This window comes from Geothermobacter ehrlichii, from assembly GCF_008124615.1.
Lineage (GTDB): Bacteria > Desulfobacterota > Desulfuromonadia > Desulfuromonadales > Geothermobacteraceae > Geothermobacter > Geothermobacter ehrlichii.
Genome location: NZ_VNIB01000006.1, coordinates 170,056 through 227,726, shown reverse-complemented (window position 1 = coordinate 227,726; position 57,671 = coordinate 170,056). Strand labels below are relative to the sequence as shown.

Below are 57,671 nucleotides of genomic sequence, written 5' to 3'. Positions count from 1 at the left end.
GGTCGCCGCGCAAACCGGCTTCGAGGTGGTGCTCAACGACATCGACCGGGCCTTTATCGACAAGCGCCTGGCGTTCATCGGCGGCCTGCTCGACAAGAACGTCGCCAAGGGGAGGATGACGGAGGAGGACAAGGCGGCGACCCTGGCGCGGCTGATCCCTTCGACCGACCTGAAGGATGCGGCCGATGTCGATTTCGTCGTCGAGGCGGCGACCGAGAACCTGGCCGTCAAGGAGAAGATTTTCCGCATCCTCGACGAGGTGGCCCGCCCCGACGTCATTCTGGCCAGTAACACCTCTTCGCTGCCGATCACCGAACTGGCGGCAGTGACCGGCCGGCCGGAGCTGGTGATCGGCATGCACTTCATGAATCCGGTGCCGGTGATGAAGCTGGTCGAGGTGATTCGCGGCATTGCCACCAGCGACGCGACCTACGCGACCGTCAAGGAACTGGCGGAAACCATGGGCAAGGTGCCGGTCGAGGTCAATGACTATCCCGGTTTCATCTCCAACCGCGTGCTGATGCCGATGATCAACGAGGCGATCTACTGCGTCTACGAAGGGGTGGCGGAGCCCGAAGCCATCGATACGGTGATGAAGCTGGGGATGAATCATCCCATGGGCCCGCTGACCCTGGCCGATTTCATCGGTCTCGATACCTGTCTGGCGATCATGGAAGTTCTCTATGAAGGGTTCGCCGACAGCAAGTACCGGCCCTGCCCGTTGCTGCGCAAGATGGTCAAGGCCGGTTGGCTCGGCCGCAAGAGCGGCAAGGGTTTCTTCGACTACAGCTCCTGACAGGGGAGGACGACATGGCCTATCGGAACATTCTGGTCCATCTCGACCAGTGCGAGCGCAGCGGCTACCGGTTTGGACTGGCCCTGGAACTGGCCCGGCGGCAGGGAGCGCGCCTGAGCGTCTATTACGCAACGCCTTTTCCGTTTGTCGGACAGGAGCCGGAAAAGAGGCTGCGGGCGGACCTGCTTGCCGACTGCCGGCATCGGGCGGAGCAGGTGGGTGTCGAGCTGGCCTGGTGCGATGACGCGGAAACGCTGGTCCACCAGCCGCTGCCGGTCCGCCTCAACTACCAGGCCTTCTTCGCCGACCTGACCCTGATCGGCCAGCCTGCGCCGGGGACCGGCTCGGCGTCTGCTGCGCTGAAGGATCTGCCGGAAAAGCTGATCTTCAGTACTGGACGTCCCGTGCTGACCGTCCCCTACGTCGGCGAGTTCGAGCGCCTGGGCTCCCGCATCATGGTGGCCTGGCGTTCGGGCCGGGCGTCGGCCCGGGCGTTGCTCGACGCCCTGCCGCTGATGCGGCAGGCCGAGTCGGTGCATCTGCTCACCTTCATCACCAGCCGTGGCGAGCAGGGACTGGCCGGCGAAACCCTCGACCGGCTCGGGAGCTACCTGAAATGTCACGGTATCGCTGCCGAGACGGAAACCCGGCTGATTCAGGATATCGGTTTCGGCGACGCCCTGCTCAACCGGGTGACCGACGAAGGGATCGACCTGCTGGTGGCCGGCGGCCCGCTGCCGGCGGCGCCGGCTCCCATGGCCGGGCAGCTGCTCAAGGAGATGACGGTGCCGGTGTTGATGTCGAGCTAGTTTCAGCCATCAAGCGGCCCTTTTCCGCAATCTCGACGTCAGGCCGCGAAATGGCTTGTGCGGCGCAGACAGCAACTATGCCTCCGCGCCATTTCCCGGTTTCCTTGACTTTGCGAAAAATGACGCGCTTCCTGGCCGAAACCAGAAGGAAAATCACGATTTTAAATTTTTGACGGGGGAATCCATGAATTTCGAAAACCTGTTGTACGAAGTCAGCGACGGCATCGCCACGGTGACCGTCAACCGGCCCAAGGCGCTCAACGCACTCAACGCGGCGACGCTGAAGGAGCTGATCAACTGTTTCGCCGCCATTCGCGACGACGAGGCGGTGAAGGTGGTAATCCTGACCGGCGGCGGAGAGAAGGCCTTTGTCGCCGGCGCCGATATCGCCGAGATGCAGTCGCTTGATGCCGTTGAGGCGAGCCGGTTCGCCCGGCTCGGGCACGAGCTGGCGGCGGCCGTCGAGGAGCTGCCCAAGCCGGTGATCGCGGCGGTCAACGGCTACGCTCTGGGTGGTGGCTGCGAGTTGGCCCTGTGTTGCGACATCCGGCTGGCAGCCGAAAACGCCCAGTTCGGTCAGCCGGAGGTCAATCTCGGCGTCATTCCGGGCTTCGGCGGCACCCAGCGGCTGGCGCGGCTGATCGGCAAGGGGCTGGCCAGCGAACTGATCATGACCGGCGACATGATCGATGCCGCCGAGGCGCATCGCATCGGCCTGGTCAACAAGGTCTTCCCCGCTGCCGACCTGATGACGGCGGCCCGCAAGATGGCCGGCAAGATCGCCTCCAAGGGGCTGGTCGCCGTCGGTTTCGCCAAGGCCGCGCTGCGCGACGGGTTGGAGATGGATCTGGCCCGGGCCTGCAACCTGGAAGCCGACCTGTTCGGGCTCTGTTTCGCCACCGCCGACCAGAAGGAAGGGATGCAGGCCTTTCTGGAGAAGCGTCCGGCGAAGTTTGTAGGTAAATAAGGCCTGGGGCGTCAGGCACCGGGCTCTGGGAAAACGGCTTTCCTGTCGGTTTTGATTTGTCCGGCGCCCATCGCCCGGTGCCTCATGCCAGCAACGGAGTTGCCATGAATCTCGATCTCAACGAAGAACAGAAACTGATTCAGCAGACCGCGAAGGAATTCGCCGAGGCCGAGCTGGCGCCGGTGGCGGCGGAGCTGGACCGGGGCGGGGATTCGCAGGTTTTTCTCGACAACCTGCGCAAACTGGCCGAGCTCGGCTTCATGGGGCTGAACGTGCGCGAGGAGTACGGCGGCGCCGGGGCGGGCGTGGTCGCCTTCTCCGTCGCCCTGACCGAGATTGCCCGCGCCTGCGCCTCGACCGCGGTGACCGTGTCGGTCAACAACATGGTCTGCGAGGTGATCCAGGCGGTCGGCAGCGAGGAGCAGCGGCAGAACTACATCCCGCGCATCTGTTCCGGGGAGTATCCTGCCGGCGCCTTCGCCCTGACCGAGGCCGGCGCCGGCTCCGATCCGGCGGCGATGACCACCAGCGCCGTTTTGGATGGTGACCACTGGGTGCTGAACGGCAGCAAGATCTTCATCACCAGCGCGCCCTATGCCGGGGTGTTCGTGGTCTGGGCGGTGACCGACCGGGAAGCGCCCAAGGGCAAGGGGATCAGCTGCTTTCTGGTAGAGCGGGACACTCCCGGGCTGAGCATCGGCAAGCGGGAAGAGAAGATGGGACAGCACGCTTCGGCGACCAACGAGGTGATCTTCAGTGACTGCCGGATTCCGCGCGATGCGCTGATGGGTCGGCTGAACGACGGTTTCCGGGTCGCCGTCGGCGAGCTGGCCGGCGGTCGCATCGGCATCGGTTCCCTGGCGCTCGGCGTCGGCCTGGCGGCCATGGACTGCGCCACCCGCCATGCCCTGGAACGCAAGCAGTTCGGGCACAAGCTGGCTGATTTCCAGGCCATCCAGTGGAAGATCGCCGATTGCTACACCGATCTCGAGGCCTCGCGGCTGCTGCTGATGAACGCCGCCTTCCAGAAGGAGCAGGGGCGCTCCTACGCCCGGGCGGCGTCGATGGCCAAGCTGTTCGCCACCGAAACCGCCAACCGGGCCTGCTACGAGGCGTTGCAGATTCACGGCGGCTACGGCTACACCAGTGAATATCCCGTTGAACGCTACGCCCGCGACGCCCGCATTACTACCATCTACGAAGGCACCAGCGAGATCCAGCGCCTGATCATCGCCCGGGATATTTTGCGCAGTTTTAGCTAGGAACGGCAAGAGATCTGCCACCAAGACACCAAGAGCACCAAGATTTAACGTAGAGGTGGAGAGTTGCTGAGTTGGAGAGAAGTTCAAAGCTGGAGGTTGGAAATCTGGCTTTGACTTTCTTGGTGTCCTTCGTGACTTGGTGGCTGCATAGTTTTTTTTTCAACCAGCAACAGGAGGAACAGATGAAATTCGAACTGACCGAAGAACAGAACCTGATCCGGCAGGCCGTGCGCGAGTTTGCCGAAAAGGAGGTCGCGCCGGGAGCCGCCGAGCGCGACGAAAGCGAAACCTTCGATCGGGTGCTGATGTACGACAAGCTCGGCGAACTGGGCCTGACCGGCATCGTTTTTCCTGAGGAATACGGCGGCGCCGGTGCCGACTATATCAGCTACGCCATCGCCGTCGAGGAGCTGTCCCGGGTTTGCGCCTCGACCGGGGTGACCCTGTCGGCGCATCTTTCCCTCGGCGCCAACCCGATCTACCTGTTCGGCACCGAAGAGCAGAAGAAGAAGTACCTGACGCCGCTGGCCTCCGGAGAAAAGATGGGCGGTTTCGCCCTGACCGAGCCCGAGGCCGGCTCCGACGCCGGCGGCACCCGGACCACGGCGGTGCGTGACGGTGACGCCTGGGTGCTGAACGGCACCAAGATCTTCTGCACCAACGGCGGCGAGGCCGAGACCTACATCGTCTTCGCCCGCACCGACAGGGAGGCGCAGAAACATCACGGTATCAGCGCCTTCATCGTCGAGAAGGACACTCCCGGCTTCACCTTCGGCAAGAAGGAGGCGAAGCTGGGCATCCGCTCCTCGCCGACCCGCGAGCTGATCTTCGACAACTGCCGCATCCCGGCCGAAAATCTGCTCGGGGAAGAGGGGCAGGGCTTCAAGATCGCCATGAAGACCCTGGACGGCGGCCGCATCGGCATCGCCGCCCAGGCCATCGGAATCGCCCAGGGAGCTTTCGATGCCGCCCTGGCCTACGCCAAGGAGCGCAAGCAGTTCAACCAGCCCATCGCCAGCTTCCAGGGCGTGCAGTTCAAGCTCGCCGACATGGCGACGGAGATCGAGGCCGCCAGGCTGCTGGTCTACCAGGCGGCCTACAGGGCCAGCGCCGGACTTCCCTACGGCAAGGAGTCGGCCATGGCCAAGATGTACGCCTCGGATGTGGCGATGAAAGTCACCACCGAAGCGGTGCAGATTCATGGCGGCTACGGATATACCCGCGATTTTCCGGTCGAGCGGATGATGCGCGACGCCAAGATCACCCAGATCTACGAAGGGACCAACGAGGTGCAGCGGATCGTCATCGGTGCCGCCCTCACCCGCTAGCATGCGGAATTCGGCGGCCGGACGCTGGAAGCTTCCACGGCCGGCCGCCGGCCCCGCGACAGCCTGCCGGTTGCGGGGTCAACGGGCGTAGACAGCTGTCATGAAAGGGTCGTCTCCATTCGTTGACACCCCGCGCTTTCCAACTCCGGCCCACTTTGGCTGGACGCAACATGTTCAGTGATTTCAGGAGATTGCGAGGAGGGAGAAAACAGGGAACGCTCCGTGGAAACTGGCACCCGACTTGCTCTTCTGGGTTTCGACGGACCTTTTTGACGAGGAGTGGACAATGGCCACCATCACTTATCCCGGACTCAGTTTCGATCTGGACGAGACGGCGGTTCTGCTCAGGGATACGGTCAGGGATTTCGCCGCCGCCGAAATCGCCCCCCGGGCCGCCGACATCGACCGGGAGAACAACTTTCCCGCCGATCTGTGGCGCAAGATGGGCGATCTCGGGCTGCTCGGCATCACGGTCAGCGAGGAGTACGGCGGCGCCGGCATGAGCTATCTGCATCATGTCATCGCCATGGAAGAGCTGAGCCGCGCTTCGGCGGCGATCGCCCTTTCCTACGGAGCTCATTCCAATCTCTGCATCAACCAGATCTTCCGCAACGGCAACGAGGAGCAGAAGCGGAAATACCTGCCGAAACTGATCAGCGGCGAGCATGTCGGCGCCCTGGCCATGAGCGAGCCCGGAGCCGGCTCGGACGTGGTCAGCATGCGCCTGCGGGCCGACCGTGAAGGGAACGGCTACGTGCTCAACGGCAACAAGATGTGGATCACCAACGGTCCGGACGCCGACGTGCTGGTGGTCTACGCCAAGACCGATCCCGAGGCCGGACCGCGCGGCATCACCACCTTTCTGATCGAAAAGGGTTTCGCCGGCTTCTCCACCGCCCAGAAGCTCGACAAGCTCGGCATGCGCGGCTCCAACACCTGCGAGCTGGTTTTCGAGGACTGTTTCGTGCCCGAGGAGAACGTTCTCGGCGAGGTCAACGGCGGCGTCAAGGTGCTGATGAGCGGCCTCGACTACGAGCGGATCGTCCTGGCCGGCGGCCCCCTGGGCATCATGGCCGCCTGTCTCGATGTCGTGCTTCCCTATGTGCACGACCGCAAGCAGTTTGGGCACGCCATCGGCGAATTTCAGCTGATCCAGGCCAAGCTGGCCGACATGTACACCAACTTCAATGCCTGCCGCGCCTACGTTTACACCGTGGCCCGCGAAGCGTCGCGCCGCCAGGGGCGCTCCCTGCGCAAGGATGCGGCCGGAGTGATCCTCTATGCCGCCGAGCGGGCCACCTGGATGGCGCTGGAGGCGATCCAGTGCCTGGGCGGCAACGGCTATATCAACGAATTCCCCACCGGTCGGCTGCTGCGCGACGCCAAGCTCTACGAAATCGGCGCCGGCACCAGCGAAATCCGCCGCATGCTGATCGGTCGGGAGCTGTTCGAAGAAACGAAATAGGCGAGGGGGCAAGGTTCTCAACGCAGAGACGCAGAGCTGCAGAGGGCGCAGAGAAAAGCCGAATCGCCCCTTGTATTCTCGGCGGTCTCTCCCTCTCTGCGTTAGGTAAAGGTTCCTCGCGTCTTAAACCGTGAAACATCCAGCCGTCGTCGGGAACGGACAAATCATGAGCATTCTGAAAAGTTCACTCCATTCGGGATCGGAGGAGTTTCATCGCAACGCCGAGGCGATGCGGGTCCTGGTCGAGGATTTGCGCGCCAAGGTGGCGCAGATCAAGCTGGGAGGTGGTGAGCGGGCCCGGGAAAAGCATCTCGCCCGCGGCAAGCTGCTGCCGCGCGACCGGATCCGCCGGCTGCTCGATGTCGGTTCGCCCTTTCTCGAACTGTCGCAGTTCGCGGCCTACGGCCTGTACGGCGGCGACGCTCCGGCGGCCGGGGTGATCACCGGCATCGGCCGGATCGAAGGGCAGGAATGCCTCATTGTCGCCAACGACGCCACGGTCAAGGGCGGGAGCTATCTGCCGCTGACCGTCAAGAAACACGTGCGGGCCCAGGAGATCGCCGAACAGAACAATCTGCCCTGTATCTACCTGGTCGATTCCGGCGGCGCCTTTCTGCCGCTGCAGGACGAGGTCTTTCCCGACCGCGACCATTTCGGCCGCATCTTCTACAACCAGGCGCGGATGTCGGCCAAGGGGATTCCTCAGATCGCCGTGGTCATGGGCTCCTGCACCGCCGGCGGCGCCTATGTCCCGGCGATGGCCGACGAGAGCATCATCGTCCGACGGCAGGGGACCATCTTTCTCGGCGGGCCGCCGCTGGTCAAGGCGGCGACCGGCGAGGTGGTCAGCGCCGAGGAGCTCGGCGGTGCCGACGTTCACTGTCGCACCTCGGGGGTGACCGACCACTACGCGGCCGACGACGCCCATGCGCTGGCCCTGGCGCGCAGCGTGGTCGCCAATCTCAACCGTCGCAAACAGATCCCGCTTGCCTTGCGTGAGCCGCGCGATCCTCTTTACCCGGCGGAGGAACTCTACGGGGTGATTCCCGCCGACAACCGCAAGCCCTACGATGTGCGCGAGGTGATCGCCCGCATCGTCGATGGCAGCGAGTTCAACGAGTTCAAGAAGCTCTACGGCGAAACCCTGGTCTGTGGCTTCGCCCATATTTTCGGCTATCCGGTCGGCATCGTCGCCAACAACGGCATCCTTTTTTCCGAGTCGGCGATGAAGGGAGCGCATTTCATCGAGCTCTGCGCCCAGCGCGGCATCCCCCTGATCTTTCTGCAGAACATCACCGGCTTCATGGTCGGCAGCAAGTACGAGCAGGGTGGCATCGCCAAGGACGGCGCCAAGATGGTAACCGCCGTCGCCTGCGCCGATGTTCCCAAGTTCACCGTCATCATCGGTGGCTCCTACGGCGCCGGCAATTACGGCATGTGTGGCCGGGCCTATTCGCCCCGCTTCCTCTGGATGTGGCCCAACGCCCGGATTTCGGTGATGGGCGGCGAACAGGCGGCGGCGGTGCTCGCCCAGGTCAAGCGGGACGGACTGGAGGCGCGCGGCGAAAGCTGGAGCGTCGAAGAAGAGGAGGAGTTCAAGCGCCCGATCCGCGAGCGCTACGAAACCCAGGGACATCCCTACTACGCCAGCGCCCGTCTCTGGGATGACGGCATCATTGATCCGGCCGATACCCGTATGGTGCTGGGGCTGGGGATTTCCGCCGCCTTCAACGCGCCGGTCAGAAAGACGACCTTCGGGGTGTTCCGGATGTAGAAAACGAAAAGCGACGTTTCAACGGAGAGGCGCAGAGAGACGGAGGCCTGAGAGTTGTCCGGGAGAAGGCAATCTCCCCCTCCCGGGAAAGTTTCTCCCGGCGACACTTCCGTTGGGGAGCTTTTCAGAAAGTGGGGAACCATGGCCAATGACCATCTGCTGACAACCATCGACGGGGAGGGGCGCGCCACTCTCACCCTCAACCGTCCGAAGCTGCACAACGCCTTTGACGACGCCCTGATCGCCGAGATGACGACGGCGTTGCGGCGGCTGGCGATCGACCCCGCTGTCCGGGTGGTCTGCCTGGCCGCCGCCGGCAAGAGCTTTTCCGCCGGGGCCGACCTGGCCTGGATGCGGCGCATGGCGGATTATACCTACGAGGAGAATGTCGCCGATGCCATGGCCCTGGCCGAACTGATGACCACCCTCGATACGCTGCCGAAACCGACCATCGCCCTGGTGCAGGGCGCGGCCTACGGCGGCGGCGTTGGACTGGTGGCGGCCTGCGACATGGTGCTGGCGACACCGGAGGCCCGGTTCTGCCTTTCGGAAGTGAAGCTGGGACTGATTCCGGCCGTCATCTCCCCCTATGTCGTCAGGGCCATCGGCTCCCGCGCCGCCCGGCGCTACTTTGTCAGCGCCGAACTGTTCGATGCCGACGAGGCCTGCCGGCTCGGGCTGGTTCACAGGATTGTCCCTGCCTTTCGTTTGCAGAGCGAGGCCGACCACCTGGTGCGGCAGCTGCTGAAAAACGGTCCGCAGGCGATGGCCGCGGCCAAGAAGCTGGTGCGCGACGTGGCCGACCGGCCGATCGACGAGGCGCTGATCGCCGAAACCGCCGCGCGCATCGCCGCAACGCGGGCCGGCGACGAAGGGCGGGAAGGGCTGGCCGCCTTTCTGGAAAAACGCCGGCCGAGCTGGTGCCGAGGCGACGCTTCTGACTCCTGAATCCTGACTTGAGGTCACAATCTTATGTTCGATTCCGTACTGATCGCCAACCGTGGTGAAATCGCCTGCCGGATCATCCGCACCGCCAGGAAGCTCGGGTTGCGGACGATCGCCGTCTATTCCGATGCCGATCGTGATGCGCTGCACGTTTCCCTGGCCGACGAGGCCTGGCATATCGGCCCCGCCCCGGCGGCCGAGAGCTATCTGGTCATCGAGCGGCTGCTCGATGTGGCGCGGCGCAGCGGTGCCGAGGCGGTGCATCCCGGCTATGGATTTCTGGCCGAAAACGCCGCTTTTGCCGAAGCCTGCCAAAAGGCCGGGCTGGTCTTTGTCGGCCCGCCGGTCGAGGCGATCCGGGCGATGGGTGACAAGGGAGCCGCCAAGGCGATCATGGCCGAAGCGGGCGTGCCCCTGGTGCCGGGATACCACGGTGAAGGTCAGGATATCCCCACCCTGAGCGGAGCCGCCGGCAGCATCGGCTTTCCCCTGCTGGTCAAGGCGACCGCCGGCGGAGGCGGCAAGGGGATGCGGGTCGTGCGGAGCGCCGACGAGCTGGAGCCGGCTCTGTTGGCGGCGCGGCGCGAGGCGGCTGCCGCCTTCGGGGATGATCGCCTGCTTCTCGAACGCTACCTGGAGCGGCCGCGCCATGTCGAGATCCAGGTCTTCGCCGACAGCCACGGAAACGTGCTGCACCTGTTCGAGCGCGACTGTTCGGTTCAGCGCCGGCACCAGAAGATCATCGAGGAGGCCCCGGCGCCGGGCCTCGACGAGAAGACCCGCCAGGCGATGGGCGAGGCGGCGGTGCGGGCCGCCCGCGCCATCGGCTATGTCGGCGCCGGAACGGTCGAGTTTCTGCTCGACATCGATGGAGCCTTCTACTTCATGGAGATGAACACCCGGCTGCAGGTGGAGCACCCGGTGACCGAAATGATCACCGGCCAGGACCTGGTCGCCTGGCAGCTTGCCGTCGCCGCCGGCGAGCCGCTGCCCCTGCGACAGGAGGACCTGGCGGTCGACGGTCACGCCATCGAGGTGCGCATCTATGCCGAAGACCCGTCCCGCGATTTCCTTCCCAGCATCGGCCGGCTCGAGCATCTGCTTTTTCCGGCCGAGGACGCCCGTCTGCGGGTCGACACCGGCGTGCGGGCAGGGGATGAGGTCAGCATGCACTACGATCCGATGATCGCCAAGCTGATCGTCCACGACGTCGACCGGCCATCGGCCCTGCGGCGGTTGCGGCGCGCCCTCGAGCAGCTGGAGATTGTCGGCGTGACCACCAACGCCGGTTTTCTGGCCCGGGTCGCCGATCATCCCCTCTTCAACCGGGGCGCGGTCGATACCTGGTTCGTCGACAGCCACCGCGTCGAGCTGACCGAATCCGAGGCACAACTGTCGCCGGTCATGCCGGCGCTGGCCGCCCTCTTCCTGCTGCTGGAAAGACGGTCGCCGGTGGACGCCGCCGACCCCTGGTCGCCCTGGAACAGCACAACCGGCTGGCGGCTGAACAGTGACAACTACCACCCTCTGCTCCTTGGCTGGCAGGGGCGGGATATCGAGGTGGTCGCCCACTACCGCGACCGGGGTTTTCTGCTCGAATTCGACGGGAGCAGCCTGGAGGCGTCCGCCGAGCTCGACGAGAGCGGACTGCTGTGCGCGGTGATCGACGGCTGCCGCTACCGGGCCCGGGTGGTGCGTGATACCACGGGTGTCACCGTGATCGAGAGGGGGCGTACCGTACGCTTCGACCTGCATGACCCGCGGCTCGATGCGCTGGACGCGACGGCCGGTGGTGACCTGAGCGCTCCGATGCCCGGAAAGATCGTCAGCGTACTGGTCGAGGAAGGGGCCCGGGTCGAGCGGGGAGCACCGCTGATGGTTCTCGAGGCGATGAAGATGGAGCATACCATCACGGCGCCGGCGGACGGCGTGGTGTCCCGGCTGAATTATCAGGTCGGCGCCCAGGTCAGCGAGGGGGTCCCCCTGCTGGTTTTCGACGTCGAGGAAGGGGGGTAGGCCATGCAGTTGCCCAAGCGTGTCAAGATGGTCGAAGTCGGTCCGCGGGACGGGCTGCAGAACGAAGCGCAGGTGGTACCGGCCGAGATCAAGATCGGTCTGATCGACCGGCTCTCCCGCACCGGGCTGGCGGCGATCGAAGGTGGAAGTTTCGTTTCCCCCAAGTGGATGCCGCAGATGGCCGACACCGCCGAAGTGATGCGCGGCATCCGCCGGCAGCCGGGCGTCTGCTATCCGGTACTGGTGCCCAACCTGCGCGGCCTGAAGCGGGCCATCGAGGTTGGTGTCGAGGAAGTGGCGGTTTTCGGTGCCGCCTCCGAGACCTTTTCGCGCAAGAACATCAACTGCTCCATCGCCGAAAGTCTCGACCGCTTCGGCGAGGTCTGCGAAGAGGCCCGTAAGCATGGCCTGCGGGTGCGCGGCTATGTTTCCTGCACCCTCGGCTGTCCCTATGAGGGGGACGTCGATCCGGCCAACGTCGCCTGGGTCGCCGGCCGCATGATGGAGCTCGGGTGTTACGAGATCTCCCTCGGCGACACTATCGGCGTCGGCACTCCCGGCAAGGCCCAGACCATGATCGAGGCGGTGGCGGGCAAGGTCCAGATCGAGCGGCTGGCGGTGCATTTTCATGACACCTACGGGCAGGCGCTGGCCAATATCCTGGCGGCGCTGCAGATGGGAGTGTCGGTGGTTGACAGTTCCGTCGCCGGGCTCGGCGGCTGCAACTACGCGCCGGGTGCTTCGGGCAATGTCGCCAGCGAAGATCTGCTCTACATGCTCAAGGGCCTTGGCATCGAAACCGGCGTCGATCTCAACGCCCTGGTCGAGGCCGGTCGCTACATCTGCGCCGCGCTGGGGCGTCCTTCCGGCTCCCGGGTCGCCAAAGCGCTGGAAAGCTCCGGCGACCCGGCAACAACCCGTCACTGATCTTCTGAAGAGTGCGAGATGGCGGAAGGTTGAGCAGCAGGGGAAGTGAGGTTGCTTGCCCTGGGAGGGCAACGCTTCCTGTCCAGGGAAAATGCGAAGAACGAGGGACGGGCGACCGCCTTTTCATCGTGCTCACAAGGAGGCATGCCCCGTTGCCTGCGGGCGGTCCCAAGCGGAAAAGCCCCGCCGTGTGGCGGGGCTTCGTGTTTTTGTCGACCAACCGGAACTCAGTTGGTAGCCGCTTGGCGCCCGCTTTTCGATTGGGCGTATTCCCGCTTTTTGGCTTCGAGGACATACCATCCATGATGACGAGAGAGGATTTATCATATGAATTCCCCAAGACGGAAGCCGTCAATGGAATTTTGTGGCCGGAGATCGTCGTCTCCGTCTGCCGCCGGATTTTTTCTGCCGGCATGACTTGCAAGGCATCATTTTTGTGATAAAGACTCATATGTCGCCCCTTGGTTGTTGCACATGTGTCAGAAAAGTGGTTGTCGATCTTCCGGCCCCCTGCCACGGGCTGCGAGATTGGTGCTGATGGAATCCGGGGGCTCCCAGCTCATCCCAACAGCAACAAAGTAGCAAGGTTCCGCCGGTGAGCGGTCATGACGGTCGTCGTGTGCTGACGGTTGCAGAGATGCCGCCTGCGCTGCCGTTCGCACAATTTCTGGCAAGGAGGTGCTATGAAAAATTGTTCAAAGATCGTGGCCTTGTTGGTGGCTCTGCTGCTGGTCGGCGCGGCTTGCCAGGCTGTGGCAGCGACCCGGATCAAAGGACGCGCAAGTACCGAATTTGAATGGTTTGACAATGCCGACGAGGATACGGCCACGCCGGTCTACCAATACCTGCTGCTCAATGCCACCGACATTGCCGGCAGCGGTTGGACCTTCAGGGGGTATGGCCGTTTGGCGGATGATCTTTCCAACGAGTATGAGACCGATTCCGAACTCTATTACGCCTATCTGGAGAAACGGGGGCTGGGGAAGAAGAATCTCGACCTGAAACTCGGCCGGCAGTTTATCTCCACCAGTGCGGGAGCTTCGGTGATGGATGGCCTCTATCTCAAATACAACCATCTCGGTCCGGTTGATCTCGCTTTTTTTGGTGGCGGGGATGTCAAATTCGACGACAACTACAGTGCAGGCGACTTGATTGTTGGCGGCGAGATTTCGTCCGATCGCCTGGTGAACAACCTTTACGCCGAATTTTCCTATCTGCAAAAATGGGAGGACGAACAACTTGGTTATGAGTTGTTCGGGATCGATCTCGATTACAATCTTCCCAGTCTGATTCGTTTCTACAACGAGATCCAGTACAGCTACCTGACCGACGAAGTAACCTATTTTATTCTCGGAGCCAAGTACTATCGCAATCCGAAATGGTCTCTGCGGACCGAATATCTCTATTCTCTGCCGGTATTTTCTTCGACTTCAATTTACTCGGTTTTCGCCGTCGACGAATATCAGGAAGCCCTGTTTGAGTTCGATTACCTGATTCGCCGCGGCCTGAATGCCTTTGTTCGCTATACCCGTGAATTCTACGAGAGTGTTGACGACGCGAACGTCTTCGAAGCCGGCGTCGAAATGCGACGTACCGAAAAATTTTCCGGATACCTGATCGGGACTTATCGCAAGGATGATGACGGTCAGGATCTCAAGGGGATCAAGGCCCGTGTCGCCTATCTGTTCCATCAGAAATTCGAAGCCGGTGTCGGCGCGACGATCGATGTTCTCGAACGGCAAATCGGATTTCTCGGTGAGCAGTTCAATGACGAGGATGACACGACCAGTCAGCGCTACTGGGTCGATGCGACGGCGTACCTGACAAAAAGCATCAATCTCCAGGGCAAGTTCGAAGCCGTTAAGAGCGATTTGTGGGACAAATACTATCGGGGCCGTTTGCGCCTGAATTATCTCTTTTGAATAGAAGGAGCACGTCTATGGTTCGCACCTTGTTGATACTCTGCACGATTCTGGCTATCGCGCCCCCGGTACTGGCCATCACCTTCAACCATGCCGAGCACGACGGTTATGTAGAAGACAAGCCCTGTGCCACCTGCCACGTCGAGGAGGCGCAGAGCATCGTTCCCGACAAAGAAGTCTGCCTGCAATGCCATGATGAAGATTTCGCCGAAAGTGTCGACTATCCGAGTCTGACCAGTCACGGCCCCCTCTGGGCGTTTCAGCACCGGGCCCAGGCCAAGGGGGGGGCAATCGACTGTTCCCGGTGCCATGAACAGAACTTCTGTCTCGAATGCCACATCGATGGGCGCTCCGATGAGCAAGGGGAATTCGGCAACAACCTGGCCAATGTGCATCGAGGCGATTTTCAGGTCAGCCATCCGATCGCGGCGCGGACCGACCCGCAGTTGTGCAACAGCTGCCACGAAGCCAGGTTCTGTTCCGATTGCCATGATACCTTCAATCGTGCCGATCTGGCCTTTGCTTCTCACCGTCGAGCCTGGAGTGATCTGCAGACCAGCCCGTCGGGTCCCGCGCACCGATTTTTCGACGAGAGTCAGTGCCAGGGATGCCATCCCAACTCGATACTGCTTTCGCACGACTGGAGTGGCAGTCACGCCCGCGAGGCCCGCAAGAATCTGGCGACCTGTCAGGCCTGCCATCCGGAAGGAGATATCTGTCTGAAATGTCATAGCGCCAAGACAGGTCTTGGCATCAACCCCCATCCTGCTGACTGGGGCGATATCAAGGGACGGCTTGAACGCGCCAGCGACGGCAAGACCTGCCGCCGGTGCCATTGATAAATAGGGGTGCTCCAACCTAAAGAAATCAGGAGGATCACATGTCAAGAAAACTGATTGTATTGTTCGTGGCGACATTACTGGTTGCTCCCCTGTGGGGCTGTGGCAGCAACCGGGATTCCAGCGGCAGCGCGACCACGGCCACAAGCGATGAAGCCATCGTGCGGGCAACCGCCTATGTCGGTTCCGACCGCTGTGGCGGCTGCCATGCCACCAAACATGATGGATGGCTGGCAACGGCGCATACCAAAAAACTGCGAGATGGATCCCTCGAGGTCAATTACATCAATGATGTTGACAACAGCGGCCGTGCCGATTTCTTCGATGCGGTTCCGCTGGACCTGTCCACCACGGCCAATTTTGCCAAATTCGGCGCCAAGGCCCCGATTCTCGGTAGCGATCAGGGTGGGCCCTATGTCGAAATCGATGGCACCAAGTACTACATCCGCTATACCCTTGGCGGTTCTCCCAACATCAATGCCACGGACGGGGACACGAACAGCGATGGTCTGATTCTCAATGACGAAGCGCAGTGGAAGCAGCGCTACATCGTCCAGATCGGCAAGAGCCATTACATTCTGCCGATCCAGTACAATGCCCAGACCGGCGAGTATGTCACCTATGATGAGTCCAAGTGGTATGCCGACGATGGCGCGGGTGGCTATGTCGTGACACCGCCGGACAAGAATGACTCCTACGAAAGCCGTTGCGCCGGCTGCCATGTGACCGGTCTGACGGTCGCTCTGGACGGTGACGAATGGACCATGAGCTTTGTCGACAGCACGGTTGCCTGTGAAGCCTGTCATGGTCCCGGCGGCCGGCATGCCACCAGCCCGACCAAGGACAACATTGTCAATCCCGCGACCATGACCACCGACCAGGATCTGAATGGCGACGGCGTTGTGGATCAGATCGACAATCTGTACGTGCGTAACTACGTCTGTTACCAGTGCCACAGCCGCGGTTCAGGCAAATACACTGCCGGAGGCACGACCCTGGCCTATCCCAGCCGCGCCGGCGCCAATGGCGAGGCCCTGATGTATCTGCCGGGGCTGGACTGGAAGGACTACTACGATGTCACCGATGACGCCAGCAAATACTGGGGCGGAGCGCCGGGGACTGCGGACTTTGTCGCCTCCAAGAGCCATCACCAGCAGCAACAGGATTTTGATTACGGTCCGCATGCCGCCGACAAATCCTACGACCATGAGTGTTTCGTCTGCCATGACATGCATGATGCGAGCAACAAATCCATGGTTGTCACCGAGCTGGTCGAGGACGGCATCACGGTGCCGATTGACACCAGCAACCAGACAAATCCCAACGACAGCAGCAAACTCTGTCTGACCTGCCATGCGGGATTTGGCGATTTTGCCGCGCTGACGGTCGCCCAGGTGCGGAATGACCCGACCGCGGTGACGAATGCGGTGATCGACCATGCGAACGAAATGGCGGTCATGGGCCATAGCGATGCCAACTGCACCGATTGTCACATGCCCAAGACGGCCAAGTCCGCGATCAATGTTACCGATAGCGCCGGCAATGTGATCAGCGGCGATATCGCCGGCCACAGCCTGCGTATCGTCTGGCCGAGCCAGAGCGTCCAGTACCCCGGGCTGCCCAATTCGTGCAGCAACTGCCATAACGCCGATACGATCGCGACGGGTTCCAATCCGGTTCCAGGCACCGATCAGATTCTGGCCTGGGCCAAATCAGGGCACGGCGATGAAACCTCCGATGCCTGGAAGCACTACGACTGGGACGAGGGGGACGTGACCACAACCCCCGGCAGCCGCCAGGCCTGTCAGCGTTGCCACACGGCCACCGGTGCCATGAATTATCTGAGTGATCCGGCAAATTATGATCCGGCCGAGAATGAGTTCTTCCTCGGTCTAGGCAAGAATCAGGTGCTCTATTGCTATGGTTGCCATGACGGCAACGATACGAATGTCCACACGCCGGGAGCCATCGTCGCTGATTACAAGGATGCAACGGGGTCTTCGGTCGTTTTCCCGGATCTGGGCAATTCGAATGTCTGCGTCGCCTGTCACGCCGGACGCAGCAACGGCCAGTACATCAAGGACAATTTCACGACTCTGAGCCAGCAAAACTTTGGCAGCGCCAACTCCCATTACCTGGCGGCGGCCGGAATCCTTTACAAGACCATCGGCTATGAATATGCCGGCGCCGATTACGCAAATGTCGGCTTTGAGCACGATGAAATCGGCATTACCGCTCCGAACACCGGCACCGGTGGTCCCTGCGCCGGCTGTCATATGTACGACACCGGGGCTGGCGCCAATCATCGCTTCACACCTTTTGCCATCGATGCCAACGGGGATCCCATCGATGACACCCCGGCTGCTGTCTGTACGGCCTGCCACAACGGTGTGGACGAGGAAGCCTGGACGCAGGCGACGTTTGCCGCCCAGGCTGACGGGTATGCCGCGGCCATTGCGGCCCTGACCGCCGAACTGGAGAAAAAAGGAATCTACTACAACGCGGCCGCCTACCCCTACTTCTACAACACCAGTGACCCGGCCAGCCAGACCTTTGCCAATGCCTATGCCAGCTGGCCGGATGCGGACACCCTGGGGGCGGCGTTCAATCTGAACCTGCTCAACCGCGAACCCGGGGCCTTTGCCCACAATCACCTCTACGCCCAGCGGCTGATCTTTGACTCCATCGATTTCCTGGACAATGGCGTGCTGGATGGCACGATCGATCTCAGCGCCTATCCCGTAGCTGCAGAGTGGTATCAGGAGGATGGTGGCAATACGGCCGACGACAACGCGGTGATCAGACCGTAAACAAAATTATACGGATGATTCTTCGACGGGGCCCAGGATTGGGCCCCGTATTTTTTTGCGTGCGCCCGGCAGGGCGCACCCGGGGTCACCTCCGGGGGCTTTGACAAACCAGCTTTCTTGTCCGCCGCTCCAATCGGTTCAAGGATTATCGCAACGCGTTGTCATCAAGGGACTGCTGCTCGATTCTGTGTGCCGTCTGGCTCGTGGTGGACAGGGATTGGTTGCAGGCGATCGCTCCGGCTCTCGCCGAAGCTTGTATGAAGTGCATCATTCATCATTGCTGGCAGCCGGCTTTTTCGGACTTTGCCCGAACGGCAGAGTGAGCTCACTCCGGCGTCGCCCGGCCCAGCAGCTCCATCAGGTGCCGCACCTGCTGCGGCAGGCCGGCCTGTTTGACGCCCCAGGCGAGCTGCAGCTGGCAGCCAGGGTTGGCGGTGACCAGGTAGTCGGCGCCGGTGGCCCGGACGTTGTCCAGCTTGCGCTTGAGGATCTGCCGGCTGGCGTCGGTGAACTTCAGCCCCCAGGTGGCGGCGGAGCCGCAGCACCAGCTCGATTCGTTCATTTCGCGCAGCTCGACGCCGGGAATCGCCCGGAGCAGCTCGCGCGGCTGTTTTGAAATCCCCTGGGCGTGGCAGAGGTGGCAGGGCTCGTGGTAGGTGACACTGGCGCGGACCTCGCCGAGGCCGTCGGTGCGCAGTCCGGCTTCGGCGAGAAACTCGCTGATGTCGCGAACCCTGGCCCGGAACGTCTCCCGCCGGCCGGCGGGAACGGTCTCTGCGAGCAGCTCGTCGTATTCTTTCAGGATGGCGCCGCAGCCGGCGCAGTCGGTGACGATGGCGTCGACCTCTTCGGCCAGAAAGAGCTCGAGATTGTGCCGGGCCAGCCGGCGGGCGGTCTGCCGGTCGCCCTCGGCCAGGTGCGGCGCGCCGCAGCATCGGGTCGCCCTGGGGGTGATCACGTCGAAGCCCTGGTGGGCGAGCACCCGCACCGTCTGCCGGGAGACCTCGGGGTACAGCAGCGACATGACGCAGCCGAGAAAGAAGGCCACCCTGCCGCGTTTCCGGCCTCGCGCCGGGGTCAGTTCCGGCAGCCGGGGGCGCAGGGGCATTTCGAGTTTCGGCAGCATCCCTTCCGCCTTTTCCAGCCAGTCGGGGCCGAGCTTGAGAAGATGCGAATGCCGCACCAGCCACTGGATGCCGAGGCGCTGGTAGAGGCGGGCCGGCAGCATCGAGCCTTCCAGCCTCGCCGGGTCGGGCAGCATCCGCTCGAGGACGAAGCGGCGCAGCGTCGCCGACAGGTGACCGCCGGGAAAAGCGGAACGCGCCTGGCCGCGGCAGATCTCCATCACCTCGCCGGCCTTCACCCCGGAAGGGCAGGCGGTGGCGCAGGCGCGGCAGTCGAGGCAGAAGAAGCTTTCGTCCTTCAGCGCCTCGGTGAAGTCGAGCCGGCCCTCGTGAACCGCCCGCGCCAGGGCCACCCGGCCGCGCGGGCTGGAGCGCTCCCGGCCGGTGAGGGCGAAGGTCGGGCAGGTCGGCAGGCAGAAGCCGCAGCGCATGCACTGCAGCACCGACTCGTAGCTCGGGGCGTCATCGGCGGGGAAGTTGCTCTTTTTATTGTTCATGGTGATGTTGGCCTGTTCTTTTTGACTCGCGCAGAGATGCAAAGCCGCAGAGATGGTTTTATCGCGGTTTTCAGACTTTTCTTTGCGACTCTGCGTCTCTGCGCGAGGTTGAACGCCTACTCCTCCATAATAATCTTCCCCGGATTGAGCATCCCCCGCGGATCGAAGCTGTTCTTGATCCGCCGCATCACGGCGATGCCGGCCGGGCCGATCTGCCGGGCGAGGAACGCCTTCTTGGCGAGGCCGATGCCATGCTCGCCGGAGACGGTACCGCCCCAGGCGAGAACCTTCTCGTAGAGCTCCTCGTAGAAAGCGTGGGTCCGCTCCATCTCCCCGCGGTCGCGTTCGTCGCAGAGCACGGTCGGATGCAGGTTGCCGTCGCCGGCATGACCGAAGGTGCCGACCACAAGGCGGTATTTTTCGGCCAGCCGCTCGATTTCGGCGAAGGTGTCGGCCAGCTTCGAGCGGGGGACGGTAGCGTCCTCGAGGATGGTGGTCGGCGACTTGCGCGCCAGCGCCGACAGGGCGGTGCGCCGGGCGGCGGCCAGCGAGGCCGCTTCGTCGGCATCGGCGGCCAGCTTGATCTCCGCGGCGCCGGCCTGCTGCAGCACCGTGCGGACTGCCGTCGCCTCTTCCTCGACCGCCGCCGGATGGCCGTCGACCTCGATCAGCAGCAGGGCGGCCATCTCGAGCGGCAGGCCGATGCCGGCATGTTCCTCGACGCAGATCATGGTGGTGCGGTCCATGATTTCGAGGGTCGAGGGGATGATGCGGGCGGCGATGATCCGCGTCACCGCCTCGCCGGCTTTCGGCATGGTGTCGAAGTAGGCGAGCAGGGTCTTCTTGCTGCGCGGCGGCGGAATCAGGCGGACGGTGATTTGGCTGATGACGCCGAGAGTGCCTTCGGAGCCGACCAGCAGGTCCTTAAAAGCGTAGCCGGCGACATCCTTGACGTTCTTGCCGCCGGTGTCGATCACGCTGCCGTCAGGCAGCACGCACTGCAGGGCCATGACATAGTCGCGGGTAACGCCGTATTTCAGGCCGCGCAGCCCGCCGGCATTCTCCATCACGTTGCCGCCGAGGGTGGAAACCTTCTGCGAGCCGGGGTCGGGCGGGTAGAAGAGCCCCTTGGCCATCACCGCGTCGAACAGGTCGAGGGTGATCACGCCCGGTTCGACGGTGGCGGTCAGGTTGGCCTCGTCGATTTCCAGAATCCGGTTCATGCGGCCGAGACAGAGCACCATGCCGCCTTTGTGCGGCACGCTGCCGCCGGAGAGGCCGGTGCCGCTGCCGCGGGGGACGACGGCCAGGCCCTCGTCGCGGGCCACCTGCAGGGCGAACAGAAGCTCCTCGAGCCGGGTCGGGTAGACGGCGATATCGGGGAGGGCCGAAAGTCCGGGGGTGGCGTCGTAGCCGAGAGTCAGCAGGTCTTCCTTTTCGCTCAGGACATTCTTCCTGCCCAGTTTTTCGCTCAGGGCGGTGACGGCGGTCTGGGAAATCATGACGGACCTCCTGCCGGATTGGGGACGGGATGGCCTGTTTGACAAAAGGTCAGGCCAGAAAAAGCTAGACGTTTAGCGGCGGGACGGTCAAGGAAAAAGCGGCGTCGCATGCCGGAGTTTCGTCGGCAGGCGCTTTACTCTGTCGGCGGCAGGCCGATGCCGTAGCGCTGCAGTTTGCGGGCGATGGTGGCCTGGCTGACGCCGAGGGCACGGGCGATCTTGCGCGTGGTGCGGTGCTGCCGCCAGGCTTCGGTGAGGATGTCCGCTTCCACGGCCGCCAGCTGCTCTTTCAGGTTGCCGCGACGGATGTCCCTTTTCTGGGGAAGTCCGGCCTGCTCCGGGGTGACGACGTTCTCCTGGCTGGTGACGATGAGGCGTTCGACCAGGTTTTCCAGCTCGCGGATGTTGCCCGGCCAGTCCTGCTCTTCGAGGCGGGCCATCAGCTCGGGGGAGAATTGCCGGTAGGTGCCGTACTTGCGGTTGAAGCGGTCGATGAAGGCCTGGGCCAGCAGCGGGATGTCCTCCCGGCGCTGGCGCAGCGGCGGCAGGGTGAGGGGGACGACGTTGATGCGGTAGAAGAGGTCCTCGCGAAAGCGCCCCTCCCGCACCAGCCGGTCAAGGGGCCGGTTGCTGGCGGCGATGATCCGGATGTCGGCCTTTTGTGGACTGCGGCCGCCGATGCGGAAGTAGGTGCGTTCCTGCAGCACGCCGAGCAGTTTCGACTGAGTGTGCAGGGGCAGTTCGGAAATTTCGTCGAGAAAGAGCGTGCCGCCCTCGGCCTCGGCGATCAGGCCCGGCCGGCCGCGGCGGTCGGCGCCGGTGAAGGAGCCGGGCTCGTAGCCGAAGAGTTCGGATTCGATCAGGGTTTCGGGAATGGCGCCGCAGTTGAGGTGGACGAAGGGCTTGTCGCGCCGCTCGCTGGCGCGGTGGATCAGGCGCGCCAGCAGGCTCTTGCCGACTCCCGATTCGCCGGACAGCAGCAGGGTCGAATCGCTCGGCGCCACGCGCAGGGCGACGTCGAGCACCTGTCGCATGGCCGGGCTGCAGGTGACCAGATCGTTCTCGTCCTGCAGGCTGGCGCGGGCGGTGTCGGCGTCGACCCGGCGGGTGTAGGAGACGACGGTCAGATCCCAGATGGTGTTGATGACGTAGCGGATCCGGCCGGCGTCGTCGAAGACGGGAACGCCCTTGACCAGCAGCTTGCGGTTGGTACTGGTCGAATAGGTCGCTGTCACCGGGCGCCTCTTTTCCAGCGCCAGCAGCGAGGCACTGCCGGAAAACTCCTTTCCCGGCCCCACCATGTCGTACAGGTTGCGACCGACCAGCTCGGCGTTGGAAAAGCCGCTCATCTCCTCGAAGGCCCGGTTGACCCGGATGGTGACGCCCCGGCCGTCCACCAGGTAGATGCCGTTGGCGACGTGGTCGAAGGTCAACTCGAGCAGTTCCCGGTCGAGCGGCGGCAGGCTGTCGGAGCGGTCGGTCATGGTCGTCGGGAGTCAGGAGTCGGGAGCCGGGGGAGTCTGCTGACTCCTGGCTCCCGACTCCTGAATGCTTCAGTTTAAAGTTTCACTGCAAACTCACATCCGGTGCATTCCTTCAGTTCCTCCAGTGAACTGAAGGGCGAGATTTCGATCAGGGTCAGGCCCTTTTCGGCGTCGACCTCGAAAACCCCCTTGTCGGTCACCAGCAGGTCGACCACGTTCTTGCCGGTGATCGGCAGGGTGCACTCGTCGAGAATTTTCGGGCTGCCGTCCTTGGCGCAGTGTTCCATCATCACCACCACCTTCTTGACGCCCGAAACCAGGTCCATGGCGCCGCCGGGGCCCTTGACCATCTTGCCGGGAATCATCCAGTTGGCCAGGTCGCCGAAGCGGCTCACCTGCATTCCGCCGAGCACCGACAGGTCGATCTTGCCGCCGCGGATCATGGCGAACGATTCGGACGAATCGAAGAAGGCGGCGCCGGGGATGGTGGTGATGGTCTGCTTGCCGGCGTTGATCAGGTCGGGATCGACCTGGTCCTCGCTGGGGAAGGGGCCGATGCCGAGCAGGCCGTTTTCCGACTGCAGGACGATGTTCACCCCGTCGGGGATGAAGTTTGCGACCAGGGTCGGCATGCCGATGCCGAGGTTGACATAGGCGCCGTCGGTCAGCTCCCGGGCCACCCGTTTGGCCATCCACTCGCGCTGCGGCTTGAGGCCGGAGACGGCACTTTCGGCAGAGCGGACGGTGCGCTGTTCGATCGGCTTTTCGAACGAGGCGCCGAGCAGGATGCGATCGACGTAGATGCCGGGCAGGTGGATCTGGTCGGGATCGAGTTCGCCGATTTCGACCACTTCCTCGACCTCGGCCACCGTCACCCGGCCCGCCTTGGCGCAGGCGGCGTTGAAGTTCTGCGCGGTCTTGCGGAAGATCAGGTTCCCCGCCTTGTCGGCCTTCCAGGCCTTGACGATGGCCAGATCGGCGGTCAGGGATTCTTCCAGCACGTATTCCCTGCCGCCGAAGCTCTGCACCGGCTTGCCTTCGGTCAGGCTGGTGCCGTAGCCGGTGCGGGTGAAGAAGGCGGGAATGCCGGCACCGCCGGCGCGCAGCTTTTCCGCCAGTGTTCCCTGCGGGGTCAGTTCGAGCTCCAGCTCACCGTCGAGAAACTGTTTCTCGAAAATGGCGTTCTCGCCGACGTAGGAGGAGATCATCTTTTTGATCTGCCGGGTCTGCAGCAGCAGGCCGAGGCCGAAATCGTCGACTCCGGCATTGTTGCTGATGACGGTCAGCTGTTTGACCCCGCTGTCGCGCAGGGCGGCGATGAGATTCTCGGGAATGCCGCAGAGGCCGAAGCCGCCGGCGGCGATGGTCATGCCGTCGTGCAGCAGCCCCTCGAGAGCGGCGGCCGCATCGGTGTAGACGGTTTTCATCGGTCGGATTCTCCCTGGTTCGCGAATGGTTGCCTGTTGACTCGGGTTTCGTCTCAGCAGCGCTCGAAGATGCAGGCGACGGCCTCGCCACCGCCGATGCAGAGGGTGGCCAGACCAAAACGCGCCTGCCGGACGTGCAGTTCGTGGATGACCGTGGCCGCCAGGCGGGCACCGCTGGCGCCGATGGGATGGCCGACGGCACAGGCGCCACCGTTGACGTTGACCTTGTCCTCGTCGAGTTCGAGGTCCTTGATCGCCACCAGGGTGACGGCGGCGAAGGCCTCGTTGATTTCGAACAGGTCGATCTGGTCGATCCCGATGCCCGCCAGTTCGGCACAGCGCTTGATGGCGCCGACCGGTGCACTGCCGAACAGTTCCGGATGCATGCTGTGGGTCGCCTGGGCGACCAGCCGGGCCATGGGTTTCAGGCCGTGGCGCTTGACCGCCTCTTCCGAGGCGAGCAGCAGGGCGGCGGCGCCGTCGTTGATGGTCGAGGCGTTGCCGGCGGTGATGCTGCCGTCCTTGGCGAAGACCGGACGCAGGCCGGGCAGTTTGTCGACCTTGCCGCGGAAGGGTTCCTCGTCGGTGTCGACCACCGTCTCCCCCTTGCGGCCCTTGATGGTGACCGGAGCGATCTCGGCCTTGAAGCGTCCCTCGTTGACCGCTTTTTGTGCCAGCTGGTAGGATCGTGCGGCGAAGCGGTCCTGCTGTTCACGGGTGATCTGGTTGTCGACGATCCACTTCTCGGTGATTTCGCCCATGTGCTTGCCGCTGTAGGGATCGAGCAGGCCGTCGTGCAGCATCAGGTCGAGAGCGGTGGCGTGTCCCATGCGCTGGCCGAAGCGGGCGGTCGGCAGGACGAAGGGGGCCAGGGACATGCTCTCCATGCCGCCGGCCAGGGCGACGTCGGCCTGGCCCAGGCGGATGGCGTCGGCCCCCAGCATGATGGCCTTGAGGCCGCTTCCGCAGACCTTGTTGATGGTCATGGCGTGGGCCGAGTCGGGAATGCCGGCGGCGCGCATCGCCTGCCGCGCAGGTGCCTGGCCGTTGCCCCCCTGCAGGACCTGGCCGAGGATCACTTCCTCGACCTGATCGGCGGGAAGTCCGGTACGCTGCAGCAGGTCGGCCAGCACCGTCGCTGCCAGCTGGGGAGCCGGTACGCCGGCCAGGCTGCCGCCGAAAGAACCGAAGGGAGTGCGTCGCGCGTCGATAACGTAAACGTCCTGCATGGTCAGACCTCCATTGTGATGAGTGAAGTTGCTTTCGGGAGTGCTTTTGCTGCGCTCCGGGGCACCTCGATCGGGAATCCGGGGACGTAACAGGAGCAAACCCTGTTCCAGTTGAAAATCTCCTTGAAAAACAGGGGGTTGAGAAAGCGGGCGTTTCGACGACCTCTTTGTTTGATGCAAAAACGAATCGCAGATATCCCGAGCGTGTGGTTACCTTGACGTCAAAAAAGGGTTTTACAATATTGAACCAGAAATGAGACACAGATTCAATCATGAATCAAATACCTGGTGTCCGGCCGATTCGCCGGACGGAAAACAGCGTTAGAAAATCCTCTTGACGACCCGAAAGGGTCCCGCTAGCATGAAACCACTAATTGGTCTGACCAGCGAGGTGGAGATGGACGAAAAACGGCTGATCGATCGTTTCTGCGAGGCGGCGGCTCAGGCCGGGGCCGAGGTGCGGCGAGAGGTCGGGCGTGAAGAACTGCCCGGCCTGCTGGCCGGCCTGGCCCAGGGGCCGGTGCTGCTGCCAGCCTTTGCCGGCGGCGAAAAGCTGCAACTGACAGCGGGACTGCGGCGGCAGGGAATCGACCTCGTCGACAGCGATTTTCGCCGCCGCGCCGCCGAGGTCGACCTTGGCATCACCGGCGCCAACTTCGCCATCGCCGATACCGGAACCCTGGTGCTGGAAAGCACGCCGGAGCCGATCCGCCTGGCCAGCATGCTGCCGGAGCGGCACGCCGTCATTCTCGATCCGCGCAAGATCCTGCCCGATATGGCGGCGGCGACCGGAGTGTTGCGCCGCTTCTGCGAAAAGCTGCCGCGGCACTACCTGGCCTACGTGACCGGACCCTCCCGCACCGCCGATATCGAGCGGGTGCTGACCATCGGCGTGCACGGGCCGAAGGCGCTGTTCATCCTGTTGGTGGAAGGGATCTCGGACGATCCGCTGGAGATGTGAGGCGCTGCGCGCCGGCAGGAGGCTCGAGGCACAAGGTGAAATGATGAAAGCACGCACAAAAGAGTACAAGAAACGCATCGAGCGGGCGCTGGCGACGCCGAAGCTGCAGGACACCCTGCACCGTTTCGGCGACGCCTACCTGCAGGCGCGGCAGAAGGCCTTCGCCGGACTCGATTTCGAGGCGCTGCGCGACGGGATCGCCCGGATGAAGGATCGGGTGCTGGCGGAGCGGGAGCGACTGCTCGAGCAGTTCGTCGCCAACGCGGAAAGCGCCGGGGCCAGGGTTTTTCTGGCCCGGACGGCCGAGGACGCCAACCGCTACATCGTCGATCTGGCGCGCGAGCGGGGTGTCAGGCTGGTGGTCAAGAGCAAGAGCATGGCCAGCGAGGAGATCCATCTCAACGCCGCCATCGAAAAGGCCGGCATCCGGGCGCTGGAAACCGACCTCGGCGAATGGATCATCCAGCTCGCCGGCCAGCGGCCGAGCCACATGGTGCTGCCGGCGATCCACATGGTCAAGGAGGAGGTCGCCGAGCTGTTCAGCAGGCAGACTGGACGGACCGAGCCGGCCGAAATCGCCCACTTGGTGCAGGTCGCCCGCGAGCAGCTGCGGCAGGGATACCTGGAGGCCGACATGGGCATCTCCGGCGCCAACATGGCCGTGGCCGAAACCGGGGCCATCGCCCTGGTGACCAACGAGGGGAACGCCCGGCTGGTCACCACCCTGCCGCGGATTCATGTCGCTCTGGTCGGCATCGAAAAACTGGTGCCGAGCCTCGAGGACGCCGCCCGTGTGCTGCAGGTGCTGCCGCGCAACGCCACCGGCCAGTCGCTGACCTCGTACGTCACCTGGATTCGCGGCGCGGTGCCCTGCGGCGACGGGGAGAAGGAGCTGCACATCGTTCTGCTCGACAACGGCCGCAGCGCTCTGGCCGAATCGGACCGGTACCGGGACGCCCTGCGCTGCATCAAGTGCGGCGCCTGCGCCAATGTCTGCCCCGTCTACCAGAGCGTCGGCGGCCATGTCTTCGGCCATGTCTACATCGGCGCCATCGGCATCATCCTGACCGCTTTCTATCACGGCCTCGACCAGGCTGCCGAAATCGTCAAGGCCTGCATCGGCTGTCGGGCCTGCGTCAGCGTCTGCCCCTCAGGAATCGATCTCGAGGCGATCATCCTGCATCTGCGCGAAACCCTCGGCGAAGAGGAGGGGATCGGCGCCGCCCGGTCGCTGGTGTTTCGCAAGGTGCTGCGCAACCGGGCGCTCTTCCACACCCTGCTGCGCACCGCCAGCAAGCTGCAGAAGCCTGTCACCCGTGGCGAGCGGACCATCCGCCACCTGCCGCTGTTCTTCAATTCCCTGACCGAATGGCGCAGCCTGCCGGCGATTGCCGAGAAGCCGCTGCGTGACACCTTCGCCGGCATCCGGCAGCGAGTGGCCGAACCGAAGTACACTGTCGCCTTCTTCGCCGGCTGCCTGAACGATTTCGTCTATCCGGAGATGGGGGAGGCCCTGATCCGGGTGCTCAACCGGCTCGGGGTACGCGTCACTTTCCCGCGACGGCAGAACTGCTGCGGCATTCCCGCCCTCTATTCCGGCGACCGGCAGACGGCGGTGGCGCTGGCAAAGCAGAACATCGACGCCCTGCTCGCCCGCGAGGTCGACTTCATCGTCACCACCTGCCCGACCTGCACCATGTCGCTGCGGCGCGATTTCGTCGATCTGCTCAGGGACAACCCGGCCTGGGCGGCGCGCGCCGAACGACTGGCGGCGAAAACCTGCGACGTGGCCGGGTTCATTCATGACCATCTCGCGGTCGACGGGGTGCTGGACGAGGTGAAGCAGAAGGTGACCTACCACGACTCCTGCCACCTGAAGCGTGGTGCCGGGGTCTGGCGGCAGCCGCGCCAGCTGCTGGCAAAAAGTGGCCGCCAGCTGGTCGAGATGGCGCACGCCGACCGCTGTTGCGGTTTCGGTGGCAGCTATTCCTTCTCGGCTCATCCCGAAATCGCCCGGCGCATTCTCGAGGACAAGCTGGCCGATATCGAGGCGACAGGCGCCGACTGTGTCGTCATGGACTGCCCCGGTTGCCTGCTGCAGATCGCCGGTGGCCTCGACAAGCGGGGCTCGAAGGTCCGCGCCCGGCATACCATCGAGTTGCTCGACGAGGCGCTCAAAAAGTCTCCCCCGGCGGGGGAAAACGACGGCTAAGGGCGAAAGGACGGAGGCGCCGGACCCAACGAGACGGTTTTCCCCGCTTCGGTTCTGTGGCAAGATGGACGCACCTACTTTTGCCCGGGACAACCATATGCCAATCGACACCTCCGCCATCAGTCCCTATCCGGCTTTTTTGACCCGCTCCCGGTTGCGGCAGATGCTGCGCTGCCTGCGGATTCTTTTCCGGCTGCAGACCTGCAGCGCCTATCGCCGCCTGATCGAACCGGAGCTGCCGGCCACGGCGCGTTTCGATCCCGGCCATGACGCGGTGATGATGGGCTACGATTTTCACCTCACCGACGACGGTCCCCGCCTGATCGAGGTCAACACCAATGCCGGCGGCGCCATGTACGCCTACTTTGCCGCCCACCGCGAACAGATCGGCAAGTGCCCGCCGCCCGGCCCCTTTCCCCGCCGCCTGCTCGAAACCTTCTGGCGCGACTGGCGGGCCTTCAGCGGCGGCGAGCCGCCGCGGCCGAGGCGGCTGGTGATTCTTGACGAAGACCCGCCGGCGCAGCACCTCTACCCGGAAATGGAGTGTTGCCGCGCCCTCTTTCTGCGGGAGGGCATCGACTGCGCCATTGTCGATCCCGCCGAACTGCAGGCGGGGGCTGGCGGGGTGCTGCTCGACGGCGAGCCGGTCGATTTCATCTACAACCGGCACTGCGATTTCTACCTCGAAACCCCGGCCATGGCCGGCATCCGTGAAGCCTGGCTGGCGCGCCGGGTCTGCCTGTCGCCGCATCCCCGGGTCTACGGCCTGCTGGCCGACAAACGGCGGATGGTCTTCTGGTCGGATGCCGCGGCCCTGGCGCGAACCTCGCTCACGGCCAAAGAGCGGGAACTGCTGCTGCGCCTGGTGCCTGCGAGCCGGCTGCTGGCCGATTGCGACCCGGACGACGTTTGGCGGAGGAGGAAAGAGCTGGTCTTCAAGCCGGTTGCCCGCTTCGGCGGCAAGGGCGTGCTGATGGGCCGGTCGACCAGCCGCAAGCGCTTTGCCGAACTTGCCCCCGCGACCACGCTGGTGCAGCAGCTGGTTCCGCCTTCGATGACCGAGGGAGATGGCGAGAGCTTTCGCACCGACTACCGGATCTATGCCTATCGCGACCGGGCGATCGGCGTCGCGGCGCGGCTCTACCGGGGGCAGGTGACCAACCTGCGGACGGTCGGGGGCGGTTTCGCCCGGGTGGAGCTGGCGGGGCGCTGAGGATGCTGCTGGCGGTCGATATCGGCGTGCGTTGTGGTCTGGCCTGCTACGGTCGGGACGGGCGGCTGCGCTGGTACCGGTCGAGCAATTTCGGTGACGCGGCCCGCCTGCGGCGGGCGATTCCCGGCCTGCTCGACGCCATCGACGGTCTGGAATGGCTGGCCTGCGAGGGAGGCGGTTCGCTGGCCGCCCTCTGGTTGCGGCAGGCGGAGCAGCGTGAGCTGCAGGTTCTGCTCTGCCAGGCCGCCGACTGGCGTCAGCGGTTGCTGCTGCCCCGCCAGCGGCGCAGCGGCGGCCTGGCCAAGGAACAGGCCGGTATTCTGGCGCGCAAGGTGATCGGCTGGTCCGGGACGCGCCGCCCATCATCCTTGCGCCACGACGCCGCCGAGGCGATTCTCATCGGTCTCTACGCTGTCGTTCGCATTGGCTGGCTTGACGCCTTCCCCGATCTGGGTGGCCGTTCATGAAACAAATGTTTTTTGTCGGACGATTCTTCTGGTAGAATCGTATCCGTTGCCAACCTGTGTCGTTGTGATGTCATGAGCGTTCGCACCAAACTCATCCTGCAGCTCTTTCTGCTCGTTCTTCTTCTGGGAGGGGTTCTCTGCCGGCTGGCCGGGCTGGTGTCGATGTCGACGCTGATGTTGTTGTCCGGTCCGCTGTTGCTGCTTCTGCTCTTTCTTTCCCTGTCCCTGCTGCGCGGGCTGTCGTCCCCGGCGGCGGCTTTTCATGCCGGGCAACCATCCAGGCCGGAAACGGGTCGCGTCGATGGCGAGGGTCGGCCGGAGTCAATGGACCGGGAGTTGTGTGTCCTGGTGCACATGGTCTCCCACGATCTGCGCAACCCCCTGTCGGCGGTCCTCGGGCTGGGGCAGGCGCTGCAGGAGAAGGCGAAGATGGCCGGCGACGAAAACCATACGGCGCTCGGCCACATCGTCGCCGGCGCCGAGAAGATGGAGCGCATCATCAATGCCCTGCTCGCCCTGTCGCAGGTTTCCAGCCAGCCGTTGCGCTACGATGCGGTCGATCTGGCCGCCTGCGCCCGGCAGGCCTTCGCCGACCGGCAACGGCGTCAGCCGAAGCCGGACGCCGAGCTGGTGGCCCCGCCGGAGCTGAAAGTCGCCGGAGCCCCCGATCTGCTGCTGCTGGCGATGGAAAACCTGATGCGCAACGCCTGGAAGACGGCCGATCCAGAGCGGCCGCTGCGCGTCGAGCTCGGCTGTCGGCATGAGGATGGCCGGGACATCTACTATTTTCGAGACAACGGCCTCGGTTTTGTCGGCGGCGAAGGGGACGATCTTTCCGGGGTGGCTGCCGATGGTGAACGGGCAAACGGCCGCATGCCGGGCATCGACCTGGCGATCGCCGCCCGCATCATCCGTCGCCACGAGGGGGAGGTCTGGATCGACGCCGCCGAAGGCGAAGGCTGCTGCTTTTCGTTCCGGCTCGGACTGCCGGGGCTGGGGGAGCGGGGATGAGCCGAGCGGCCGACGGCGTCATCAAGTTCGACCTTGTCCACAGCGATGGGGTCCCTCCGGCGTGGGACGAGGTCGCCGGCCTTTGCGCCTGGCGACAGATTCTCTACCGGCTGGGCCTCGTCGGTCTCGATCCGAAGCGCTACGGCGGCGTCGGCTACGGCAACCTCAGCTGCCGTGTCGGTCCCTTCGCCGGCGAGCCTGCCGAGCGCCGGTTTCTGATCACCGGCACCCAGACCGGCGGTCTGGCGCGGCTGAATTCCGAACATTTCACCCTGGTGCGGCAGTGCCACCCGGCACGGAACCGGGTGGTGTCCGAGGGTCCCGTCCGTCCTTCCTCCGAGGCCCTGACTCACGGCGCGCTCTATGGGGCCGATCATCAGATCCGGGCCGTTTTCCACGCCCATTCGCCCGAAATCTGGCAGGCGGCCCTGGCCCTGGGACTGCCGGTTACCGATCATCGCGTCGTCTACGGAACGCCGGAGATGGCGGCGGAGATGCGGCGGCTCTACGCCGATCCCGCCGTGCGGGACTGCGGGGTGATCGTCATGGGCGGCCACGAGGACGGCGTGGTCAGTTTCGGCCCTGGACTCGAAACCGCCGGCCAGGCGCTGATCCGCACCCTGGCGCGGGCGATGGCGCTGATCCGCTAGGGAAGGAGCCGGGAGCCCAGAGCCCTGCGCCCAGAGCCTGACGCCTGGATTTACCCGAACATCCGCCGGAAAAGCCCCTTCTTTTCCTGTTCCCGTTTTTCCCTGATGGCCCGCAGGCCCTTGCGGGCGAGAAGCTGGCGCGGGTCGCGCTTGAGGGCCTTGGTGAACTCGGCCTCGGCCAGGGATTCCTGGCCGGCATCGAGGTGCATCCAGCCCTTGTAGGCGAAGGCTTCGCCACTCTTTTCCAGTACCATGGCGCGCGCCAGCAGCTGCCGGGCCTTGTCGCGCATCGCCCGGCTCTGCCGGTTTTGCGGATTGCGGTAGATCGCCCAGGCGAGATTGGCCAGGTAGACGCCGTTGTCCGGATCAATGTTGCAGGCGTCCTGCAGGGCCTTTTCCGCCTCTTCCCATTCTTCCATCTCGAGGAAGGTCTTGCCCGACTGAAACTGCACCTGAGCCTGGAAGCGGTCGTCACCCTCTTCGCCGAGTCCGATGCGGTCGGAACCGAGCATCTGGTCGTAGTTCTCCTTTTTCACCACGTCCGACAGGGTGTTGTAGGCGGTACTGACCTGGGCCAGGATCTCCTCGGCCAGAGTGGCGTCCTCGCCGCCGAGCTGCATCAGGGTTTCGGGGCCGAACTTGCGGGTCAGGGCGAAGTAGCGCTCCCTGAGCAGGTCGAAGGAGAACTCGCCGCTGCGCATGCCGAAGATTTCGTAGTAGTTCTTCCCCTTCAGCTCGGCATGGGTACGGCGCACCTCCTCGGCCAGGTAATTGTCGCCGGCGGGCTGCTCCCCTTCGGATGCCGGCGTTTCGAGTTCGCCGACCGCATCGTCGTCCAGAATGTCGCCGAAGCTTTCGAGCCTGTCGTCGGCGGGCGGTTCTATTTCGTCGTCCGGCTGGTTGAACAGCTCCCTGAGCGGCCGGTCGCCGGCGGTTGCCGCCGGCAGCGGGCTGTCGGCAAAGGTGATCATCTCCAGATCGTTCATCACCCGCAGCAGGGCCCGGCCGATATCGAGGCCGGCGAGGCATTCCCGCAGGCGCCGGTCGCCGGTCAGCCGCGCCAGCAGCCGCTTTTCCTCCTCGTTGAGACGCAGGAAGTTGATGTACCGGAAGTAGGCGTCGGTCAGGCCGGCGTAGCGGTCGAGCCGGGTAACGAAGGGGTCTTCGGCCGGCGGGTGATGATGATAGCCTTCGTAGAGAAGGCGGGGGAGGTTGACCGCCACCACCTGCAGGTTGTCCGGAATCCGGAAAGGGTCGGTCCGGCAGCTGAGCGGAGGAAGGGCGAAGCCGGCTACCAGTTCGCTGCTCAGCCAGGTCAGTTTTTCCTGCAGCAGCTCGGGATATTCGAGACAGCCGAGTTCGACCAGACTGGTGTGGCAGCCCTGTCCGGCGTGCCGGTACCAGGCGTATTCCTCGGCCGATATGCGTCCCCGGTGTTGCAGCCAGGCGCCGAAGTCGGCGTGTGTCACGCCGGGGGAAAGTCCGACCGGGCGGCCGCGAATCAGGTCGAGAAAGAACTGTCGGCCATCGCAGGAGAGTTGCAGTCGGCCGCTGAAGCGTTGCCGGAAATAACGGACCAGCAGCTGCGGCAGAGGCCCGGAGGCCGGCGTCGATTGCAGAGACCGGCTGACGGCTTTCAGCAGGGCTTCCGCCCGGAAAGGTTTCTCCAGGTAATGGCTGACGCCGAGTTTTGCCACCGCCTGCCGATATTTTTCGCCCCTGTAGACTCCGCTGACGATCACCACCGGCAAGGCGCGCGTCTTGCCGCTTTGGCGCAGCTTTTTCAGCAGTTCGACGCCGTGCAGCTTCGGCAGGCGCAGGTCGAGCAGCAGCAGGTCCGGCGGCTCGGCGGCGATGCGGCCCAGGGCCCTGACGCCGTCGCCGGCGGTTTCGACCCGGTAGCCTCGGCGGGCGAGCAGCTGCGCCATCGATTCGGCCAGGGTGCTGTTGTCCTCGGCAATCAGAATGCGTTGCGGGCGGTTCTCTTCCACCACGTTCCCCCCTGATCAAGGCAGTGACAAGTGACGGCAGGTGACGGGTCGCGAGCCGTAACGGGTACGAGTGTCCGTTGTGTCGCCGCTACGGTTTCCCTTTTCGGTGCAACTGGTATTTCCGTACCAGGCGATTGTGTTCCTTCAGAGTGCGCGAAAAGGCGTGCGTGCCGTCTCCTTTGGCGACGAAGTAGAGATAGTCCGCCGCGGCCGGTTCGGCGGCCGCCCGCAGGGCGTCCAGGCCCGGGCTGGCGATGGGACCCGGCGGCAGCCCGCTGCGGGTGTAGGTGTTCCAGGGGGTCGGCGTCGCGAGATCCCTGCGGGTCAGGTTGCCGTCGAAGTCCCGGATGCCGTAGATCACCGTCGGGTCGGCCTGCAGCGGCATGTTGCGCCGCAGTCGGTTGTGATAGACGGCGGCGATCAGCGGCATCTCCTCTTTCTTGCCCGCCTCTTTTTGCACGATGGATGCCAGGGTCACCAGCTGGTGGCGGTTCAGGCCGTGTCTTAGCGCCGCGGCCTGGATGTCGGGCGTTAGCCGCCGCCTGAACTCTTCCAGCATCGCGACGAGGAGCTTCTTCGGCGTCACCGCCCGGTCGATGGTGTAGGTCTCGGGAAAGAGATAACCCTCCAGGCTGGGGGCGCCGGGTGCGTACCGGGCCAGCAGTCGTTTGTCGGCGGCCGCCCGGAGAAAGGCCTCGGTCGTGCCGAAGCCCTGCTTTTGAAACCGTTCGGCGATCTGTTTGAGGGTGAATCCTTCCGGCACGGTGAAGCGGTAGCGGCGGACATCGCCGGCGACCAGCCGGTCGAGAACCTGGCCTGGCGTAGCCGGTTGCCGGAACAGGTATTCCCCCGCCTTGATCCGGCCGCTGACTCCGCGCCAGCGCGCCAGCAGGCGAAAGGCAGCGGCGTCGCCGACGACGCCGGCTGCGGCCAGCCGGTTGCTGATGCCGGTGAGGCTGCTGCCGGGGGGGATGTCGACGACGATTTCGCCGGCCGGGGCGACGGCGGTGTCGAGAAAGGTGAGACAGCGCCAGGTCAGGCCGAGAACGATGACGGCCGGTACCAGCAGCGCCAGCAGCAGGAGGATCCTCCTGAAGCGTCGCCGGCCGGGGCGCTCTGTCTGGTCTGGGTTCGCGTTCAAAACGCCGTCATTCTAAACAATTGCCAATCTTGGGTCAATCGAATCGGCGCCGATGCGGCAGGGCGTAAAGCGGAAGATGGTGTTCCGGCAAAGCCGGGGCCGGTCCCTGCTTCCGGTCAGGCCCGGAACTTGTTTTCCGTTCCCTTGAGCAGACGGTCGATGTTGGCCCGGTGCCGCCAGATGATCAGGGCGGCAATGAACAGGGTGACGGCGAAGGATGCGGTCTGGTCTTCGAACAGCAGGACCATAACGGGAGCCGCCGCTGCGGCGGAGATCGAACCGAGGGAGACGTACCAGAACAGCCGGAGCATGACGGCGAAGATGATGAAGGCACCGAGCACGGTCAGGGGGGAGAGGACCAGCAGGATACCCAGGGCCGTGGCCACCCCCTTGCCGCCCTTGAAGCCGAGGTAGACCGGGTAGCAGTGGCCGAGAAAGGCCGCGGCGGCGGTCAGGGCGACCACCTCCGGACCGAAGCGGCCCGACAGCTGCACGGCCAGCACCGGCAGCAGGCCCTTGAGGGCGTCGCCGAGCAGGGTGAGGATGCCCAGCTTGCGGCCGGCGGCGCGGTAGACGTTGGTGGCGCCGATATTGCCGCTGCCCACCTTGCGGATATCCTCGATGCCCGCCAGGCGGGCGAGGATGACCCCGGTCGGAATGGCGCCGATCAGGTAGGCGGCTACAAGAGCGATGGCGAGGGACAATTGCGGCTCCTCCGGAAAACACAAAAGCGGCCGGGGCCGCTTCTGCATGGTGGGGAAATGTCGGGATGACTGGAATCCCTACAATAAGCGTAGGTACGCGTAAGTAACTGAAATCAGATGGTAGCGGTTCCGCCATCTGTGCGGCCTTGTGTACTATTTTTTGCTAGTTGTTGTCAAGAATTTTTAGGTGTTTATGTCCCATCCGCAGCCTGCTTGTCAGGTCCCGGACAGTTAGATTGGATGGCGTGGGGAAAAGTCCTCTAAAAGTCACACTGCTCTTTTCGCAGCGCTCCAGAGCAACATGTTCAGAGAGTCTTTTCCCTTTTCCCTCGAACATATATACTTCCAAATGCCTCCTTCGGGGGGCTATACTTGCGGAACGGGTAAGATCTATGCCGACCAAAATGAAGCTGACCAAACATAATCTGCTGGAAACCCTCGCCGCGCCCGAACATGACGAATTCTTAAAGGAGTTCAAGGAAAGGTGTTATGCCAGAAAGTCCATAGTCAGCTCTCCCGTTGACGAAGAGGACCTGGTATTCATCGTAAAATCGGGCAGGGTCAGGGTTTATCTTGCCTATGAGGACAAAGAGTTCACCCTGTCGATACTGGGTCCTGGCGATATCTACAGCACCCATACCAGGGCCCTCACCCAGGCCATGGATGAGGTCACTATCCTCGTCATGGACGCCGCCAGTTTTCGGAAAAAGACCACTGAAATACCCGCTTTTTCCCTGACCATGGTCAAGGTTCTCGGTGATCTGCTGAAGAATTCCTTTAACATCATCAATGGCCTCGTTTTCAAAGATGCCCAATTGCGGCTCGCTGAATTTCTGGTTAACGCAGCCGAAGACACGGGAGTTGCAACGCCGCATGGCATCGAATTGCAGCTCGGTCTGACCACGGAAGATATTGGCCTGGTCATTGGTTCCAGCCGCCAGACGATCTCTCTCCTGGTCAATGACCTTCGAAAGTCCGGCATTCTGGAAAAGCTGAACCGCCGAACCCTCCTGATCAAGGACCTGGAGCGGCTGAAAGAGATGGCCGCCGACACCTGACAGCGCAGGAAAAACCACCTCCCGCCATTTCGTGGCCACATCTCCTCTGGGCTCCTTTCCCCCCAGAGGTTCCCGCCGGGAAAAATCCCTTCTGAACGGTCTGTAGAATCTGCTCAAGTCGCCTCGAAAACAACACCCCTGAAACTTTTTTTCAAACTGTCGGATAGCTGACAGAAGATGCTCTTCCTCATCCCCTAGAGTGTTCTACGGGATCAATATCCGTTTCTTAGGTTAAGGAGACAGGAGTATGGGTAGTGGCTTTGCGGTCGATGGGGCAGCCTTGTTTGCATTTACGGGTGCAATCATTCTGCTGGTGGGGGAGCTGGCGGCGCTGAGGCAGGTCGGGAATCTGGCCCGAGTGCTGGTTATCTCCAGCATCGCCGAATGCGGCTTTGTTCTTTTGGGGCTGGGGACGGGCACCTTTGTCGGTGGTTCCGGTGCCGTGTTGCACCTCGGCTATCAGGTGGTCATGCGCGGGCTGGTCTTCGTTGCCGCCTGGCGCCTGATCAAGGGGGCGGGCTCAAGCAGCCTGGAGCAGCTCAAGGGGAGCGGCGCGCGCATGCCCCTGACGGCGACCCTTTTCGGCTTCGGTCTGTTTTCGGTGATGGGGCTTTCCCCCTTCAAGGGCTCCATCAGCAAGTTCCTGGTGATTTACTCCGCCATCGAAGGCGGCCATTGGTGGCTGGCGGCGGCCGGAACGATTGCCAGCATCATCGGCGCGGTCTATTACCTGCGGATCATTCAGCAGGTCTGCCTGGAAAAGACGGACGGAGAAAAAAGGATCGCCGGCGAACTGCGCGCCGCCCCGGTCGCTTCCGTCCTGATGCTGGCGCTGGCCGGCCTCACCATTTTCATGAGCCTCTTCCCGGAGCCCTTTCTCCATTGGAGCGAGAAGGCCGCCGCCCTGTGGCTCCCGTCCGTAATGCACACCGGGGTGCCCGAATTCGAATCTCCCTGGTCGCTGCTGGTCCTCGTTCCCTACGTAGGCGGATTCGCCGTCTACCTGCTGGGGCGCTTCTCCCACGGCCTGCGCAACGGGGCGGCGATCGCCCTGGCCGCCCTGGCCCTGGCGCTGGCGTGGCAGGCGGACGGGATCGACAGCCTGTCAAGGCTTTTCGCGGTGATCATGGCCGCTGTCGGCCTGCTGGTCGTCCTTTACTCCGCGGCCTACATGAAGGGGAAGGCACACAGCAACCGCTACTTTTTCTTCCTCCTGCTGATGCTGGGCTCCCTGCTCGGCCTGACGACCAGCCCTGAGCTCGGCAACTTCTACGTCTTCTGGGAGCTGATGACCTGGACCTCCTATTTCCTGGTGATCCATGAGCAGACGCAGAAGGCGCTCCGGGCCGGCTACAAGTACTTCCTCATGTGCACCTCCGGCGCCTACGTGATGCACTTCGGCATCCTGACCTTGCACGCCGAACTGGGGAGTCTTGACCTGTCGGTGATCGCTGATAAGGCCCCCCTCCTCTCGCCGGCCCTGATGGCGGCAGTGCTGGTCACCTTCATGGTCGGTCTGGGGGTCAAGACCGGCCTGGTGCCGCTGCACAGCTGGCTGCCTGACGCCCACCCCGTCGCCCCCTCCTCCATTTCCGCCCCCATGTCGGGGATATTGACCAAGGCCGGCGTCTACGGCCTTACCAAGATCCTCTTCGCGGTATTCGGCGTCGGCCTCCTGGCCCGCCTGGGGAGCTGCGGCAGCTTCTCGACCTTCGGCCTGGCCCTTTCCGTCCTGGGGTCGCTGACTCTCCTGTACGGGGAGGTCATGGCCCTGCGGCAGACAGATATCAAGCGCATGCTGGCTTACTCGACCATGGCCCAGGTCGGGGAGATCGTGGCGGTGCTGGGCCTCGGCACCTACCTCAGCATCGCCGGCTCCCTGCTGCACGTCCTGAACCACGCGATCATGAAAAACCTGCTCTTCCTCGCGGTCGGCGCCCTGATTTTCCGCCTGAAACGCCAGGATATCGACAGCTTCAAGGGGGTCGGCCGGGTCATGCCGGTCACCTCGGCGTGTTTCAGCATCGGCGTCCTGGCCATCATGGGACTGCCGCCGTTCAACGGTTTCATCAGCAAGTTTCTGATGCTCTATGCCAGCGTACAGGCGGGGCAGGTTGCCCTGGCCGCCCTGATTCTGTTCGGCAGCGTGCTCGGCGGCATCTACTACCTGCGCCTGGTGCGAATCCTCTTTTTCGAAAAATACCAGGGGCCTGCCCTCAAAGAAGTGCCGGCAAGCATGCTCGCCCCGATCCTGGCTTTGACCGGACTCTGCATCTTCAACGGCCTCTTCCCCCAATTCAGTCTGGGGCTGGTAAGACCGGTGGCCGACCTGATCGCCGCCAGGGGCGGGATGGCGCTGACCGCTATTCCCGATCTGTCCATTGCCTGGCCCCTGATGGTAGTCATTCCGATGCTAGGCGGACTCCTGGTCTACCTGGTGGGCAAGCGTTCGGCAGCGGTCAGCGGCTGGCTGGCGGTGGCGACCATGGTTGCCACCATGGTCGCCGTGTTTGCCGCCTCGGACGCCCTGGATATCTTTTCCTGGAGTTTTGCGCTGCTGATCGCCTTTATCGGCGTTTTGAATCTGCTCTATTCCCTGGGGTACATGTCCCACGGTCACGCCCAGGGCCGCTTCTACATGTTCTTCGTGTTGATGATCGGCGGCCTGCTGGGGGTGGCGGTGAGCAAGGATCTCTTCAACTTCTTTGTTTTCTGGGAGATCATGAGCAGCTGGACCCTCTACTTCGTGATTATCCATGAGGAGACCCGGGAGGCGCTCCGGGAAGGGTTCAAATACTTCCTTTTCAACTATATCGGCGCCAGTCTGATGTTCCTGGGGCTGCTTGTCCTCGCCGCCAATGCCGGCACCTTTGCGATGGCCGAGCTGGCCGGCCGCCTTAGCGCCCTGCCGACCGGGCTGCTGGCCCTTGGTCTGATCCTGATGTTGCTCGGCTTCATGATGAAGGGCGCAATGCTCCCTTTTCGCATCGATTATCAGATGCATCCGCCGACCGCGCCGACGCCGGTCAGCGGCTATATCTCTTCGGTGCTCTTGAAGAGCGCGCCCTTCGGCATGGCCAAACTCTTCTATGTCTTCGGCGGTGTCGCTCTTATCGGCAATATCGGCATGGCCGGCGGCATGAGCGGATTGATGTATGTTGCGGCCTGTGTGGGCGGCCTGACCACCTTGATGGCGGCGGCCCTGGCCCTGGTGCAGAGCGGCATGAAGCGGCTGCTTATCTATCATACCGTCAGCCAGATGGGCTATATCATCCTCGGGGTCAGCCTGGGCACCTCCCTGGGGGTGGCCGGCGGCCTGCTCCATCTGGTCAACCACATGCTGTTTAAGAACCTCTTATTCCTGGTTGCCGGAGCCATTATGGTCAAGGCCGGGGTCGAGAACCTGGACCAGCTGGGCGGCATCGGCCGGAAGATGCCGATAACGCTGGCGGTCTTTGCGATCGGGGCCTTTTCCATTGCCGGGGTGCCGCCGCTCAACGGCTTTACCTCCAAATGGCTCATCTACCAGGCCGCCATGGAGGGAGGGCATGTCTTCCTCGCCTTGCTCGCCATGGCCGCCAGCGTTCTGACCCTGGCCTCCTTTGTCAAATTCCTCCATGCCGCCTTTTTCGGCCAGTTGTCGCGGGAACTGGAGCATGTAACCGAGGCCCCGGCGACGATGCTGACACCGATGGTCCTTTTGGCCTTCCTGTGTATCCTCTTCGGAATCTTCCCCGGTCTGCTGCTGACCCCGATCGCCTCGATCGAGACGGCTCTGGGCCTGGTCCCCCTCGACGTCTCGCTTTTCGGGCGGCTTCTCGCCCCGGGTGGGTGGAATCCCGGTCTGATGACCCTCCTGGCCGTGGTGGTCCTTCTCTGCGCAAAGGGTTTCTACGCTCTCGGCAACGGGCGGGTCCGCTACACCAAGGCGCATACCTGCGGCGTGACCGACCTGGAGCCCGGCCTGAGCCATGTCAATGCCAGCAACCTCTACGAGTCGCCCAAGGCGCTGGTCCTCAAGTGTATCAGGCTGGTCGCCTGGAAGGCCCATTCGGATAGGGAGAGATAACCATGATGGAGATGCTGAGCCCGTTTTTTCACCTGCTGGTTTTCCCCGGGGGCCTGTTCGCCCTGGCCTTCGGGCTGCTGCTGAAGGGGGTCGACCGTAAGGTCGTGGCCCGCTTGCAGCGTCGGGTCGGTCCCCCGCTTCACCAGCCGTTCATCGACCTGGTCAAGCTGTTGCGCAAGGACTCGCTCGTTCCAGAAACCGCCCAGCGTCAGGCCTTCCAGTGGGCTCCGCTGCTGGGGTTCACCGGCGTTGCGCTTGCAGTCATGCTGATCCCCATCAGCGGGGTTTACGAGAACGGTGATGCCTTCGGCGACCTTCTGGTGCTGCTCTACCTGCTGGTGCTGCCGGCCCTCGCGCTGATGATCGGCGGCTCCGCCTCCAGTAATCCCTTCGGCTCCATCGGCTTTTCCCGCGAGATGTCGATCATGCTCGCCTACGAGGGGCCGCTGCTGCTGGTGCTGTTGAGCGTTGCCCTCAAGGTGGGGGCGGCAACCGGGAAAACGGTCACCTTTTCCCTCACCGAGATCGTCCGCTTTCAGCAGGCAAACGGGCCGCTCCTTTTCGACTACACCATGCTGCCGGCCTTCCTCGCCTACCTGCTCTTCATCCCGGCGAATCTGGGGGTTGCGCCCTTCGATATCCCGGAGGCCGAGTCGGAAATTCTCGAGGGACCTCTGCTCGAATACTCGGGGCCGGCCCTGGCCATGTTCAATCTCATGTCGGCCCTGAAGATGGTCGTGATCCTGGGGCTGGGGGTTACCCTCTTCTTCCCGGCAGGGGTAGGGGGAGGTGCTCTCATCAACCTCCTCTGGTTCGCCTTTAAATGTCTGCTCCTGATGCTTCTCGCCGTCACCCTGGTGCGGACCGCTACTGGCAGGTTGAGGATCGACCAGGCCTTCAGCTTTTACTTCAAGTGGCCCGAAGCCCTGGGGGCGGCGAGTCTGATCATGGTGCTAATCGGAATCTGAGGGGAATTAGATGAAGAACATGTTGAAACGCATCGCCAAGAGATCGCCCTGGCTCTATCGCATCAACGCCGGCTCCTGCAACGGCTGCGACGTCGAGCTGGCAACGACCGCCTGCATCCCCCGCTTCGATGTCGAGCGACTCGGTTGCAAATATTGCGGTAGTCCCAAACATGCCGACATCGTTCTGGTGACCGGGCCGCTGACCGCCCGGGTCAAGGAGAAGGTCCTGCGCCTCTACGCGGAAATCCCGGATCCCAAGGTGACCGTGGCCGTCGGCATCTGTCCCATTTCCGGTGGCGTCTTCCGCGACAGCTACGCCATCGAAGGGCCCATCGACCGGTATCTGCCCGTCGACGTCAATGTCCCCGGCTGTCCTCCGCGGCCCCAGGCCATCATTGAGGGCATCGCCGAGGCAATCGAGATCTGGGCAACCAGGCTGTAGGGGAGGTCGAGCATGTTTTCGTTTCTAAAGATACTGGCGCGCAACCTGATTCTGGGGCCCTCCACCGACCCCTTCCCCCATGGGGAGACCTTCACCCCCGAGGGCCTGCGGGGCAAAATCCGTTTCGACGCCTCGGCCTGCGTCGGCTGCAGGATGTGTGAACACGTCTGCGCCGCCGGGGCCATAAGGATAGAAGAGACGGCGGACAAGAGCGGCCTCGAGTTTGTCCTCTGGCACAACAGCTGTGCCTTTTGCGGGTTGTGCGAACACTATTGCCAGACCAAGGCCATCCGCTTGACGGAGGACTGGCACATGGCCCACCGGCAGGAAGAGAAGTACGGCTATGTTGAAAAGGGGGTCGTCGGCTACGTCCCCTGTAGCCGGTGCGGCGACCCCATGGTGCCCGTCGCTCCCCAGCTGATGAAGATCGCCTACCGGGAGACCAACAGGGACATCGAGAAGCTGAGAGATTTGTGCCCTGATTGTCGCCTCAAACAGAGTGTCGGAGGGAGATAAGAGATGAGTGCTCTACAGCATCGGGTTGCAGAAAAATTGACGGCGGCCATCGGCGAAGGGTTCAGCCTCTCCTGGCGCACCGACTACAAGGGCGTGGTCACCGGCTGGTGCCGGCTGCCCGACAGTGCCCAGATCGAGGGGGCGGCGCGGGTGGTTGCCGAAATGGGCGGAAGGCTGAGCACGGTCACCGCGTACAAGAGACGGGACCAGCAGCAGGGCGCTCCTCGTGAGATCGCCTACCATTTCGACCTTGACGGCAGCACCCTGACGGTGACCATCGAGCTGGCGGAGGAGCGACCCCAGGTCCCTTCCATCACCCCCATCTTCCGCAACGCCGACTGGAACGAGAGGGAGCTCATGGAGCTGTACGACATCGAGGTCATCGGCCATCCCAATCCCAGAAGGCTCTTCCTCGACGAGAGTATCGAGCAGGGGGTGATGGATAAGCTGATTCCCTTTTCGACCATGACCAACGGCGCCGGCAGCAAGACCCTCTGGGAGAGAGTCATGGCCGCGGCCGCTGGAAAGGAGGAGAAATGAGCACCTACACCATACCCGTAGGGCCGCTTCATGTGGCTCTGGAAGAGCCCATGTATTTCAAGGTGGAGGTCAAGGGCGAGACCGTCGTCGGGCTCGACATCACCGCCGGCCATGTTCACCGGGGGATGGAATTTCTGGCGATGAAGCGCAACTTCTATCAGAACATCACCCTGACCGAACGGCTCTGCTCCCTCTGCTCCAACAATCACCCGTGCACCTATTGCATGGCGCTGGAGAGCATCGCCGGAATCCGCATTCCCGAACGGGCCGAATACCTGAGGGTCATCGCCGACGAGATCAAGCGCATCTCCTCGAACCTCTTCAACTGCAGCATCATGGCCCACATCATCGGCTTTGACTCCCTCTTCATGCACGTGATGGAAACCCGCGAGATCATGCAGGACGTCAAGGAAAGCATCTACGGCAACCGCATGGACCTGGGGGCCAACTGCATCGGCGGGGTCAAATACGATCTGACGGCCGAACAGAGCCAATATCTCAAGGCCCAGATGGAGAGGATGAAGAAACCTCTGGAAGAGATCTATCGCCTCTATACCGAGAACCCCTTCGTGCGCATGCGTACCGAAGGGGTTGGCATCCTGCCGAAGGAAGAGGCGGTTAGATACGGCCTCGTGGGCCCGGTGGCCCGCGGCTCGGGCATCGCCTACGATGTGCGCAAGAAGAGCCCTTATGCGGCCTATGACAGGCTGGACTTTCAGGTCCAGACCGAGCAGTCCGGCGACGTTCTGGCCAGGGCCATGGTCCGCCTCAGGGAGGCGCAGGAGGCGGTAGGTATCATCCTGCAATGTCTCGAAGATATGCCCCAAGGGCCCACCTGGATCGGGATCATGCCGGAAATCCCCGCCGGCGAAGCGGTGGCCAAGAGTGAAGCCCCGCGCGGGGAGCTGATCTACTATCTGCGCACCGACGGTTCGGACACCCCCGAACGGCTCAAGTGGCGGGTACCCACCTATATGAACTGGGATGCCCTGGGGGTGATGATGATCGGCAACAAGGTCTCCGACATCCCGCTGATCATCAACAGCATCGACCCCTGTATCTCCTGCACGGAGAGGTAGCTGCGACACCTGCGAAGGGGCTTTCTCTGTTCCCCGTCGCCGACGGCTGCCAGGGGATCTCCCCGCCAGCGATTTTTCTTCGAAGTGTCGGCTAGGTGACAGAATTTTTCTCCGCCCTGCCTTAAGTTGGAGTTCAGTGGAAGATCCCTCGCTGTCTGCAGGACCATGCGACGGACGGCAGTCTAAGGATGAGGATCCATGCACGAGACGGCGATAGTCGGCAGCCTCTTCGAAATCATCCGCGCCAAGGTGGCGGAGCACAAGATCCAGAAGGTTGTCCGGGTGAAGTTGAAGGTCGGTGAATTGACGGCGGTGGAACCGATGACCCTGACGGCTTGCTTTGAGGTCTTCGCCGAAGGGACCGTAGTCGAAGGAGCCGAGCTCCTCATAGAGCAGGTTCCGCTGACGGGCCAGTGCGGCGACTGCTCCAGGGAGTTCCGTATCCGAGAGTTTCGCTTTCGGTGCCCGGAGTGCGAAAGCACATCTGTAGAGATTGTTGGCGGCAAGGAGCTCTACATCGAAGATATGGAAGTCCAAAAGGAGCAAGGAGGTAATCCGAGATGAAGAAAACCATCGAGAACCCCATTATCTACGCTGATCCACAAAAATGTCTGGGGTGCAAGAACTGCGAACTGGCCTGTGCGACGGTTCATGCCGGCTGCGATCTGCAATCGGCCGTCGCGCAGGGGCTGCAGCTGCGGCCTCGCAACAAGGTCATTCAGGCCGGTGACACCATTGTTCCCATGCAATGCCGGCAATGCGAGGATGCGCCCTGTGCCCACGCCTGCCCGACCGGGGCGATCCTTCAGGACGGCAGTCATGTGAAGATCGAAGAGGGCAGCTGCGTCGGTTGCAAGCTCTGCGTCATGGTCTGTCCCTTCGGCGCCATCACGGTAAAGACCGATGAGAGTGGGGAGACTGATGGCCGCACCAACCGGGGGGTCGCGAAAAAGTGCGACCTCTGCATCGGGACGGCGATGCAAAGTGAAGGGGGCTCTTGCGCCTGTGTTGAAGCCTGTCCTACCGGCGCCATCATGCTGGTCGATATCGATGAGTATCGCCGAAAGCTCCATGCCGCCAGGGCCAGAGAGCTTGCGCAAACCCAGAAACATATCTCATTCGAAAGGTAATGCCATGAGCCATCAGAAAACCATCGATGCTTCCGCCAATGAGTTGCTTGAGGTCGCCAAGAAAGAGGGCATTGAAACGGTCTGGGATCGCTATGAAGCGATGAAGCCCCATTGCGGATTCGGCGAGCTGGGTGTCTGCTGTCGCCTCTGCTGGAAGGGGCCCTGCCGCATCGATCCCTTTGGTAATGGACCGCAAAGAGGGGTCTGCGGCGCTGATGCTCATACCATCGTGGCCCGGAACCTGATCCGGATGATGGCCGCCGGGGCTGCGGCCCACTCCGAGCATGGCCGCCATATCGCTCTGTGCCTGCTGGAGGTCGCCGACGACCACGCTCCGGCCTACAGCATCAAGGACAAAGATAAACTCAGGAGGATCGCCGAACGCCTCCATCTCGCCCCTGAGGGTAAGGATATCAAGCAGATCGCCAGGGAGGTCGCCACAGCGACCCTGGACGATTTCTCGCGCCAGCAGGCCTCCATCCCCTGCAACTGGGCCAAGGAAACCATGACCGAAGAGCGCGTCGACAGATTGGTCCAGCTCGGGGTCATGCCGCATAACATCGATGCTGTTGTCACCCAGATCATGGGACGTACCCACGTCGGCTGCGATGCCGACCCGGTCAACCTCCTGCTCGGCGGAATCAAGGGGGCCCTCGCCGACTATACCGGCATGTATATGGCTACCGAGCTCTCCGATGCCCTCTTCGGCACGCCCCAGCCGGTCATCAGCTCGGCGAACCTCGGGGTGCTGAAGGAGGATGCGGTCAATATCGCCTTGCACGGGCACAATCCTCTGCTGAGCGAAGTCGTCTGCGACGTGGCCATCGGCATGAACGAAGAGGCGAAGAAGGCCGGTGCCAAGGAAGGGATCAATATCGTCGGCATCTGCTGTACCGGTAACGAGGTCATGATGCGCCACAACATCCCCCTGGCGACCAACTACCTCTCCCAGGAGCTCGCCCTGGTCACCGGTGCCGTCGACGCCCTGGTGGTCGATGTGCAGTGCATCATGCCTTCGGTGGCCAAGATCAGCGAGTGTTACCACACCGAGGTCATCACCACCATGGCCGAGAACAAGATCCCCGGCGCAACTCATATCCAGTTCCAGGAAAAAACCGCCCTCGAAGATGCGCGGAAAACTGTCGAACTGGCCATCGAAGCATTTAAGAAGCGGGGCTCCAGTCCGGTCCATATTCCGAACCACAAGCAGACCGCCATTGCCGGATTCAGCGCCGAAGCCCTCATCGGGGCCCTGAGCAAGCTCAACGCCGAGGATCCCCTGAAACCGATCATCGACAACATCGTCGACGGCAGCATCCAGGGCATTGCCCTCTTCGTGGGCTGTGGCAATCCGCGGGCAACCCAGGACAACAACTTCATGACCATCGCCAAGGAGCTGGCGCGGAACAACGTCATGATCTTGGCCACCGGCTGCGCCTCCGGGGCCTTCGCCAAGAACGGTCTAATGACCCAGGAGGCCACTGAAGCCTACGCCGGGGACGGGCTCAAAGGGGTCCTGACCGCCGTCGGCCAGGCCGCCGGCCTCGAAGGCCCCCTGCCGCTGGTGCTGCACATGGGATCCTGCGTCGATACCACCAGGGCGGCCAATGTCGCCGTGGCCATAGCCGACAAGCTGGGAGTCGACCTGGACAAGCTGCCCTTGGTCGCTTCGGCCCCCGAGGCGATGTCCGAGAAGGCGGTGGCCATCGGCACCTGGAGCGTCGCTCTGGGCCTTCCGACCCACATCGGAATCACCCCTCAGATCACGGGTTCGAGCGAAGTCGTGAAGTTTCTGACCGAAACGGCGAAGGAGGCCCTGGGCGGTTACTTCATCGTCGAAACCGATCCTGTGAAGGCTGCGGACAAGTTGTTTGATGTGATCAAGGAAAGACGTCAGGGATTAGGAATCTGATTTTTCAACCATCGGGGTCAGGGCGCACAGGCCCTGACCCCGATTTACTGTAAGAGGTTTTCCCATGAAAATAGCGGTTACCGGCAAAGGCGGGGTCGGCAAGACGACCATCTCGGGGATGCTGGCGCGGCTTCTGGCCGCAGAAGGGCATCGCGTTCTGGCCATCGATGCCGATCCGGATGCCAACCTCGCCTCGGCCCTGGGCATCTCCGAGGCGGAATTCAGAAAGATAACCCCGATTGCGAAAATGAAGGAGGAGGCCGAAAAGCGCACCGAGGCAAGCGGCAGCGGTTCCTACTTCATCCTCAATCCCAAGGTGGACGATCTGCCGGAAAAGTACTGCCTGGAGCACGCAGGGGTGAGGCTGCTGTCGATGGGGACGGTTGAGCAGGGCGGTACGGGCTGTGTCTGTCCGGAGCATACGCTGGTCAGGAGGCTGATGAAGCACCTGCTGATCGAGAGAGACGACGTGGTGATTATGGACATGGAAGCCGGCATCGAGCATCTGGGCCGGGGGACCGCAGAGTCGGTGGATGCCCTGATCATCGTCGTCGAGCCTGGCCGCAGAAGTGTTCAGACCGCCGAGCAGATAAAGAGACTGGCCGGCGATATAGGCATCAAGAATACCTTCGTCGTCGGCAGTAAAATACGGGACGAGGCCGATGGCCGCTTTATCACCGGCGCCTTACAGGATATCGAACTGTTGGGCCTGGTCTCTCTGAGCGATGTAGTCAGGGAAGCGGACCTCAAGGGGGTTTCACCTTTCGATATCGGGGGCGATGTGGTCGACGAAATCCGTTCCATCAAGGATACGTTGTTTGCAAAGGTAGCCGGAGCCAGCTAGAAAACAGCCTCAGACAAATATCGTCTGCCAGCTATCAGGTCCGCCTAGAGCGACCCCCGTCTGTACCGATTTGTCTACCTTCGGGGCCGCAAGTTAAATAAAAAGCCTAGCTATTTTCATCGTTCGTCGAAGAGACGCGGTGAAATAGCTAGGCTTTCTTATGTCAACCTGAGGAATCAGGTGGTTGTAGTGGTCGGGATGACTGGATTCGAACCAGCGCCCCCCCCCTGCTCCCGAAGCAGGTCTTCGCTTTACGGAAGAAGTTCGGCGGCATCTTTAATCACTAAGGTGTCTATTTGCCCGAACGTTATTGAGAAACGCGGATTGAACTGCCGCTGGCGTCCTGTTTAGGCGGTTTCCGTTTTCAGGTTTTCCTGTAGCAGTTTGGCCGCATCTGTCTTTTTTAGAATGTCATACAACAACCCATAGAACAGGTCTTGTGCTCCAGCATCGGAGAGTAACCGCTCGGCAATTGACTTGTGGGACGCCAGCGCTTCGACGATGGCATCTGTGGCGGCTTCGGGCAGGTCGGCCTTCAGGGCCTGCTCGCGGGAATTGTTCTGCACCTGGGCCATGACGGTCTCGTTCTCGCGCAGCTTTTCACTGATGTGCACCGCGAACATCACCTTGTCCTTGTCGGTGATTCCCTCACCGAACAGTTCGTTCAGTTTTTCGATCAGCTCCGAAAGAAAGGTCCGCTCCCGGTCGCGCGGCTCACCCGAGCCCAGCCCGGTGACCGGGCGCAGGACGCCCCAGTCCTCCTGCTTTTCCGCCGCGATCCCGTCCAGCTTGCCGTCGTTCAGGACGGCATAGTGGGTCAGCTGCAGCCCTTTCAGGTCGATCTCCTCGGGATTGATGCTCTTCAGGCGGTTGCGCAGCAGCCGGGCGTAACCGGCAAAGGCCTCCAGTTCCGGATCGCCGAACTCGACCAGCTGGGCGATATATTCGTACATGCGCACGAACTTGCCCAGGTTTTCCTTGAACTTCAGCAGGGCATCTCGCTTTTTGGTTGCCTCGCCGCGCTTGAGATCGGCTTCCGCGGCGGCGGCCTCGTCACCCGCCGCGTGGCAGCGCTGGAATTCGCGCTCGTGCTGCTCGATTTGTTCGTTCAGCTCCTTCAGCCGGCCGTTGAACCGCTGGGTCGCCGGGTCGGTGATCGCCATCAACTGGGCCTGGCGCGGCTCCGGCCGGGTGATTTCCGCGCCGAAGCGCTCCACCTCTTCCGGGGTGTAGATCAGCGCCTTGTCGAGGGTTTCCTTGATGTCGTAGACGATGTGCGGGTCCTGGACATCCTCGATGCGGGCCTCCTTGTAGAACAGCCGGAAGGCGGCGAGAATCTCCTGCGGATCGTTGGCGAAGTCGATCACGTAGGTGCGGTCCTTGCCCGGGTAAATCCGGTTGAGGCGGCTCAGGGTCTGCACCGCGTCGACCCCGGAGATCTTCTTGTCGACGTACATCGCCACCAGTTTCGGCTGGTCGAAGCCGGTCTGGAACTTGTTGGCGACCAGCATCACCTGATACTGGTCGGTGTCGAAGGCGCGGCGCAGATCCTGCCCCCTGACACCAGGATTCATGTTGTTCTCGTCGAATTCCTCGCCCGCCAGCGTCGCGTCGACCTGACCGCCGGGGACCTTGCCCGAAAAGGCGACCAGCGCCCTGATGCCCTGGTAGCCCTTCTCTTTGACGTAGCGGTCGAAGGCCAGCTTGTACTTCACCGCCGAAGCGCGCGAGCCGGTCACCACCATCGCCTTGGCCTGACCGTTGAGCAGATGCGCCACCGTCGAGCGGAAATGCTCGACGATCAGCTCCACCTTCTGGGCCACGTTGGTCGGATGCAGCGACAGCCACCTGGCCAGGTTGCGTCGCGCCTGTTTGGCGTCGACCCGCTTGTCTTCCTTGAAAGCCTGCCCCAGGCGGAAGGCCACCCGGTAGGAGACGTAATTGCGCAGCACATCGAGAATGAAGCCTTCCTCGATTGCCTGCTGCATGCTGTAGATGTGGAAGGGACGCGGCGGGTTCTCCTTCGACAGGGGCTTGCCCGGATCGGCCGGGCGGCCGAACAGGGTCAGGGTCGAATGTTTCGGCGTCGCGGTGAAGGCAAAGTAGGAGACATTGGGCGGAAACTTTTTCACCTCCTGCAGACGCAGCAGGATTTCGTCCGAGGTCATGCTGGCCAGGTCTTCGTCCTTGTCGAGCGCCAGCGTCGCCCGCAGTTTGCTGGCCGATGAGCCGGTCTGCGAGCTGTGCGCCTCGTCGATCACAAGGGCGAAGTTCCGGTCCTTGAGCGAGGTTTCCGAGAGAATCGCCTCCATCGCGTAGGGAAAGGTCTGCAGGGTCACCACGATGATCGGCGTGCGCTGCTGCAGTGCCTCGGCAAGCTGCCGGCTTTTCGGCAGCGGGCTCGCCTCGCGGTCGATGGCCCGCACCACCCCCATCTGGTGGTCAATCTGCCGGATGGCCTCTTGCAACTGGGCGTCGAGCACCGTGCGGTCGGTGATGACGATGACCGAATCGAAATACTTGCCGCCGTCGGGCCGGCGCAGGCGAATCAGCTCGTGGCAGGTCCAGGAGATGGAGTTGGTCTTGCCGGAACCGGCGCTGTGCTGCACCAGGTAACGCTGTCCCGGACCTTCTTCGCGCACGGTGTCGATCAGCGCGGTGACCGCCTCCCACTGGTGGAAGCGGGGGAAGACCATCGTTTCGGCGATGTACGGCCGGCCGTCGGCGTGCTGCTTCTCCTTTCTCTCCAGCAGCATGAAGCGGTGAAAGATGCGCAGCCAGTTGTCGGGCTGGAGAATCTGCTCCCACAGGTAGCTGACCGCATAAGTGCCGTCCTGCGCCGGCGGGTTGCCTGCCGCGCCGTCGTTGCCCCGGTTGAAGGGGAGAAAGATCGTTTTCGCCCCGGCCAGGCGGGTGGTCATGTAGATTTCCGAGGTCGAAACGGCAAAGTGCACCAGCGCCCCGCGCTTGAAGGTGAGAAGCGGGAAGCTCAGGCCGCTCTGCCGGTCCTTCGGTTTGCGGTCGGTGCGGTACTGGCGGATGGCGTCCTCGACCGACTGGGTGAAGTCCGATTTCAGTTCCGCCGTGGCCACCGGGATGCCGTTGATGAAAAAGACCAGATCAATCGACCACTCGCGGTCGGGGGCGTATTTGAGCTGGCGCACCACCCGCAGCCGGTTGGCCTGGTAGCGCTGGATGACCTGCTCGTTGCGATCGTCCTCCGGCAGCGACTGGCAGAGGATGACCCGCCCGGCGCCGACCAGGTTGACGCCCCGGCGGATGACTTCGAGGGTGCCGTCCTTCTCCAGCGCCTTCACCAGCCGGTCGAGGACGATTTTTTCGGTGGTGGTGCCGTTGAGCTTTTCCAGTTTGGCCCAGGCTTCGGGCTGCGAGTCTTTCAAATAGCCGATGACATCTTCGGGATAGAGCGCCCGCACACGGTCGTAATTGCCGGCATCACCGACAAGCCAGCCCTGCGCGGCGAGTTGCTCGACGATGTGGTCTTCGAAGTGAACCTCGTGGTGCGGGCTGGCGGACAGACTCATAGTTATTCCCCCCTGACGTCGATCTGGCCGGTGACAGCAGCCGTGATGAGCGCGGCGCGGCGTTCTTTGAGAAGATTGACACTAAATTCAAGAGTTGTAATCAATTTACAGATTTGTGTGCATTGTTTTGTCAGTCTCTCGACGATTTTTCCCTGTTCAGCTTTTGGAGGTATGGCTAAATAGAATCCCAAAAAATCACCTTGGGAGATGTTTTGCATACTAGAGCTTGTGCCGGCACAAACCATCTCCACTTGCGTTCGGTAAATTGATGTCATTGTCCAGTAATGGACAAATTGAGGAACAACTGATATATCAAAAAAAACCATCCATAAACGGTCGGGAAGATAAATGTTGGGGTAGTCGTCGCTCACATAACCCGCCGCTCCAACAAGGCTTGGGGTGTTCATTCTACTGACGATGAGGGTATTTTTTACGACGGGGCAACTTACTCGGTGTAGATCTTCTTCAACGACCGTTTTGTTTTCGTTTGCTTCAAAATTACCAGAGTAAACAGAACTGGTTTTTAAAACAGCCAACTCTCCATTCTCGGCTGGTTTATCTATAGCATTCACGCTTGTCCCTGACACTATTTTTGATACTAAGCGTTTAAGTGGCAAAACCTCCCAATGCGCCGGCACCTCCCCCAACCACTCGACCCCGGAATCCTTCATCGGCACATTCGGGTCAAGCCCCTTGGTCACGGCCTGGGTGATGATGGCCTGGCGCTTTTCTTTCAGCAGCTCAATCAGGCGCTGCTTTTTCTCAATCAGCGCGTCAATGCGCGCGGTTTCGCGGTCGAGAAAGGCGGCGATGGCTTGTTGTTCGTCAGAGACGGGAATTGTCACAGGCAACCGCCGCAGGTCGCCGAACCCCATAGACTGACGAACACCACCGCCCATGCTGTAAAAAATCTTCTGGATATCGTAGGCGTGTAGCAAATAATGCAGATAGCGAGAGTCGACCGAATTGCTAGGGCGCAAACAAAGATAAGCAGATGTGATTATGCCCCGCTCTTTTGCACACCCGGTCCTCAAGCTTCGCTGGTCGTTCTGTAGGTCAGTCAGACGAAGGATTATATCTCCAGGCTCGATTATCTGGTAGGTTTCAAACGAGGCTGGCAATAAGCCGAAATCCGTGTCAACAGATCGCCTAATAATTTTCCCGTAACTGAGCGAGAGAACATTATTTTCGATGTTGCCTGTATTCTTGACTTTGCGCTCAACAGAAACAGCAAGAAGTGGTTTAATATCCCAATGTTCAGGCACTTCACCCAGCCACTCCACCCCTGAATCTTTATATTTCGGATACGGCTTGTAACGCCTCACACCGCCACCTCTTTTTTTGTCCCCATCCTTCAATTGCCCGATGGCAACAAGCTTGTCAAGCTGCGGTAACGTCATCTTCCGACCCGATCAAAAAGATTTTGGGTTGCCGGACAACACGGGCAACAAAGCTGTCGTCAGCCGCCATTTTGCTCCGAAACTCTTCGAGGCTGTAGATGGTCGGATTGACCGTTCGCCCCAACCTGGTTTCAGCATCAGCCAAAATGGTCATCACTTCGGAATAAGCCAAATCGTCGGATACGATCAGCAGGTCGATATCGCTGCCGGCGTGATCCGTGCTTTTGGCAACCGACCCGTAGATGAAGGCCAGAACAATCCTGTCCCCGCAACGGGCCAGGGCCGCTCGCAGGACGTCCGCCAGACCGAACGTCTTCCGCACGATTCCCTTCAGTTCTTCGAAGATCGGTGATCTCTCGTTGGCCTGGTAATGTTTCTGATTGCCGACCTGCCTGACGGTCAGCAGGCCCGCGGCCGCGAGTTTCTCAAGTTCGCGGTGTACACTGCCAACCCCCATCCCTGCCAGTCTGACAATTTCCTTGGCGTAATAGCTCCGATCCGGGTGGCCAAACAGCAACCCCAGAACCTGGCGCTGGGTCTTGGTAAACAGGGCATCGCCCAGACTGGTTGTTCTCGTCTTCTTCGTTCCCATAAAAGGAACTATAGTTCCCTTTTTGGGTTGTGGCAAGCAGAAAATATCCCGCAACAATCCTCTGTCCGCAGAACGGGTGCCCCTTGTTAAAGGCAGGATATAACATGGAGCCTGGCGGCCTCCCTTGTTATACCCTGCCTGACATTCTCACTCTGTCACCTCTTCACGCAACCGGTTCACATCCCAAATCTCTTCGGCAATTCGCTGATAGAGCGCCTGCCGCTCATCGAGAGGTTGGCCTTCTTGAATCCGGGAAGTACCTTGATGGGCAAACAAAACAGGGGCCGGCAACTTTCAGCACCAGCCCCATAAAAAGTAACCCGCCGGGGTGCGCATGTCAGGCCGAAACCTGCAGAGGCGTGGCGGGTGTTGTTGCCGGCAGTGTAGTTGGTTTTTTTCTGCATGGCAATTGTCAAATTCCCATCTGATTGAGATTCTGCTGTTACAGATTCCAGAATTTCTCTTTGTACCAATTCTCCGGCATGCCCATGTGTTCACGACTGACATGTGGGTGTTGCTCCATCAGTTCAAACAATCTCTGATGCCAGCTGGAGCCGGGATTGATTCGGCGCAGCATGTACTCAATGACCACGAGCAGATGGTAGAGGCGTTTCGTCGGGTCGATGCCTGTTCTCGGCAAGGGGGAAAGGTTCGGCCAGTTCGCCGGTGGTTTTCTGGGTATCCGCGGTCGACTTCCGAACTCCCGGTTCCAGGTGCGGGCGTGATGGGCGCAGACGTTTCTCAGGTCGGACAGCGCCCGAAACCAGGATTCGGCAATCGGAACAGGTAATCCCCAGAAGTCTGCGACCGCTTGTTTGTCCTTTTTATGGCGCAAATGGGCAAAGAGATAGGAGACCTCCTTGAAGGTCAGAACCTCCATGACCATCCACACGGGCGGCAGTTCCGGGTCACGGTATTTCTGTCGATAATGCTGCAGAAAGGGCTCGGCGTTGCGGCCATTACACTTTTCGCGCACATTGTCCAGCAGCCAGTCATGGCCATATTTGTTGCCGAATATTGCTGGAAGAGTGTAGGCATGGGCTCCATAGTTCTCGCCAAGCACCTGGGTCATGCGGGCACGAAAGGCAACCTCGATACGTTCGATGGCGTCGAGGATGAAGAGTCTCAGTTTGCGGTCGAAAACGTAGAGACCAAGGACATCGTCAAAGGTCACACCCGGCTTGAAGCGATGGTCAGCACTTTGAAACGGTCGGCTGTAGGCACTCAGGCGGTAGTAGCTGATGACGGAGAGATAGCGTCGAGCGCGTTCCGGGTCAGGGACATTCAGCCCGCGTGACTGCCAGAGCTCAAGCTGCTCGTCAATGGTAAGAGGGGCTTTGTTGAACTGATTCATGCCCGCAAACTCCGGGCAATAAAAAACCCGCCAAAGTGTGCATAGCCGCAAGCGGCCAGAGGCATGGCAGGTGTGTTGGATAACTTATACACAAAAAGCTGTGGATTTGCAAACTTTTTTACAGGTCGTACACCAATTTGGGTGGTTGCGCCATCAAAACAAGTGGTTGCACAGTTGGAAAAGCTCACTCCGTTACCTCCCGCAGCAGATCCTGAATCTCCCGCTCCACCTGCCGCAGCTCGGCGTCGATCTCCTCCAGCGGACGCGGCGGCACGTACTTGTAGAAATAGCGGTTGAAGTTGATCTCGTAACCGACGATGCCGACCGCGCCGTCCTTCGGGTCGCGCTTGCTTTCGTCGATCCAGGCGTCCGGCACGTGGGGGACGACTTCACGGGCAAAGTAGTCTGCCACCGATTCCGACAGCGGCACATTCTCGTAGTCGCGCAGATCGGGATTCGGCTCGAAGGCTCCCTTGGCCTTGCAATATTCGGCTTCGGGGTCGTGTTCGCCGAGGTGTTTCTGTAGCAGCTTCTTCTCCGGCGCGGCAAGTTTGCCGCCCAGGGCGGCCGTTACCGCCTTGAAGAACTGGTCGCGTGAGAGGTATTTCTCTTCGAGTTGTTCCAGCGCATTCAGCAGTGCCTGCTGGCGCTCTTCGTCCAGCTTCCCCCAGACCTTGTCAGCCTGTAGGGCCTCGAGCCGCAGCTCGTCGCGCGGATGGAAGGCAAGCTGCAGGGGGCGCTCGACGGTGATGCGCCGGTAGCCGAAGTCGGTGGTGTTGAAAATCTTGCTGGTCTCGCTCTCTTCGAAATCTGCAAACTGCCGGGCGATGATTGCGATCTGCTCGTCGCTGATGTAGCGCCGCTTGCTGCCGAGACTCTTGCGCATCGGCGTCCAGAGTTCGGTGGCGTTGATGAGCTGCACCTTGCCCTTGCGGCGGGGGTCCTTGTGGTTGGAGAGAATCCAGATGTAGGTGGCGATGCCGGTGTTGTAGAACAGGTCGGTCGGCAGGGCGACGATCGCCTCCAGCCAGTCGTTTTCGAGTATCCAGCGGCGGATTTCCGATTCGCCGGAGCCGGCGCCGCCGGTGAACAGCGGCGAGCCGTTGAGGACGATGCCGATGCGGGTGCCGCCGTCCTCAAAGCGGCGCTTGGAGATCAGATGCATCAGAAAGAGCAGCGAGCCGTCGGAAACCCGCGGCAGACCAGGGCCGAAGCGGCCATCAAAGCCCTTGATCTGGTGCTCGTCGGTGACCGCTTTCTGTACCTTCTTCCAGTCGACGCCGAAGGGAGGATTGGCGAGGCAGTAGTTGAAGCGCTCCAGCGGCAGCTGGTCGTCGCTGAGGGTGTTGCCGAACTTGATGTTTTTCGGGTCGTAGCCCTTGACCAGCATGTCGGCCATGGCGATGGCGTAGGACTCGGGGTTGAGTTCCTGGCCGTAGGGGACGATGCGCGCCTTGTCGTTCCATTCGTGTACCTGCTCGATGCCGGAGGCGAGAAAGCCGCCGGTGCCGCAGCAGGGGTCGTAGATGGTGCGGATGACGCCTTCACCGGTCAGAACCTCGTGGTCGGGGGCGAAGACCAGGGTGGTCGCCAGGCGCACGACATCGCGCGGGGTGAAGTATTCTCCGGCGGTATCGTTTGCGCTTTCGGCGAAACGCCGGATCAGTTCCTCGAAAATCAGCCCCATTTCGTGGTTCGACACCACGTCGGGGTGCAGGTCGATACCGGCGAAGCGCTGCACCACCAGGTAGAGCAGGTTGGCTTCGGCCAGTCGGTCGAGCCAGGTGGTGAAATTGAAATAGTCGAAACAGGCGCGGGCGTTGCTGCTGAACCTGGCGATGTAGTCTTCGAGATTGGCCCGGGTTTCGGTTTCGCCGACATTGGCCAGGGTGTAGCGGGAGACATTATAGAATCTTTGCCCTGCGACTTTCGGCAGGATGGCATCGAGGTCGAGACCGCTCTCCTTCAGTTCGTCGTAGCGTTTCAGCACCGCTTCGCGGGTCGGCTCGAGCACACATTCCAGGCGTCGCAGCAGGGTGAACGGCAGGATGATGCGCCCGAAGTCGGAGCGCTTGAAGTCGCCGCGCAGCAGGTCGGCGACCGACCAGATGAAGTTGGCCTGGTTCTGCAGATTCATGGTCGTCTTTCCGGGAACAGAAAAGCCGTCAGACCGGTCATCGGTGCAGACGGCGTGGCTGGGTATTGTCGAGTGACGGCATGGCCCCTCCTTAATGCAAGACAATTCAGGGCGTTACCTTAGCGCAATCGGTTAGGGCCGTCAAACGTCGGGTGCGTGTCGTTGGTTGGCGAAAGGGGGGGCTGTTGACTGCGGGCGGCCGTAGATTTTCGCAGGGCAGACAAAAAAGGGTCGGCGATGTGTCGCCGACCCTTTGTCTTTGCGTGGAAGAATGGTCGGGGCGAGAGGATTTGAACCTCCGACCCCCTACTCCCGAAGCAGGTGCGCTACCAGACTGCGCTACGCCCCGACGTCTTCCTCAGTGCCGCATCCTGTCGGCGCGGCAGGTGGCTTTATAACCCTTTCCTCGACCTTTGTCAATGCCGATGTTACTGCTCGCTGCCGGAACTCTGTCGTTCGATCCACTTGCCGAAGTCCTGCAGATCGCGACCGAATCCGGACAGGCACTGACAGCCGGTCAGGGTCATCAGGGCGAGCAGAAGCAGCAGGGCGAACAGGCGTTTCATGATCCTTCCTCCTTGGTCTCTCGGGCGCCCTTCCGGTCGTGCCGCC

46 protein-coding genes and 1 tRNA gene (2 of these 47 only partly in view) are annotated in these 57,671 nt (G+C 62.3%); 30 read left to right on the top strand and 17 right to left on the bottom strand.

What is annotated here, in order from left to right:
* The 13 genes from EDC39_RS08610 to EDC39_RS08550 all read left to right on the top strand — a co-directional run.
* Positions 1 to 796, top strand: partial view of a 3-hydroxybutyryl-CoA dehydrogenase gene (locus tag EDC39_RS08610; protein WP_148895972.1) — the 3' portion only. Its footprint begins 59 nt before the window's first position; only the last 796 of its 855 coding nucleotides appear in the window; its start codon lies beyond the left edge, outside the window; its stop codon occupies positions 794 to 796.
* Positions 797 to 810: 14 nt separating this feature from the next.
* A complete protein-coding gene (locus EDC39_RS08605) occupies positions 811 to 1,605 on the top strand; it encodes an adenine nucleotide alpha hydrolase family protein (RefSeq protein ID WP_148895971.1) in 795 nt (264 codons plus the stop codon).
* Positions 1,606 to 1,789: 184 nt separating this feature from the next.
* A complete protein-coding gene (locus EDC39_RS08600; protein WP_148895970.1) occupies positions 1,790 to 2,572 on the top strand; it encodes an enoyl-CoA hydratase-related protein in 783 nt (260 codons plus the stop codon).
* Between the two features lie 104 nt (positions 2,573 to 2,676).
* Positions 2,677 to 3,834 (top strand): acyl-CoA dehydrogenase family protein, encoded by a 1,158-nt coding sequence (locus tag EDC39_RS08595; RefSeq protein WP_148895969.1) that lies wholly within the window; start codon positions 2,677 to 2,679, stop codon positions 3,832 to 3,834.
* 182 nt (positions 3,835 to 4,016) lie between these two features.
* Positions 4,017 to 5,162, top strand: a complete 1,146-nt coding sequence (locus EDC39_RS08590; protein ID WP_148895968.1) for an acyl-CoA dehydrogenase — start codon at positions 4,017 to 4,019, stop codon at positions 5,160 to 5,162.
* A gap of 286 nt (positions 5,163 to 5,448) precedes the next feature.
* The gene (locus EDC39_RS08585) at positions 5,449 to 6,627 is read left to right on the top strand and encodes an isovaleryl-CoA dehydrogenase (RefSeq protein WP_148895967.1); all 1,179 of its coding nucleotides are present in this window, start codon (positions 5,449 to 5,451) and stop codon (positions 6,625 to 6,627) included.
* A 166-nt stretch (positions 6,628 to 6,793) separates the two neighbouring features.
* A complete protein-coding gene (locus tag EDC39_RS08580) occupies positions 6,794 to 8,401 on the top strand; it encodes a carboxyl transferase domain-containing protein (protein WP_148895966.1) in 1,608 nt (535 codons plus the stop codon).
* A 141-nt stretch (positions 8,402 to 8,542) separates the two neighbouring features.
* Positions 8,543 to 9,349, top strand: a complete 807-nt coding sequence (locus EDC39_RS08575) for an enoyl-CoA hydratase/isomerase family protein (protein WP_148895965.1) — start codon at positions 8,543 to 8,545, stop codon at positions 9,347 to 9,349.
* 24 nt (positions 9,350 to 9,373) lie between these two features.
* The gene (locus EDC39_RS08570) at positions 9,374 to 11,362 is read left to right on the top strand and encodes an acetyl/propionyl/methylcrotonyl-CoA carboxylase subunit alpha (protein WP_148895964.1); all 1,989 of its coding nucleotides are present in this window, start codon (positions 9,374 to 9,376) and stop codon (positions 11,360 to 11,362) included.
* A 3-nt stretch (positions 11,363 to 11,365) separates the two neighbouring features.
* Complete coding sequence (locus EDC39_RS08565) at positions 11,366 to 12,289, top strand: hydroxymethylglutaryl-CoA lyase (protein ID WP_148895963.1); 924 nt, start codon at positions 11,366 to 11,368, stop codon at positions 12,287 to 12,289.
* 683 nt (positions 12,290 to 12,972) lie between these two features.
* Positions 12,973 to 14,211: a hypothetical protein gene (locus EDC39_RS08560; protein ID WP_148895962.1), complete on the top strand. Its 1,239-nt coding sequence runs from the start codon at positions 12,973 to 12,975 to the stop codon at positions 14,209 to 14,211.
* A gap of 17 nt (positions 14,212 to 14,228) precedes the next feature.
* Positions 14,229 to 15,050 carry a cytochrome C gene (locus EDC39_RS08555; RefSeq protein WP_148895961.1) on the top strand — a complete coding sequence of 274 codons (822 nt, stop codon included), beginning with the start codon at positions 14,229 to 14,231 and terminating at the stop codon, positions 15,048 to 15,050.
* A 41-nt stretch (positions 15,051 to 15,091) separates the two neighbouring features.
* Positions 15,092 to 17,860 carry a multiheme c-type cytochrome gene (locus EDC39_RS08550; protein ID WP_148895960.1) on the top strand — a complete coding sequence of 923 codons (2,769 nt, stop codon included), beginning with the start codon at positions 15,092 to 15,094 and terminating at the stop codon, positions 17,858 to 17,860.
* A 325-nt stretch (positions 17,861 to 18,185) separates the two neighbouring features.
* Here EDC39_RS08550 and EDC39_RS08545 read toward each other — a convergent pair whose 3' ends face one another.
* The 5 genes from EDC39_RS08545 to EDC39_RS08525 form a co-directional block, all read right to left on the bottom strand.
* The gene (locus tag EDC39_RS08545; protein ID WP_148895959.1) at positions 18,186 to 19,481 is read right to left on the bottom strand and encodes a (Fe-S)-binding protein; all 1,296 of its coding nucleotides are present in this window, start codon (positions 19,479 to 19,481) and stop codon (positions 18,186 to 18,188) included.
* A 116-nt stretch (positions 19,482 to 19,597) separates the two neighbouring features.
* Positions 19,598 to 20,983: an FAD-binding oxidoreductase gene (locus EDC39_RS08540; RefSeq protein ID WP_148895958.1), complete on the bottom strand. Its 1,386-nt coding sequence runs from the start codon at positions 20,981 to 20,983 to the stop codon at positions 19,598 to 19,600.
* 134 nt (positions 20,984 to 21,117) lie between these two features.
* Positions 21,118 to 22,467: a sigma-54 interaction domain-containing protein gene (locus tag EDC39_RS08535; protein WP_148895957.1), complete on the bottom strand. Its 1,350-nt coding sequence runs from the start codon at positions 22,465 to 22,467 to the stop codon at positions 21,118 to 21,120.
* A gap of 74 nt (positions 22,468 to 22,541) precedes the next feature.
* The gene (locus EDC39_RS08530; RefSeq protein ID WP_148895956.1) at positions 22,542 to 23,894 is read right to left on the bottom strand and encodes a 3-oxoacid CoA-transferase subunit B; all 1,353 of its coding nucleotides are present in this window, start codon (positions 23,892 to 23,894) and stop codon (positions 22,542 to 22,544) included.
* 53 nt (positions 23,895 to 23,947) lie between these two features.
* Positions 23,948 to 25,123, bottom strand: coding sequence for a thiolase family protein (locus EDC39_RS08525; protein WP_148895955.1), 1,176 nt, complete (start codon positions 25,121 to 25,123; stop codon positions 23,948 to 23,950).
* Between the two features lie 361 nt (positions 25,124 to 25,484).
* Here EDC39_RS08525 and EDC39_RS08520 point away from each other — a divergent pair, with 361 nt between their 5' ends.
* The 6 genes from EDC39_RS08520 (at position 25,485) to EDC39_RS08495 (ending at position 31,637) form a co-directional block, all read left to right on the top strand.
* Positions 25,485 to 26,084 (top strand): LutC/YkgG family protein, encoded by a 600-nt coding sequence (locus EDC39_RS08520; protein WP_148895954.1) that lies wholly within the window; start codon positions 25,485 to 25,487, stop codon positions 26,082 to 26,084.
* Between the two features lie 43 nt (positions 26,085 to 26,127).
* Entirely contained in the window at positions 26,128 to 28,296 is a 2,169-nt protein-coding gene (gene ldhH / locus EDC39_RS08515; protein WP_148895953.1) for an L-lactate dehydrogenase (quinone) large subunit LdhH, read from the top strand.
* A gap of 97 nt (positions 28,297 to 28,393) precedes the next feature.
* Positions 28,394 to 29,509: a hypothetical protein gene (locus EDC39_RS08510; protein ID WP_148895952.1), complete on the top strand. Its 1,116-nt coding sequence runs from the start codon at positions 28,394 to 28,396 to the stop codon at positions 29,507 to 29,509.
* 2 nt (positions 29,510 to 29,511) lie between these two features.
* The gene (locus EDC39_RS08505; protein WP_148895951.1) at positions 29,512 to 29,976 is read left to right on the top strand and encodes a hypothetical protein; all 465 of its coding nucleotides are present in this window, start codon (positions 29,512 to 29,514) and stop codon (positions 29,974 to 29,976) included.
* A 72-nt stretch (positions 29,977 to 30,048) separates the two neighbouring features.
* Positions 30,049 to 30,987, top strand: a complete 939-nt coding sequence (locus EDC39_RS08500; RefSeq protein WP_148895950.1) for a sensor histidine kinase — start codon at positions 30,049 to 30,051, stop codon at positions 30,985 to 30,987.
* Positions 30,984 to 31,637: a class II aldolase/adducin family protein gene (locus EDC39_RS08495; protein WP_148895949.1), complete on the top strand. Its 654-nt coding sequence runs from the start codon at positions 30,984 to 30,986 to the stop codon at positions 31,635 to 31,637. The genes EDC39_RS08500 and EDC39_RS08495 overlap by 4 nt, the downstream gene beginning before the upstream one ends.
* Before the next feature lie 50 nt (positions 31,638 to 31,687).
* Here the strand turns inward: EDC39_RS08495 and EDC39_RS08490 are convergent, their stop codons facing one another.
* From EDC39_RS08490 to plsY, 3 genes are all read right to left on the bottom strand, one after another.
* On the bottom strand, positions 31,688 to 33,628 hold the full coding sequence (locus EDC39_RS08490) for a response regulator (RefSeq protein WP_148895948.1): 1,941 nt from the start codon (positions 33,626 to 33,628) through the stop codon (positions 31,688 to 31,690).
* Between the two features lie 88 nt (positions 33,629 to 33,716).
* A complete protein-coding gene (mltG, locus tag EDC39_RS08485) occupies positions 33,717 to 34,769 on the bottom strand; it encodes an endolytic transglycosylase MltG (protein WP_148895947.1) in 1,053 nt (350 codons plus the stop codon).
* A gap of 116 nt (positions 34,770 to 34,885) precedes the next feature.
* Complete coding sequence (gene plsY / locus EDC39_RS08480) at positions 34,886 to 35,521, bottom strand: glycerol-3-phosphate 1-O-acyltransferase PlsY (protein ID WP_148895946.1); 636 nt, start codon at positions 35,519 to 35,521, stop codon at positions 34,886 to 34,888.
* A 344-nt stretch (positions 35,522 to 35,865) separates the two neighbouring features.
* Here plsY and EDC39_RS08475 point away from each other — a divergent pair, with 344 nt between their 5' ends.
* From EDC39_RS08475 to EDC39_RS08425, 11 genes are all read left to right on the top strand, one after another.
* Complete coding sequence (locus EDC39_RS08475; RefSeq protein ID WP_148895945.1) at positions 35,866 to 36,531, top strand: Crp/Fnr family transcriptional regulator; 666 nt, start codon at positions 35,866 to 35,868, stop codon at positions 36,529 to 36,531.
* A 280-nt stretch (positions 36,532 to 36,811) separates the two neighbouring features.
* Entirely contained in the window at positions 36,812 to 40,600 is a 3,789-nt protein-coding gene (locus tag EDC39_RS08470) for a proton-conducting transporter transmembrane domain-containing protein (RefSeq protein WP_222862848.1), read from the top strand.
* Between the two features lie 2 nt (positions 40,601 to 40,602).
* Positions 40,603 to 41,568, top strand: a complete 966-nt coding sequence (locus tag EDC39_RS08465) for a respiratory chain complex I subunit 1 family protein (RefSeq protein ID WP_148895943.1) — start codon at positions 40,603 to 40,605, stop codon at positions 41,566 to 41,568.
* Between the two features lie 10 nt (positions 41,569 to 41,578).
* Positions 41,579 to 42,010 (top strand): NADH-quinone oxidoreductase subunit B family protein, encoded by a 432-nt coding sequence (locus tag EDC39_RS08460; protein ID WP_148895942.1) that lies wholly within the window; start codon positions 41,579 to 41,581, stop codon positions 42,008 to 42,010.
* Between the two features lie 12 nt (positions 42,011 to 42,022).
* Positions 42,023 to 42,526, top strand: coding sequence for a 4Fe-4S dicluster domain-containing protein (locus EDC39_RS08455; RefSeq protein WP_148895941.1), 504 nt, complete (start codon positions 42,023 to 42,025; stop codon positions 42,524 to 42,526).
* A gap of 3 nt (positions 42,527 to 42,529) precedes the next feature.
* Complete coding sequence (locus EDC39_RS08450) at positions 42,530 to 43,066, top strand: NADH-quinone oxidoreductase subunit C (protein ID WP_148895940.1); 537 nt, start codon at positions 42,530 to 42,532, stop codon at positions 43,064 to 43,066.
* The gene (locus tag EDC39_RS08445; protein ID WP_148895939.1) at positions 43,063 to 44,145 is read left to right on the top strand and encodes a hydrogenase large subunit; all 1,083 of its coding nucleotides are present in this window, start codon (positions 43,063 to 43,065) and stop codon (positions 44,143 to 44,145) included. Before EDC39_RS08450 ends, EDC39_RS08445 begins: the two co-directional genes overlap by 4 nt.
* Before the next feature lie 198 nt (positions 44,146 to 44,343).
* Positions 44,344 to 44,709 carry a hydrogenase maturation nickel metallochaperone HypA gene (gene hypA, locus EDC39_RS08440; RefSeq protein ID WP_148895938.1) on the top strand — a complete coding sequence of 122 codons (366 nt, stop codon included), beginning with the start codon at positions 44,344 to 44,346 and terminating at the stop codon, positions 44,707 to 44,709.
* The gene (locus tag EDC39_RS08435; RefSeq protein ID WP_148895937.1) at positions 44,706 to 45,275 is read left to right on the top strand and encodes a 4Fe-4S dicluster domain-containing protein; all 570 of its coding nucleotides are present in this window, start codon (positions 44,706 to 44,708) and stop codon (positions 45,273 to 45,275) included. The genes hypA and EDC39_RS08435 overlap by 4 nt, the downstream gene beginning before the upstream one ends.
* 4 nt (positions 45,276 to 45,279) lie before the next feature.
* On the top strand, positions 45,280 to 47,187 hold the full coding sequence (gene cooS, locus EDC39_RS08430) for an anaerobic carbon-monoxide dehydrogenase catalytic subunit (protein ID WP_148895936.1): 1,908 nt from the start codon (positions 45,280 to 45,282) through the stop codon (positions 47,185 to 47,187).
* Positions 47,188 to 47,251: 64 nt separating this feature from the next.
* Positions 47,252 to 48,031: an ATP-binding protein gene (locus EDC39_RS08425; RefSeq protein WP_148895935.1), complete on the top strand. Its 780-nt coding sequence runs from the start codon at positions 47,252 to 47,254 to the stop codon at positions 48,029 to 48,031.
* 347 nt (positions 48,032 to 48,378) lie between these two features.
* Here the strand turns inward: EDC39_RS08425 and EDC39_RS08420 are convergent, their stop codons facing one another.
* From EDC39_RS08420 to lspA, 9 genes are all read right to left on the bottom strand, one after another.
* Positions 48,379 to 51,576: a type I restriction endonuclease subunit R gene (locus tag EDC39_RS08420; protein ID WP_148895934.1), complete on the bottom strand. Its 3,198-nt coding sequence runs from the start codon at positions 51,574 to 51,576 to the stop codon at positions 48,379 to 48,381.
* Positions 51,577 to 51,578: 2 nt separating this feature from the next.
* The gene (locus tag EDC39_RS08415; protein ID WP_148895933.1) at positions 51,579 to 52,976 is read right to left on the bottom strand and encodes a restriction endonuclease subunit S; all 1,398 of its coding nucleotides are present in this window, start codon (positions 52,974 to 52,976) and stop codon (positions 51,579 to 51,581) included.
* Positions 52,957 to 53,568 carry a nucleotidyltransferase domain-containing protein gene (locus EDC39_RS08410; protein WP_148895932.1) on the bottom strand — a complete coding sequence of 204 codons (612 nt, stop codon included), beginning with the start codon at positions 53,566 to 53,568 and terminating at the stop codon, positions 52,957 to 52,959. Before EDC39_RS08410 ends, EDC39_RS08415 begins: the two co-directional genes overlap by 20 nt.
* A 176-nt stretch (positions 53,569 to 53,744) precedes the next feature.
* Complete coding sequence (locus EDC39_RS08405; RefSeq protein WP_148895931.1) at positions 53,745 to 53,972, bottom strand: hypothetical protein; 228 nt, start codon at positions 53,970 to 53,972, stop codon at positions 53,745 to 53,747.
* 38 nt (positions 53,973 to 54,010) lie between these two features.
* Positions 54,011 to 54,922 carry an Abi family protein gene (locus tag EDC39_RS08400; protein WP_148895930.1) on the bottom strand — a complete coding sequence of 304 codons (912 nt, stop codon included), beginning with the start codon at positions 54,920 to 54,922 and terminating at the stop codon, positions 54,011 to 54,013.
* A 184-nt stretch (positions 54,923 to 55,106) separates the two neighbouring features.
* Positions 55,107 to 57,059: an HsdM family class I SAM-dependent methyltransferase gene (locus EDC39_RS08390; protein ID WP_148895928.1), complete on the bottom strand. Its 1,953-nt coding sequence runs from the start codon at positions 57,057 to 57,059 to the stop codon at positions 55,107 to 55,109.
* 272 nt (positions 57,060 to 57,331) lie between these two features.
* A tRNA-Pro gene (locus tag EDC39_RS08385) sits at positions 57,332 to 57,408 on the bottom strand.
* 79 nt (positions 57,409 to 57,487) lie between these two features.
* Complete coding sequence (locus EDC39_RS08380; protein ID WP_187426718.1) at positions 57,488 to 57,625, bottom strand: hypothetical protein; 138 nt, start codon at positions 57,623 to 57,625, stop codon at positions 57,488 to 57,490.
* Positions 57,622 to 57,671 carry the end of a signal peptidase II gene (gene lspA / locus EDC39_RS08375; RefSeq protein ID WP_407925435.1) on the bottom strand. Its footprint extends 460 nt past the window's final position, so only the last 50 of its 510 coding nucleotides appear in the window; its start codon lies beyond the right edge, outside the window; its stop codon occupies positions 57,622 to 57,624. Before lspA ends, EDC39_RS08380 begins: the two co-directional genes overlap by 4 nt.

What these genes read in the sequence shown, in the direction of transcription:
- EDC39_RS08605 (WP_148895971.1), top strand. Translation starts at nt 811, where the DNA reads ATGGCCTATCGGAACATTCTGGTCCATCTCGACCAGTGCGAGCGCAGC.
- EDC39_RS08600 (WP_148895970.1), top strand. Translation starts at nt 1,790, where the DNA reads ATGAATTTCGAAAACCTGTTGTACGAAGTCAGCGACGGCATCGCCACG.
- EDC39_RS08595 (WP_148895969.1), top strand. Translation starts at nt 2,677, where the DNA reads ATGAATCTCGATCTCAACGAAGAACAGAAACTGATTCAGCAGACCGCG.
- EDC39_RS08590 (WP_148895968.1), top strand. Translation starts at nt 4,017, where the DNA reads ATGAAATTCGAACTGACCGAAGAACAGAACCTGATCCGGCAGGCCGTG.
- EDC39_RS08585 (WP_148895967.1), top strand. Translation starts at nt 5,449, where the DNA reads ATGGCCACCATCACTTATCCCGGACTCAGTTTCGATCTGGACGAGACG.
- EDC39_RS08580 (WP_148895966.1), top strand. Translation starts at nt 6,794, where the DNA reads ATGAGCATTCTGAAAAGTTCACTCCATTCGGGATCGGAGGAGTTTCAT.
- EDC39_RS08575 (WP_148895965.1), top strand. Translation starts at nt 8,543, where the DNA reads ATGGCCAATGACCATCTGCTGACAACCATCGACGGGGAGGGGCGCGCC.
- EDC39_RS08570 (WP_148895964.1), top strand. Translation starts at nt 9,374, where the DNA reads ATGTTCGATTCCGTACTGATCGCCAACCGTGGTGAAATCGCCTGCCGG.
- EDC39_RS08565 (WP_148895963.1), top strand. Translation starts at nt 11,366, where the DNA reads ATGCAGTTGCCCAAGCGTGTCAAGATGGTCGAAGTCGGTCCGCGGGAC.
- EDC39_RS08560 (WP_148895962.1), top strand. Translation starts at nt 12,973, where the DNA reads ATGAAAAATTGTTCAAAGATCGTGGCCTTGTTGGTGGCTCTGCTGCTG.
- EDC39_RS08555 (WP_148895961.1), top strand. Translation starts at nt 14,229, where the DNA reads ATGGTTCGCACCTTGTTGATACTCTGCACGATTCTGGCTATCGCGCCC.
- EDC39_RS08550 (WP_148895960.1), top strand. Translation starts at nt 15,092, where the DNA reads ATGTCAAGAAAACTGATTGTATTGTTCGTGGCGACATTACTGGTTGCT.
- EDC39_RS08545 (WP_148895959.1), bottom strand. Translation starts at nt 19,481, where the DNA reads ATGAACAATAAAAAGAGCAACTTCCCCGCCGATGACGCCCCGAGCTAC.
- EDC39_RS08540 (WP_148895958.1), bottom strand. Translation starts at nt 20,983, where the DNA reads ATGATTTCCCAGACCGCCGTCACCGCCCTGAGCGAAAAACTGGGCAGG.
- EDC39_RS08535 (WP_148895957.1), bottom strand. Translation starts at nt 22,467, where the DNA reads ATGACCGACCGCTCCGACAGCCTGCCGCCGCTCGACCGGGAACTGCTC.
- EDC39_RS08530 (WP_148895956.1), bottom strand. Translation starts at nt 23,894, where the DNA reads ATGAAAACCGTCTACACCGATGCGGCCGCCGCTCTCGAGGGGCTGCTG.
- EDC39_RS08525 (WP_148895955.1), bottom strand. Translation starts at nt 25,123, where the DNA reads ATGCAGGACGTTTACGTTATCGACGCGCGACGCACTCCCTTCGGTTCT.
- EDC39_RS08520 (WP_148895954.1), top strand. Translation starts at nt 25,485, where the DNA reads ATGAAACCACTAATTGGTCTGACCAGCGAGGTGGAGATGGACGAAAAA.
- ldhH (WP_148895953.1), top strand. Translation starts at nt 26,128, where the DNA reads ATGAAAGCACGCACAAAAGAGTACAAGAAACGCATCGAGCGGGCGCTG.
- EDC39_RS08510 (WP_148895952.1), top strand. Translation starts at nt 28,394, where the DNA reads ATGCCAATCGACACCTCCGCCATCAGTCCCTATCCGGCTTTTTTGACC.
- EDC39_RS08505 (WP_148895951.1), top strand. Translation starts at nt 29,512, where the DNA reads ATGCTGCTGGCGGTCGATATCGGCGTGCGTTGTGGTCTGGCCTGCTAC.
- EDC39_RS08500 (WP_148895950.1), top strand. Translation starts at nt 30,049, where the DNA reads ATGAGCGTTCGCACCAAACTCATCCTGCAGCTCTTTCTGCTCGTTCTT.
- EDC39_RS08495 (WP_148895949.1), top strand. Translation starts at nt 30,984, where the DNA reads ATGAGCCGAGCGGCCGACGGCGTCATCAAGTTCGACCTTGTCCACAGC.
- plsY (WP_148895946.1), bottom strand. Translation starts at nt 35,521, where the DNA reads ATGCAGAAGCGGCCCCGGCCGCTTTTGTGTTTTCCGGAGGAGCCGCAA.
- EDC39_RS08475 (WP_148895945.1), top strand. Translation starts at nt 35,866, where the DNA reads ATGCCGACCAAAATGAAGCTGACCAAACATAATCTGCTGGAAACCCTC.
- EDC39_RS08465 (WP_148895943.1), top strand. Translation starts at nt 40,603, where the DNA reads ATGATGGAGATGCTGAGCCCGTTTTTTCACCTGCTGGTTTTCCCCGGG.
- EDC39_RS08460 (WP_148895942.1), top strand. Translation starts at nt 41,579, where the DNA reads ATGAAGAACATGTTGAAACGCATCGCCAAGAGATCGCCCTGGCTCTAT.
- EDC39_RS08455 (WP_148895941.1), top strand. Translation starts at nt 42,023, where the DNA reads ATGTTTTCGTTTCTAAAGATACTGGCGCGCAACCTGATTCTGGGGCCC.
- EDC39_RS08450 (WP_148895940.1), top strand. Translation starts at nt 42,530, where the DNA reads ATGAGTGCTCTACAGCATCGGGTTGCAGAAAAATTGACGGCGGCCATC.
- EDC39_RS08445 (WP_148895939.1), top strand. Translation starts at nt 43,063, where the DNA reads ATGAGCACCTACACCATACCCGTAGGGCCGCTTCATGTGGCTCTGGAA.
- hypA (WP_148895938.1), top strand. Translation starts at nt 44,344, where the DNA reads ATGCACGAGACGGCGATAGTCGGCAGCCTCTTCGAAATCATCCGCGCC.
- EDC39_RS08435 (WP_148895937.1), top strand. Translation starts at nt 44,706, where the DNA reads ATGAAGAAAACCATCGAGAACCCCATTATCTACGCTGATCCACAAAAA.
- cooS (WP_148895936.1), top strand. Translation starts at nt 45,280, where the DNA reads ATGAGCCATCAGAAAACCATCGATGCTTCCGCCAATGAGTTGCTTGAG.
- EDC39_RS08425 (WP_148895935.1), top strand. Translation starts at nt 47,252, where the DNA reads ATGAAAATAGCGGTTACCGGCAAAGGCGGGGTCGGCAAGACGACCATC.
- EDC39_RS08420 (WP_148895934.1), bottom strand. Translation starts at nt 51,576, where the DNA reads ATGAGTCTGTCCGCCAGCCCGCACCACGAGGTTCACTTCGAAGACCAC.
- EDC39_RS08415 (WP_148895933.1), bottom strand. Translation starts at nt 52,976, where the DNA reads ATGACGTTACCGCAGCTTGACAAGCTTGTTGCCATCGGGCAATTGAAG.
- EDC39_RS08410 (WP_148895932.1), bottom strand. Translation starts at nt 53,568, where the DNA reads ATGGGAACGAAGAAGACGAGAACAACCAGTCTGGGCGATGCCCTGTTT.
- EDC39_RS08405 (WP_148895931.1), bottom strand. Translation starts at nt 53,972, where the DNA reads ATGCAGAAAAAAACCAACTACACTGCCGGCAACAACACCCGCCACGCC.
- EDC39_RS08400 (WP_148895930.1), bottom strand. Translation starts at nt 54,922, where the DNA reads ATGAATCAGTTCAACAAAGCCCCTCTTACCATTGACGAGCAGCTTGAG.
- EDC39_RS08390 (WP_148895928.1), bottom strand. Translation starts at nt 57,059, where the DNA reads ATGAATCTGCAGAACCAGGCCAACTTCATCTGGTCGGTCGCCGACCTG.
- EDC39_RS08380 (WP_187426718.1), bottom strand. Translation starts at nt 57,625, where the DNA reads ATGAAACGCCTGTTCGCCCTGCTGCTTCTGCTCGCCCTGATGACCCTG.